Source organism: Dorea sp. 210702-DFI.3.125, assembly GCF_020560945.1.
Lineage (GTDB): Bacteria > Bacillota > Clostridia > Lachnospirales > Lachnospiraceae > Dorea > Dorea formicigenerans.
Genome location: NZ_JAJCNF010000008.1, coordinates 1 through 57,671, shown reverse-complemented (window position 1 = coordinate 57,671; position 57,671 = coordinate 1). Strand labels below are relative to the sequence as shown.

Annotated in this window: 50 protein-coding genes and 1 riboswitch (1 of these 51 running past the window's edge); of the genes, 45 read left to right on the top strand and 5 right to left on the bottom strand. The window is 41.1% G+C overall.

Annotated elements, in window-relative coordinates; all coding sequences use genetic code 11:
* The 3 genes from murI to LI164_RS05640 form a co-directional block, all read left to right on the top strand.
* Nucleotides 1–169, top strand: the 3' end of a protein-coding gene (gene murI, locus LI164_RS05650; protein ID WP_005330595.1) for a glutamate racemase. Its footprint begins 650 nt before the window's first position; only the last 169 of its 819 coding nucleotides appear in the window; the start codon falls outside the window, past its left edge; it ends in the stop codon at nucleotides 167–169.
* Between the two features lie 27 nt (nucleotides 170–196).
* Nucleotides 197–877: a TIGR00266 family protein gene (locus tag LI164_RS05645; protein WP_040015240.1), complete on the top strand. Its 681-nt coding sequence runs from the start codon at nucleotides 197–199 to the stop codon at nucleotides 875–877.
* A gap of 126 nt (nucleotides 878–1,003) precedes the next feature.
* Nucleotides 1,004–2,290, top strand: coding sequence for a chloride channel protein (locus tag LI164_RS05640; RefSeq protein WP_005330599.1), 1,287 nt, complete (start codon nucleotides 1,004–1,006; stop codon nucleotides 2,288–2,290).
* 89 nt (nucleotides 2,291–2,379) lie between these two features.
* Here LI164_RS05640 and LI164_RS05635 read toward each other — a convergent pair whose 3' ends face one another.
* Nucleotides 2,380–3,111 (bottom strand): helix-turn-helix transcriptional regulator, encoded by a 732-nt coding sequence (locus tag LI164_RS05635; protein WP_040015245.1) that lies wholly within the window; start codon nucleotides 3,109–3,111, stop codon nucleotides 2,380–2,382.
* Between the two features lie 191 nt (nucleotides 3,112–3,302).
* Between LI164_RS05635 and LI164_RS05630 the strand changes: the two genes are divergently transcribed.
* The 7 genes from LI164_RS05630 to LI164_RS05600 all read left to right on the top strand — a co-directional run bounded on the left by LI164_RS05630 (nucleotide 3,303) and on the right by LI164_RS05600 (nucleotide 11,474).
* Nucleotides 3,303–3,677, top strand: coding sequence for a sporulation initiation factor Spo0A C-terminal domain-containing protein (locus tag LI164_RS05630; RefSeq protein ID WP_005330620.1), 375 nt, complete (start codon nucleotides 3,303–3,305; stop codon nucleotides 3,675–3,677).
* Between the two features lie 505 nt (nucleotides 3,678–4,182).
* Nucleotides 4,183–5,514: an aspartate--tRNA(Asn) ligase gene (gene aspS / locus LI164_RS05625; protein ID WP_005330626.1), complete on the top strand. Its 1,332-nt coding sequence runs from the start codon at nucleotides 4,183–4,185 to the stop codon at nucleotides 5,512–5,514.
* 103 nt (nucleotides 5,515–5,617) lie between these two features.
* Nucleotides 5,618–6,715, top strand: coding sequence for a hypothetical protein (locus LI164_RS05620; RefSeq protein WP_147567871.1), 1,098 nt, complete (start codon nucleotides 5,618–5,620; stop codon nucleotides 6,713–6,715).
* 49 nt (nucleotides 6,716–6,764) lie between these two features.
* The gene (gatC, locus tag LI164_RS05615; protein WP_005330630.1) at nucleotides 6,765–7,058 is read left to right on the top strand and encodes an Asp-tRNA(Asn)/Glu-tRNA(Gln) amidotransferase subunit GatC; all 294 of its coding nucleotides are present in this window, start codon (nucleotides 6,765–6,767) and stop codon (nucleotides 7,056–7,058) included.
* A 13-nt stretch (nucleotides 7,059–7,071) separates the two neighbouring features.
* Complete coding sequence (gene gatA, locus LI164_RS05610) at nucleotides 7,072–8,538, top strand: Asp-tRNA(Asn)/Glu-tRNA(Gln) amidotransferase subunit GatA (RefSeq protein WP_005330631.1); 1,467 nt, start codon at nucleotides 7,072–7,074, stop codon at nucleotides 8,536–8,538.
* Between the two features lie 2 nt (nucleotides 8,539–8,540).
* A complete protein-coding gene (gene gatB / locus LI164_RS05605) occupies nucleotides 8,541–9,974 on the top strand; it encodes an Asp-tRNA(Asn)/Glu-tRNA(Gln) amidotransferase subunit GatB (RefSeq protein WP_005330633.1) in 1,434 nt (477 codons plus the stop codon).
* 84 nt (nucleotides 9,975–10,058) lie between these two features.
* Nucleotides 10,059–11,474: an amidophosphoribosyltransferase gene (locus tag LI164_RS05600; RefSeq protein WP_005340942.1), complete on the top strand. Its 1,416-nt coding sequence runs from the start codon at nucleotides 10,059–10,061 to the stop codon at nucleotides 11,472–11,474.
* A gap of 184 nt (nucleotides 11,475–11,658) precedes the next feature.
* Here the strand turns inward: LI164_RS05600 and LI164_RS05595 are convergent, their stop codons facing one another.
* Nucleotides 11,659–11,976, bottom strand: a complete 318-nt coding sequence (locus LI164_RS05595; RefSeq protein ID WP_117606680.1) for a hypothetical protein — start codon at nucleotides 11,974–11,976, stop codon at nucleotides 11,659–11,661.
* 184 nt (nucleotides 11,977–12,160) lie between these two features.
* Between LI164_RS05595 and LI164_RS05590 the strand changes: the two genes are divergently transcribed.
* From LI164_RS05590 to LI164_RS05580, 3 genes are read left to right on the top strand one after another with little or no spacing between them, the layout of a single operon-like run.
* Entirely contained in the window at nucleotides 12,161–12,403 is a 243-nt protein-coding gene (locus tag LI164_RS05590) for a type II toxin-antitoxin system prevent-host-death family antitoxin (RefSeq protein WP_022278807.1), read from the top strand.
* On the top strand, nucleotides 12,396–13,100 hold the full coding sequence (locus tag LI164_RS05585) for an ABC transporter ATP-binding protein (protein WP_117495311.1): 705 nt from the start codon (nucleotides 12,396–12,398) through the stop codon (nucleotides 13,098–13,100). The genes LI164_RS05590 and LI164_RS05585 overlap by 8 nt, the downstream gene beginning before the upstream one ends.
* Nucleotides 13,101–13,115: 15 nt before the next feature.
* The gene (locus LI164_RS05580; RefSeq protein ID WP_173794066.1) at nucleotides 13,116–16,463 is read left to right on the top strand and encodes an FtsX-like permease family protein; all 3,348 of its coding nucleotides are present in this window, start codon (nucleotides 13,116–13,118) and stop codon (nucleotides 16,461–16,463) included.
* 67 nt (nucleotides 16,464–16,530) lie between these two features.
* On the opposite strand, the gene LI164_RS05575 is transcribed toward LI164_RS05580, so the two are convergent.
* Nucleotides 16,531–17,001, bottom strand: coding sequence for a DUF5721 family protein (locus LI164_RS05575; RefSeq protein WP_173794065.1), 471 nt, complete (start codon nucleotides 16,999–17,001; stop codon nucleotides 16,531–16,533).
* A 230-nt stretch (nucleotides 17,002–17,231) separates the two neighbouring features.
* Between LI164_RS05575 and LI164_RS05570 the strand changes: the two genes are divergently transcribed.
* The 13 genes from LI164_RS05570 (at nucleotide 17,232) to LI164_RS05510 (ending at nucleotide 32,761) form a co-directional block, all read left to right on the top strand.
* Nucleotides 17,232–18,599, top strand: a complete 1,368-nt coding sequence (locus tag LI164_RS05570) for an MATE family efflux transporter (RefSeq protein WP_173794064.1) — start codon at nucleotides 17,232–17,234, stop codon at nucleotides 18,597–18,599.
* 91 nt (nucleotides 18,600–18,690) lie between these two features.
* Nucleotides 18,691–18,805: riboswitch (FMN riboswitch) on the top strand.
* Nucleotides 18,806–18,985: 180 nt separating this feature from the next.
* Nucleotides 18,986–20,113 (top strand): bifunctional diaminohydroxyphosphoribosylaminopyrimidine deaminase/5-amino-6-(5-phosphoribosylamino)uracil reductase RibD, encoded by a 1,128-nt coding sequence (ribD, locus tag LI164_RS05565; protein WP_173794068.1) that lies wholly within the window; start codon nucleotides 18,986–18,988, stop codon nucleotides 20,111–20,113.
* The gene (ribE, locus tag LI164_RS05560) at nucleotides 20,095–20,760 is read left to right on the top strand and encodes a riboflavin synthase (RefSeq protein ID WP_005330649.1); all 666 of its coding nucleotides are present in this window, start codon (nucleotides 20,095–20,097) and stop codon (nucleotides 20,758–20,760) included. The genes ribD and ribE (LI164_RS05560) overlap by 19 nt, the downstream gene beginning before the upstream one ends.
* 39 nt (nucleotides 20,761–20,799) lie before the next feature.
* Nucleotides 20,800–22,017, top strand: coding sequence for a bifunctional 3,4-dihydroxy-2-butanone-4-phosphate synthase/GTP cyclohydrolase II (locus tag LI164_RS05555; protein WP_005330652.1), 1,218 nt, complete (start codon nucleotides 20,800–20,802; stop codon nucleotides 22,015–22,017).
* 25 nt (nucleotides 22,018–22,042) lie between these two features.
* On the top strand, nucleotides 22,043–22,516 hold the full coding sequence (gene ribE / locus LI164_RS05550; protein WP_005330655.1) for a 6,7-dimethyl-8-ribityllumazine synthase: 474 nt from the start codon (nucleotides 22,043–22,045) through the stop codon (nucleotides 22,514–22,516).
* Nucleotides 22,517–22,606: 90 nt separating this feature from the next.
* Complete coding sequence (locus LI164_RS05545; protein ID WP_227086865.1) at nucleotides 22,607–23,617, top strand: hypothetical protein; 1,011 nt, start codon at nucleotides 22,607–22,609, stop codon at nucleotides 23,615–23,617.
* Nucleotides 23,604–25,940 (top strand): DHHW family protein, encoded by a 2,337-nt coding sequence (locus LI164_RS05540; RefSeq protein ID WP_173794062.1) that lies wholly within the window; start codon nucleotides 23,604–23,606, stop codon nucleotides 25,938–25,940. Before LI164_RS05545 ends, LI164_RS05540 begins: the two co-directional genes overlap by 14 nt.
* Nucleotides 25,941–25,969: 29 nt before the next feature.
* Nucleotides 25,970–26,710, top strand: a complete 741-nt coding sequence (locus tag LI164_RS05535; RefSeq protein ID WP_117657757.1) for a pseudouridine synthase — start codon at nucleotides 25,970–25,972, stop codon at nucleotides 26,708–26,710.
* Complete coding sequence (gene ligA, locus LI164_RS05530; RefSeq protein ID WP_227086864.1) at nucleotides 26,664–28,625, top strand: NAD-dependent DNA ligase LigA; 1,962 nt, start codon at nucleotides 26,664–26,666, stop codon at nucleotides 28,623–28,625. The genes LI164_RS05535 and ligA overlap by 47 nt, the downstream gene beginning before the upstream one ends.
* Before the next feature lie 18 nt (nucleotides 28,626–28,643).
* The gene (gene clpX / locus LI164_RS05525) at nucleotides 28,644–30,074 is read left to right on the top strand and encodes an ATP-dependent Clp protease ATP-binding subunit ClpX (protein ID WP_117660366.1); all 1,431 of its coding nucleotides are present in this window, start codon (nucleotides 28,644–28,646) and stop codon (nucleotides 30,072–30,074) included.
* A gap of 100 nt (nucleotides 30,075–30,174) precedes the next feature.
* Nucleotides 30,175–31,986: a S8 family peptidase gene (locus LI164_RS05520; RefSeq protein WP_227086863.1), complete on the top strand. Its 1,812-nt coding sequence runs from the start codon at nucleotides 30,175–30,177 to the stop codon at nucleotides 31,984–31,986.
* 19 nt (nucleotides 31,987–32,005) lie between these two features.
* Entirely contained in the window at nucleotides 32,006–32,293 is a 288-nt protein-coding gene (locus tag LI164_RS05515; RefSeq protein ID WP_005330671.1) for a hypothetical protein, read from the top strand.
* A gap of 3 nt (nucleotides 32,294–32,296) precedes the next feature.
* The gene (locus LI164_RS05510; RefSeq protein ID WP_040015242.1) at nucleotides 32,297–32,761 is read left to right on the top strand and encodes a signal peptidase II; all 465 of its coding nucleotides are present in this window, start codon (nucleotides 32,297–32,299) and stop codon (nucleotides 32,759–32,761) included.
* A gap of 93 nt (nucleotides 32,762–32,854) precedes the next feature.
* Here LI164_RS05510 and LI164_RS05505 read toward each other — a convergent pair whose 3' ends face one another.
* Nucleotides 32,855–34,081, bottom strand: coding sequence for an argininosuccinate synthase (locus LI164_RS05505; RefSeq protein ID WP_005330680.1), 1,227 nt, complete (start codon nucleotides 34,079–34,081; stop codon nucleotides 32,855–32,857).
* A gap of 395 nt (nucleotides 34,082–34,476) precedes the next feature.
* Here LI164_RS05505 and yedE point away from each other — a divergent pair, with 395 nt between their 5' ends.
* The 5 genes from yedE to LI164_RS05480 all read left to right on the top strand — a co-directional run bounded on the left by yedE (nucleotide 34,477) and on the right by LI164_RS05480 (nucleotide 38,514).
* Entirely contained in the window at nucleotides 34,477–35,577 is a 1,101-nt protein-coding gene (gene yedE, locus LI164_RS05500) for a YedE family putative selenium transporter (protein WP_005330685.1), read from the top strand.
* Nucleotides 35,578–35,650: 73 nt separating this feature from the next.
* Entirely contained in the window at nucleotides 35,651–35,854 is a 204-nt protein-coding gene (locus LI164_RS05495; RefSeq protein WP_005330688.1) for a sulfurtransferase TusA family protein, read from the top strand.
* Between the two features lie 310 nt (nucleotides 35,855–36,164).
* The gene (locus LI164_RS05490; RefSeq protein WP_005330690.1) at nucleotides 36,165–36,500 is read left to right on the top strand and encodes a PadR family transcriptional regulator; all 336 of its coding nucleotides are present in this window, start codon (nucleotides 36,165–36,167) and stop codon (nucleotides 36,498–36,500) included.
* Complete coding sequence (locus LI164_RS05485) at nucleotides 36,484–37,890, top strand: FtsW/RodA/SpoVE family cell cycle protein (RefSeq protein WP_227086879.1); 1,407 nt, start codon at nucleotides 36,484–36,486, stop codon at nucleotides 37,888–37,890. The genes LI164_RS05490 and LI164_RS05485 overlap by 17 nt, the downstream gene beginning before the upstream one ends.
* A gap of 78 nt (nucleotides 37,891–37,968) precedes the next feature.
* Nucleotides 37,969–38,514 carry a hydrolase gene (locus LI164_RS05480; RefSeq protein WP_227086862.1) on the top strand — a complete coding sequence of 182 codons (546 nt, stop codon included), beginning with the start codon at nucleotides 37,969–37,971 and terminating at the stop codon, nucleotides 38,512–38,514.
* 97 nt (nucleotides 38,515–38,611) lie between these two features.
* On the opposite strand, the gene LI164_RS05475 is transcribed toward LI164_RS05480, so the two are convergent.
* Nucleotides 38,612–39,682, bottom strand: coding sequence for an Rpn family recombination-promoting nuclease/putative transposase (locus LI164_RS05475; protein WP_117682994.1), 1,071 nt, complete (start codon nucleotides 39,680–39,682; stop codon nucleotides 38,612–38,614).
* Between the two features lie 655 nt (nucleotides 39,683–40,337).
* Between LI164_RS05475 and LI164_RS05470 the strand changes: the two genes are divergently transcribed.
* The 14 genes from LI164_RS05470 to LI164_RS05400 all read left to right on the top strand — a co-directional run bounded on the left by LI164_RS05470 (nucleotide 40,338) and on the right by LI164_RS05400 (nucleotide 57,389).
* Complete coding sequence (locus tag LI164_RS05470) at nucleotides 40,338–41,132, top strand: ABC transporter ATP-binding protein (RefSeq protein ID WP_005330702.1); 795 nt, start codon at nucleotides 40,338–40,340, stop codon at nucleotides 41,130–41,132.
* 51 nt (nucleotides 41,133–41,183) lie between these two features.
* Nucleotides 41,184–42,278 (top strand): ABC transporter substrate-binding protein, encoded by a 1,095-nt coding sequence (locus LI164_RS05465; RefSeq protein WP_005330704.1) that lies wholly within the window; start codon nucleotides 41,184–41,186, stop codon nucleotides 42,276–42,278.
* Between the two features lie 86 nt (nucleotides 42,279–42,364).
* Complete coding sequence (locus LI164_RS05460) at nucleotides 42,365–43,126, top strand: ABC transporter permease (protein ID WP_005330705.1); 762 nt, start codon at nucleotides 42,365–42,367, stop codon at nucleotides 43,124–43,126.
* A gap of 26 nt (nucleotides 43,127–43,152) precedes the next feature.
* A complete protein-coding gene (locus tag LI164_RS05455; RefSeq protein WP_005330708.1) occupies nucleotides 43,153–44,334 on the top strand; it encodes a mandelate racemase/muconate lactonizing enzyme family protein in 1,182 nt (393 codons plus the stop codon).
* A 92-nt stretch (nucleotides 44,335–44,426) separates the two neighbouring features.
* Nucleotides 44,427–45,548: a helix-turn-helix domain-containing protein gene (locus LI164_RS05450; protein ID WP_005330710.1), complete on the top strand. Its 1,122-nt coding sequence runs from the start codon at nucleotides 44,427–44,429 to the stop codon at nucleotides 45,546–45,548.
* 3 nt (nucleotides 45,549–45,551) lie between these two features.
* Nucleotides 45,552–47,699 carry a double-cubane-cluster-containing anaerobic reductase gene (locus tag LI164_RS16110; RefSeq protein ID WP_005330712.1) on the top strand — a complete coding sequence of 716 codons (2,148 nt, stop codon included), beginning with the start codon at nucleotides 45,552–45,554 and terminating at the stop codon, nucleotides 47,697–47,699.
* A gap of 137 nt (nucleotides 47,700–47,836) precedes the next feature.
* Nucleotides 47,837–48,988 carry a double-cubane-cluster-containing anaerobic reductase gene (locus LI164_RS05435; RefSeq protein ID WP_005330714.1) on the top strand — a complete coding sequence of 384 codons (1,152 nt, stop codon included), beginning with the start codon at nucleotides 47,837–47,839 and terminating at the stop codon, nucleotides 48,986–48,988.
* A gap of 77 nt (nucleotides 48,989–49,065) precedes the next feature.
* The gene (locus LI164_RS05430) at nucleotides 49,066–49,842 is read left to right on the top strand and encodes an acyl-CoA dehydratase activase (RefSeq protein ID WP_005330717.1); all 777 of its coding nucleotides are present in this window, start codon (nucleotides 49,066–49,068) and stop codon (nucleotides 49,840–49,842) included.
* Nucleotides 49,843–49,982: 140 nt separating this feature from the next.
* Complete coding sequence (locus LI164_RS05425) at nucleotides 49,983–50,360, top strand: GntR family transcriptional regulator (RefSeq protein ID WP_005330719.1); 378 nt, start codon at nucleotides 49,983–49,985, stop codon at nucleotides 50,358–50,360.
* An 8-nt stretch (nucleotides 50,361–50,368) separates the two neighbouring features.
* A complete protein-coding gene (locus LI164_RS05420) occupies nucleotides 50,369–52,804 on the top strand; it encodes an ATP-dependent Clp protease ATP-binding subunit (protein WP_227086861.1) in 2,436 nt (811 codons plus the stop codon).
* A gap of 54 nt (nucleotides 52,805–52,858) precedes the next feature.
* Complete coding sequence (locus tag LI164_RS05415; protein WP_005340894.1) at nucleotides 52,859–53,272, top strand: hypothetical protein; 414 nt, start codon at nucleotides 52,859–52,861, stop codon at nucleotides 53,270–53,272.
* A 139-nt stretch (nucleotides 53,273–53,411) separates the two neighbouring features.
* Nucleotides 53,412–54,782: a DNA repair protein RadA gene (gene radA, locus LI164_RS05410; protein WP_005330724.1), complete on the top strand. Its 1,371-nt coding sequence runs from the start codon at nucleotides 53,412–53,414 to the stop codon at nucleotides 54,780–54,782.
* Between the two features lie 33 nt (nucleotides 54,783–54,815).
* Nucleotides 54,816–56,741, top strand: coding sequence for a BMP family ABC transporter substrate-binding protein (locus LI164_RS05405; RefSeq protein ID WP_005330726.1), 1,926 nt, complete (start codon nucleotides 54,816–54,818; stop codon nucleotides 56,739–56,741).
* A gap of 6 nt (nucleotides 56,742–56,747) precedes the next feature.
* Nucleotides 56,748–57,389, top strand: a complete 642-nt coding sequence (locus LI164_RS05400; RefSeq protein WP_005330727.1) for a metallophosphoesterase — start codon at nucleotides 56,748–56,750, stop codon at nucleotides 57,387–57,389.
* Nucleotides 57,390–57,671: the final 282 nt, after the last annotated feature.

The following is a 57,671-nucleotide window of genomic DNA, read 5'->3' as shown; positions in this document are numbered from 1 at the left end:
GGAAAAAGAGTGTGATACGATCAGTGTGAAGAATGGGGCTAATGATGCAGAGGAATTTTCAAAAACTGATCGGGTTACATATTATTTTTCTGGTAAGCAGATTTCAGCGGCAGACCAGATACGTATTGACAAATATATGTGTCAGTTAGACCGAATGGCACTTATATAAAATCCCATATAAAGGAGGATGACAAATATGAGGTATCAGATTCAGGGAGATACTCTTCCGGTTGTGATCTGCCAGCTTGAAGCGGGTGAGCGGATGATTACGGAAGGAGGCGGTATGTCCTGGATGTCTCCGAACATGAAGATGGAGACAACGACCAATGGAGGGATTGGGAAAGCTGTAGGAAGAATGTTCTCAGGAGAGAAGATGTTCCAGAATATTTACACTGCACAGGGAGGCAACGGAATGATCGCATTTGCTTCTTGCTTTCCAGGATCGATTCGTGCATTTAACATCAGACCGGGGCAGGAAATGATCTTCCAGAAGAGTGCATTTCTGGCAAGTGAAGCGGGAGTACAGTTGTCTGTACATTTCCATAAGAAAGTGGCTTCCGGATTATTTGGAGGAGAAGGATTTGTTCTTCAGAAAGTCAGCGGACAGGGAGTTGCATTTGCGGAATTTGACGGACATGTAGTGGAATATGAACTGCAGCCGGGACAGCAGATTGTGATTGATACGGGACATCTTGCAGCAATGACAGCCAGTTGTCAGATGGATATTCAGACTGTGCCGGGCGTGAAGAATATGCTTTTTGGAGGCGAAGGGCTGTTTAATACCGTGATTACAGGACCGGGAAGGGTATGGCTTCAGACAATGCCGATCAGTAATGTTGCCGGGGCACTCAGACCATATATTCCGTCAGGCTCATAAGGTGAGGTATTTATAAGGCGCACGGATAAAAAACTGGTTATTATAGGTGCAATTCAAATTTGCATATAGCCAAGTTTTGAATCCGTGCGTTTATAATTTTAACAATACAGGAATAGAGGAAGTGAGATGGAAATGGAGAAGGTGAAGAAGGAGCTCATGCATATGTTTCATGCGTGGAGAATATTGTTAGGGAGTCTGGTGAAATGGATTCTATTATCGATTGTGATTGGCGGTGTGATCGGTGTCATCGCCAGTGCATTTGCGAATCTGATCACGTGGGCAACGGACTTTCGTATGGGGCATATGTGGATGGTATATCTGCTGCCTTTTGCAGGTCTCATGATTGTTTTTCTTTATCATGTTACGGGGCAAGAGAAGAATGCCGGAACAGATATGGTGCTTATGGTAGTACGGTCAGATCAGAATACGATGCCGGGAAGAGTGGCACCATTGATTTTGATTGCGACAGCTTTGACGCATTTGTTTGGAGGTTCTGCCGGCCGGGAAGGTGCGGCACTTCAGTTTGGGGCAAGCCTCGGAAATTGGCTGGGACGTAAGATACATTTGAATGAGAGTGATAAACGTATTATGACGCTGGCGGGTATGAGCGCAGCTTTTGCAGCACTATTTGGAACGCCGATGGCAGCAGCAGTGTTCCCGATGGAGGTTATCAGCGTCGGGATTATGTATTATGCAGCGCTCGTTCCGTGCGTGTTCTCCGCATTTATCGGAGAGCGGATTTCAATCTTTATGGGAGTTCGGACATTGACTGCGCCGTATCCCGTAGAAGAAGTTCCGAATTTTTATGGAATCGCGTGGGGAAAAGCAATTCTTCTGGCAATCTGTTTTGCATTTGCCGGAGCGCTGTTTTGCGTGATGTTACATATTTTTGAAAAGCAGTTGAAAAAATGGTTTCAGAATCCGTACCTTCGTGTGTTTGTTGGAGGTGTGACAGTCGTTCTTTTGTGGAAGATTACGGGAACAGATACCTATCTGGGGCTTGGTGGAGGTACGATTGCGCAGAGCTTTGCAGAACCGCAGAAATTGTGGGTTTTTTTGCTGAAAATACTATTTACATGTATCACACTTTGTTCTGGTTTTAAAGGCGGTGAGATAGTCCCGTCACTGTTTATTGGGGCGACATTCGGCTCCGCACTGGCACCGATATTTGGCTTGCCGGTAGATATCTGTGCAGCGTGTGGCATGGTAGGCGTGTTCTGTGCTGTGACAAACAGTCCGATCAGCTCCCTTCTGATTGCATTTGAGCTGTTTGGATTTGCAGGAATGCCGTATTTCTGTACCGTAATAGCAGTCAGCTATCTGCTGTCTGGATATCAGAGCCTTTATAAAGCGCAGAAGATTGTGTACTCCAAGACGGAAAATAAATACATAGATAGAAATACGACCTCTTAAAATAATAAAAATGCCACACAGACAGGTGACGAAAGAAAGCCTTGAATCTGTGTGGCGCTTTTGCTAAAAAAACAATCAATTGAAATTAGTTAGCGTCGCAGGACTGCAATCACGACTCCGAATTTTAGCCATTGTACCATATCGGTATGATTGTTCGGGTCAACTGTGATAATATCGCCATAACCGTTGATCGGGAGCAGCTGACAAGGATTTCCCTGTTGCATCTTGCGGATAAATGCGCGGCCGGTCGGCTTGTGGATCAGGATACAGGTGTCACCGTCACGCGGAGGTTTCTTTGAAATTCCCAGGATATCATTTCTGACATACACAGGATTAAGGTGGTTGGAAGTAATGCGAATGCCACAATGCAGGCGTTCACCATATTTCTTAATATATTCTGGACAGTAGATACGTTCTTCATTCGCAGAATCCAGTACCATACCATCTTCCATGTTGCCGGTCAGTACAAGAACATCCAGCATATTTTCTGAATCCTGCTCGTGACTCATCATTTCCAGTTCGAAATCAATCTTGCCACTGATGTATGCCTTCTGGCGATTATTTAACAGACGAAACTTTTTCAGACATTCCATTTCCGGATTATCATTTCCAAATAACTCATAAAGAAAATGCCCTGTCAGTTTGTAGATTTGCATGGCGATCATGATATCAATTTTGTCAGTCCTCCGAGAAATGATATTTTTGTAAGTAGACACTGAAATTTCCAGTTTGGATGCAAATTCTGCCTGTGTCATTCCAAGATTTAAACGTTCCTTTTCCAAATTCTGGACAAAACAGTCCAATAATACATTTTTCGTCATATTTGTCTCGATTTCCCCTTTTTTGTTTGCTGGAATAATGGACAAAAAACTGACCATTTATAAAATGATGTTGAAAAAAAGTCGTAAATTTCGGTTAAGTAATTAGCTTAGTAGTTGGATATAATACTTTATGTAAGTATTATATCAAGTGCATTTTTTTAAATCAACTACAGAATCAGGGGGGACGTAACATGGAGAATGCAACATTACAAGTTTTATCGAAATGCAATATTACGCCAAAATATAAAGGGTATACATATTTACCAGTGGCGGTCAGACTGGCGGATCAGTACATGAGAGAGCCGCTGTGCATTATGGCTGATATTTATCCTGTTATTGGACAAATCTATGACGAATCGCCAAGAAAAGTAGAGCGGGCAATCCGGAAGGTTGTAGAAGTGGGGTGGCAGAACAACCGGGAATATATGGTGGAGATTATGGGATTTGGTGCGAAGAAATGTCCTGGAAGCGCGCAGTTTATTGATGCACTTGTGTATTATATCAACTGGAAGATGACTCACACCTCGCAGCAAGAATGCCGAGGCATTCTTGAAACTCAACAGTAATCCACAGCCAGCTTTGAGAGGAATTGTCTAAGAGAAGATTGAAAGAAAGGAAAAGAACAAAAAAAGAACATAAAAAAGTTGAAAAAATGTCTTGCAAAGAAAAAAAACATGTGCTAACATAAGAGCATCTTTTTAGAGACAGTATAAAAAATGCAAAGAAAGAGACTCTGTTCGTGATAACTTGACAGGAATATGACGCCACCGACTGAGAGCGTCATTTGAGGGAAAGGAACAATAGGGAACACTCTGGAGCAGACTGAGCGAAAGCAATTCAGGTTTAAATTTACAGCAATTGCAGGTAGAGCAGTACGCTGGCACGCGTTATGTGCGAGAGATGAATTCAAAGACGAGTTCAAAAGCGGGTGGTACCGCGGATATTAAGATAATCCGTCCCGGAATACGATTATGTATTCCGGGACTTTTTGCATTAAGAAAGATACTTTCTGAAAGAAAAATATTAAAAGAGTAATAAAATGGAACAAAATTTAACAGGAGGGAAACAGTCATGGAATACCAGACAGGCGTAAAGAAGAAAGATACATTGGAGATTACAGAACTTTTAAATGCAAAGACCAGCGAGGCAGTAAAAGTCAATGGTGCAGTGCATACAATCCGTGATATGGGGACAGTTGCATTTGTAATCTTAAGAAAAAGAGAAGGCCTGCTCCAGTGTGTATACGAAGAAGGCAGTGCCACATTTGATCTGAAAGAAATCAAAGAAGCATCAACGCTTGAAGTCGAAGGGGTGCTTGAGCAGAATGAAAAAGCGCCGAATGGCATTGAAATCCGCATGAAAAAAGTTAAAATCTTAAGTCAGCCGGAAGATGAGATGATGCCGCTTGCAATTTCCAAGTGGAAATTAAACACTTCTCTGGAGGCAAAGTTAAATTATCGTTCCATTTCTCTTAGAAATATCAGGGAGCGTGCAAAATTCCGGATTCAGGAAGGACTGACAAGAGCATTTCGTGATTTTCTATATAGTCAGGAATTTACTGAAATTCATACACCGAAGATTGGAGCCAAAAGTGCAGAAGGTGGTGCAAACTTATTTAAGCTGGAATATTTCCACCGCCCGGCAGTGCTCCAGCAAAGTCCTCAGTTCTACAAACAGATGATGGTCGGTGTGTTTGACCGGGTATTTGAAACGGCGCCGGTGTTCCGTGCTGAGAAGCATAATACGAAGAGACATTTGAACGAATATACGAGTCTGGACTTCGAGATTGGCTATATTGATGGATTTGAGGATATTATGGGAATGGAGACAGGATTTCTCCAGTATGCCATGGAACTTTTAAAAAAAGATTATGCCAGAGAACTGAAGATTCTGAATGTGGAACTTCCGAAAGTAGATCAGATTCCGGCAGTAAAATTCAGTGAGATCAAAGAGCTGGTAGCTGAGAAATATAATCACAAGATGCGTAACCCATTTGATCTGGAGCCGGAAGAAGAAGTACTGATCGGAAAATATGCAAAAGAAGAGTGGGGCAGCGATTTTGTATTTGTTACGCACTATCCGTCCAAGAAGCGTCCATTTTACGCGATGGACGATCCGGAGGATCCGAAATATACACTGAGCTTTGATCTTCTCTTCCGTGGTCTTGAGATTACGACCGGAGGTCAGAGAATCCACGATTATCAGACACTTCTAAAGAAGATTGAAGTAAGAGGCATGACGACAGAAGGTATGGATCAGTATCTAGCTACATTTAAACATGGCATGCCGCCACACGGAGGACTGGGAATTGGACTGGAACGCTTGACGATGCAGCTGCTTGGGGAGGATAATGTAAGAGAAACAACATTATTCCCAAGAGACTTAAGCAGACTGGAGCCATAGAGAATTCCCAGACAGTTCTTCTCATCTATGCTCCCCCATAAAAGTGGAAATGTACCTGCTTAACCACCCGGGAGCGAAATGAGCAGAGAGGATGGAAGAAGCTATGTTTGGAAAGAGATGTTCTTTATGTGGAGGAAAACTGAATAGTAATGGAATCTGTACGGAGTGTGGATTAGACAATAACAAATCCGATAAAAATTATCGAATAAACCAAAGTGAATGTGATCATGAACCATTGACTCATGTGCATTATGGCAAGAATGAGAAGCCGGAGAAACAGCCGAAGCCAAATACATCGAGACAGTCCTGGCAGGGGAGTCAAAAAGATAACAACAGGCAGCAGGATCAGTCCTGGCAGGGGAGTACAACTACTTACTCTGGAAATACAGGAAGTACAGGGCGTAAGAAAGTCGGTAAGAAGAAAAAGCCGGGAAGGATTATCAGTAAGATTATAGCAGTCATTGTCATCTTCAATGTATTTTTTGGTATTTTCCAACCGATGGTCAGTGATATTTTAGATGATGTAATCAGCGGATACCAGGAGAATACACAAGACTATACAAGAAGTGACCCGTATGAAAATGTGACAAAAGAACTTCCGGCAGATGGTGAGAGTGTAAGTTTTGAGCTGACCAGTGGTGACTATGTGGTCGGTGTGCACATTCCGGAAGGAAATTATCAGGCGGATGTATCTTATGATTACGATACGGTCCAGGTTGATGACTGGGACAGCGGATTTTACCTTTATGAATATGCAGGGCGGACAGACGGTGATTATCTGGATGACTTAAGATTATACAATGGAGCGATTGTTCACATTTCTTCACAGACAACGATTACACTTTATTCAGATAATGCGCAGACAGAAAACATTCTTTATGAAAATAATCCACTGGCAGGACAAGAGCCTTTGGTAGTAAAAAAAGACCTGACCGTAGGTCCTGACCTTCCGGCAGGGGTGTATGATCTCATACTGGTCAGTGGAGAAGGCAGTGTGGACGTTGATATTTATACAGAATATGGTGAATCTATGGAGACAAAAAATCTGTATCTGGGCGAGAATTGCACAGACGGAAAGGAATATAAGAATCTTGTTCTTCCGAAAAATGCGCAGATTACATTAGATGACAATATGGAACTCCGACTGACTCCAAGCGAGCATATATCAACGACGGATTATTATGAATATTACAATTATTAGAGATAAGAATTAAGATGTAAGATAACTGGCAGACAGGAGGGTGCTTAAAATGGCAAACAAAATCTCAGACGAGACCATTGAGTATGTGGGTATTCTGGCGAAGCTGGAACTTTCAGAGAAAGAGAAAGAAGAAGCCAAGGCAGATATGGAAAAAATGTTGGACTACATTGATGTATTAAATGAACTCGACACGGATGGAATTGAACCGATGTCTCATGTATTTCCGGTGAATAATGTATTTCGCGAAGACGTTGTGACAAATGGTGATGGCAGCAGTGATACATTGGCGAATGCACCACTTATGAAGGATCAGAGCTTCAAGGTGCCGAAGACAATCGGATAGGAGGAGACGAGTTATGGATATTATGAGTCTGACAGCAGTGGAACTCGGAAAGAAAATAAAAGCAAAAGAAATTTCAGTTACGGAAGCCACGCAGGCATATCTAGATCAGATTGAAAAGGTAGAGAATGATGTGCACAGCTATGTGACCATTGATAAAGAGGGTGCATTAAAGCGTGCCGAAGAAGTTCAGAAGATGATCGATGACGGAACACTTCTGAGTCCTCTTGCAGGTGTTCCGGTGGCAATCAAGGATAATATGTGCACGAAAGGGACGAGAACAACTTGCAGTTCCAAAATTCTGGAAAATTTTGTTCCAACCTTTACTTCAGAGGCAGTTTTGAACTTGGAAAAAGCCGGTGCAGTCATAATCGGAAAGACTAATATGGATGAATTCGCCATGGGAAGTACAACCGAGACTTCTTATTATGGAGTGACAAGAAATCCATGGAATCTGGGACATGTGCCAGGCGGTTCTTCAGGTGGCTCCTGCGCAGCAGTGGCAGCAGGTGAGTGCGCTTATGCACTTGGTTCTGATACAGGTGGATCTATCCGTCAGCCGAGTTCATTTTGTGGTGTAACGGGGATTAAACCGACTTATGGAACGGTATCCAGGTACGGACTGATTGCTTACGGTTCTTCGCTGGATCAGATCGGACCAATTGCGAAAGATGTGACAGATTGTGCGACTATCCTTGAGACAATCGCTTCTCATGATGTAAAAGACAGTACTTCCGTGGAGCGGGAATATGACTTTACTTCGGCATTGACAGACGACGTGAAAGGTATGAAGATTGGTATTCCGAGAGATTACTTTGGGGATGGATTAAGCGCAGACGTAAAAGAGCAGATTTTAAATGCAGTGAAGATTCTGGAAGAAAAAGGCGCAGTTGTAGAAGAATTTGACTTAAGTCTTGTGAAATATGCGATTCCGGCATACTACATTATTGCAGATGCTGAGGCAAGTTCCAACCTGGCACGTTTTGATGGCGTAAAATATGGTTACCGCACAGAAGAATACGAAGGACTTCACAACATGTACAAAAAGACACGTTCCGAAGGATTCGGAGCAGAAGTAAAGCGCAGGATCATGCTTGGATCTTTTGTATTAAGCTCTGGATATTATGATGCTTACTATCTGAAAGCACTTCGTACAAAGGCACTGATTAAACAGGCATTTGACAAAGCATTTGCAAAATATGATATGATCGTGGCTCCGGCGGCTCCGACAACGGCACCAGAGCTTGGAAAGAGCTTAAGTGATCCGATGAAAATGTATTTGAGTGACATTTACACAATCTCCGTGAACCTGGCAGGACTTCCTGGAATCAGTATTCCGGTAGGAAAAGATTCCAAAGGTCTTCCGGTCGGCATGCAGCTTATCGGAGACTGCTTCCAGGAGAAAAAAATTATCCAGGCAGCCTACACATTTGAACAGACAAGAACTTATGAAGCACCACAGTTTGTGAAGGAGGGAAGATAGTTATGGCAAAGCAGTATGAGACAGTCATTGGACTTGAGGTTCACGTAGAACTTGCGACAAAGACAAAGATTTTCTGTGGTTGCAGCACTCAGTTCGGAGGTGCGCCAAATACCCACACATGTCCGGTATGTACTGGTATGCCAGGTTCCCTTCCGGTACTGAACAGACAGGTAGTAGAGTATGCAATGGGAATCGGACTTGCGACACATTGTGATATTACAAGAGTATGCAAATTCGACCGTAAGAATTACTTCTATCCGGATAACCCACAGAACTATCAGATTTCCCAGTTATATTTACCAATCGCAAGAAATGGTTATGTAGAGATCGAAGTTGGCGATACGAAGAAAAAAATACGGATCCATGAAATGCATATGGAGGAAGATGCCGGTAAGCTGATCCATGACGAGTGGGACGATACATCACTGGTAGATTACAACCGAAGCGGTGTACCGCTTGTGGAGATTGTATCGGAGCCGGATATGCGCTCTTCTGAGGAAGTTATTGCATATCTGGAAAAACTTCGTACAACTATTCAATATCTTGGTGCTTCTGACTGCAAATTGCAGGAGGGCTCTATGAGAGCGGACGTGAACCTGTCCGTTCGTGAAATGGGAACCAGTGAATTCGGAACAAGAACGGAGATGAAGAACCTGAACTCCTTTAAGGCAATTGCAAGAGCCATCGAAGGAGAACGGGAGCGTCAGATTGAGCTTCTGGAAGCCGGAAAGAAAGTTGTTCAGGAGACGAGACGCTGGGATGACAACAAAGAATCATCACATGCAATGCGTTCCAAAGAAGATGCACAGGATTACCGTTACTTCCCGGAACCGGATCTTGTCCCGATTGTTATCAGCCAGGAATGGATTGACCGGGTTAAGAAACGACAGCCGGAATTCCGTGAGGAAAAATTAAAGCGTTACAAGAAAGAGTTCGATATTCCACAATATGATGCAGAAATCCTCACAGAATCTAAACATATGGCGGATATCTTTGAAGAAACAACTGCTTTATGTGGAAAACCTAAGAAAGTTTCCAACTGGCTCATGGTGGAGACGATGCGGCTCTTAAAAGAACATAACATGGAATCAGAAGATATTACATTTACACCGGAGAACCTTGCGAAACTAATCGAGCTTGCAGATGCAGGAACAATCAACAGCTCGGTGGCGAAAGAAGTTTTTGATCATGTGTTCGAGGAAAATGTAGATCCAGAAAAGTATGTTGAAGAACACGGGCTTAAAACGGTCAATGACGAAGGAGCACTTATAGAAGTTCTCGAAAAAGTTATTGCAGATAATCCACAGGCTGTAGTAGACTATAAGGGTGGAAAAGAGAAGGCACTTGGAGCACTGGTAGGTCAGACGATGAAAGCAATGAAGGGGAAAGCAAATCCCGGACTGGTCAACCAGAAGCTTCGTGAGATGTTAAAGTAAAAAGAGTGACCTGGCTTTTGCCGGGTTACTTTTTTGCATGGAATAAATAGTTATAAAAACAAAAGAGTATATAAGGAGGTCGCCATGGGAGGATTTTTTGGTGTAGCATCAAAGCAGGACTGTGTCCTGGAATTATTTTACGGAGTAGACTATCACTCACATCTTGGTACAAGACGAGGAGGAATGGCAGTTTATGGAGAGGATGGATTTTACCGTGCCATTCATAATATAGAGAATTCTCCATTCCGTACAAAGTTTGATCATGATGTGTCAGAAATGAAAGGATATCTTGGAATTGGCTGTATTTCGGATTATGATCCGCAGCCACTTTTGATTCAGTCACACCTTGGAAGCTTTGCAATCACAACAGTCGGAAAAGTTAATAACTATGAGGAACTGTTAAAAGGTCTGTTTGAGAAGGATCATTCACATTTTCAGGAAATGACTAACGGGCAGATCAATGTGACAGAGCTTGTGGCGGCGCTAATCTGTGAGAAAGAATCCATAGTAGAAGGAATCAAATATGTACAGGACGTTGTAGATGGTTCTATGACGATGCTTGTCATGACAAAAGAAGGAATCTATGGTGCAAGGGACAGGTATGGGCGAACACCTCTTGTGATAGGTAAGAAGGATGATTCTTACTGTCTTTCATTTGAAAGTCATGCTTATATTAACTTGGGCTATACCGATTATAAGGAACTGGGACCTTGCGAGGTCGTCTATGTGACATCGGAGGGAGTAGAAGAAATACGCCCGGCAAGAACTGGCAAGATGAAGATCTGTTCTTTCCTGTGGGTATACTATGGATATCCGACTTCTGCGTATGAAGGGGTAAATGTTGAGGAAATGCGTTACCGTTGCGGAAGTATGCTGGCAAAGCGTGATGGAGATAGTGTGCATCCGGATATTGTAGCAGGTGTGCCGGATTCAGGTATTGCTCATGCAATCGGATATGCAAATGAATCAGGAATTCCGTATGCAAGACCATTTATCAAATATACACCGACATGGCCGAGATCATTTATGCCGACCAACCAAAGTCAGCGTGACCTGATCGCGAGAATGAAGCTGATCCCTGTACAGGCTCTGATCGAAGACAAGAAATTACTCTTGATCGATGACTCGATCGTCCGTGGAACACAGCTTCGTGAGACAACAGAGTTTTTATATAGAAGCGGAGCGAAGGAAGTGCATATCCGCCCGGCATGTCCACCGCTTCTTTATGGATGTAAATACCTGAACTTCTCAAGATCGAAATCCGAGATGGATCTGATCACGAGAAGAGTCATTCAGGAGCAGGAAGGCGGAGAAGTATCTGCAGAGGTATTAAAAGAGTATTCAGATCCATGCTCCGACCGCTATGCAAATATGATCGAAGAAATTCGAAGAATCCAGAACTTTACGTCACTAAGATACCATAGACTGGACGATCTTTTAGAGTCTATTGGAATTGATCCAAGTCAGGTATGTACGTATTGCTTCGATGGGCGGGAGTAATTTTTGAAAAGTTCAGTTGAAATTATATAACATAATAAAAATCCAGACTATTTTATCCGCCGCAGAGCGAGACATTACAATGAGCCTGATAAAGCAGGAAAAGTGCAAGTAAAGACTTTCACTTTTCCTACAGTCTCATTTACATTGCTCTGAAGTCTAGAAAAATAGTCTGGATTTTTGTTAATTAAGGTTGCAACGCTTTCAATACACTACTTTCGGCTTCTATCTGGCTTTTGAGTTCGAGGATAAGTGTGCATTGCTGACGGATGTCTGCGGAGCGAATCTCGCATTGTTCTTTGATTCTGTGCAGGCGTTCTGCATAGAGCTGGACACTGTGATTATCAAGAGGCTTGTCTTTCAGCATGGCTTCTTCTAACACAGCTTTCTGATACATTTTCTCAACAGTTTCTAATTGTTTCAGCAGTTCTGGTATTTTCTTCAAATATTCCCCGTATACTTCCAGTTGCTGACATTCTTTCTGAGTGTTCATAAGTAATTCCATGACAAACTCCAATCTTTATAATTTATAGAAAAATGACATTAGTAGTTCTTAATAATAGTATAAAGTACTTGGAGCTGAAATGCATTATGATTTTTTACTGCTGTAAAATTAACGTGTGAATTTAATTGTAAAGAAGAAAAAGAATTGTTATACTAAGAAAAAGAACTGAAAGGAAGCGGTGAAAATGCCAAATATAAAACCAATTTCTGATTTGAGAAATTATACAGAAGTTTTAAAAGAAACAAGTGAAGGTGCTCCGGTATTTTTGACTAAAAATGGCAGAGGTGAGTACGTGATTTTGGATATGAAAGATTATGATAGAATGAAAGCAGAATTAGCATTGATGGCTGAATCAGGGAAAGGTGAAAAAACGGTAAGGGAAGAGGATTGGGTGTCAACGGAGGAAGTGGAGGAAAGTTATGAGTAGTTTTGTATCCCTTGAGGATGTGAAGAAAATATATCAGATGGGCGAGGTGCAGATTATGGCCGCGGCCGGTATTGATTTCCAGATTGAGAAGGGAGAATTTGCGGTTGTGGTAGGCCCAAGTGGTGCCGGAAAGACGACAGTATTGAATATTCTTGGAGGTATGGATACGGCAAGCTCCGGGCGTGTGATCGTGGACGGAAAAGATATTGCACAGTATTCACCGAGACAATTGACAGCATATAGAAGAGATGACATTGGTTTTGTATTTCAGTTTTATAATCTGATCCCGAATCTGACTGCTCTTGAAAATGTAGAATTAGCTCTTCAGATCTGTAAGAATCCTATGGATGCCCAGGAGGTTATGGAAGATGTAGGACTTGGTGAGCGTCTGGATAATTTTCCGGCGCAGCTATCTGGTGGAGAACAGCAGAGGGTTTCCATTGCAAGAGCGCTTGCAAAGAATCCGAAGCTTTTGCTGTGTGACGAGCCGACAGGAGCACTGGATTATAATACAGGTAAGGCGATTTTGAAACTTTTGCAGGATACTTGCAGGGAAAAGGGGATGACTGTAATTCTGATCACACACAACTCTGCAATTGCGCCAATGGCGGACCGTGTCATTAAGATAAAGAATGGTATGGTATCAGAGATGACAGTGAACGAACACCCAGTTCCAGTCGAGACGATTGAGTGGTAAAGAGAGGCATTACATATGAAAATGAAACCAACGAGCAAAGATTTTTATATGGAGATCCGAAAGAGTCCGGGGCGTTTCCTGTCTATTTTATTTATTGTGGCACTGGGTGTTGCATTTTTCTCAGGAATTCGTGCATCGGAGCCGGATATGAGACTGACGGGAGATACATATTTTGATGAAAGCAATCTTATGGATATCAAAGCGCTCAGTACATATGGCGTGACACAGGACGATGTGGACGCGATTTCGAAAATCGACGGAGTAGAACATGCAGAGGGGGCGTACAGCGCGGACTTCATGCAGATCGTAGATAAGAAACAAAAAGTCCTGCATGTGATATCTTTACAGGATGAGATGAATCAGGTGAAGTTGAGTGACGGACAGATGCCCCAAAAAGCAGGTGAATGTCTGGCAGACCAGGATGCAGGATATAAGGTTGGAGATACAATTAAATTGCGTTCCGGAACGTCTGATGAGGTTACAGATACTCTGACGACAGATACGCTGAAAGTTGTCGGCCTTTGCAGCAGTCCGATGTACATTTCTTATGGACGTGGAAGTGCAACGATTGGTACCGGAACTATCAGTGCATTTGTCATGGTGCCGGAAGAGACGTTTGATATGGACGTATACACGGAAGTATATGTACAGGTCAAAGGTGCAAAAAATGAAGTAGCATTTACGGACGGATATGATAAGAAAGTAGAGAAAGTCCTGGATCAGATCGAAGATATTACGGACGAACGAGCCGAAATTCGAAAGCAGGAGCTGGTAAATGAAGCACAAGAGAAGATCGACAAGGCGAGAGAAGAACTGGAGCAGGGCAGAGCGGACGCAGCTTCGGAACTTGCGGATGCGGCGGCTAAGATAGCAGACGCCGAGGAGCAGTTGACGAGTGGAAAAGCACAGATCACCAGTGGTAAAAAGCAGATTGCCAGTGCTAAGAATACATTGAGCAAAAAAGAAAGCGAACTGGAACAGGCACAGAATCAATATAATGCCGGACTTGCACAGCTTCAGGAAGGTGAGGCGCAATATGAAGCCGGACTTGCACAATATGAGGCTGCGAAGCCGGAAGCAGAAGCAAAGATTCAGTCTGGAAGAGAAGGACTTGCAGCGCTTCAGCAGATGATTCAGGCAGACCAGCAGACATTGACGGAAATTCAGCAGAGGATCGAGGCAGTAAATTCTGCATTGTCAGCATTTGACCAAATACCTGAGGATCAGCTTACAGACGAGCAGAAAGCGCAAAAAGAACAATCTGAACAACAGCTTACCGAGCTTAAGAAAAACGAAGCTGGCATGCAGCAGAAGATTTCCATTGAACAGCAGAAATATGATGAGAGTAAAGCTGAACTGGATGCTGCCCAGAAGCAGCTTGATGACACTGCAGCAACTCTGGCTCAGACGAAGTCAGAGCTTGACGCTGCGAAGGCTTCTTTAAATGGTGTTCCGCAGCAGCTTGCAAGTGGAAAATCCCAGATTCAGTCCGGATGGGCTGAAATTCGAAAGCAGGAGAAGAAGCTGGAAGAGGGAGCGGCAGAAATCGCGGAAAATGAAGCGAAAGTTGCAGAGGCAAAAATTGAGTATGCCAATGGTGAAGAGGAGGCTGCCCAGAAGATTGCAGAAGGCGAACAGAAAATTGCGGACGCAGAGGCAAAGGTTCAGGATATCGAAAAACCAACCTGGTATGTCTATGACCGTGATACTTTGACTGAGTATTCCGGGTACGGAGAAAACGCGGAGCGTCTAGGTGCGATTGGCCGTGTCTTCCCGGTATTATTCTTTCTTGTTGCGGCGCTGATTAGTCTGACCAGCATGACGCGAATGGTAGAAGAGCAAAGAACCGCAATCGGAACCATGAAAGCACTTGGATATAGCAAGATGTCCATCGCGAAGAAATATCTTGGATATGCGTTGATCGCGACAGCAGGCGGCAGTGTGTTAGGTGTGCTGATCGGTGAAAAGATATTGCCATATATCATTGTTTACGCATATGGAATTTTATACAAGCATATTACACATATTCTGATCCCATACCAATGGATCTATGCCTGGATGGCAGCGGCGGCAGCAATTGTATGTACAATGGCAGCAACATTTTTTGCATGTTACAAAGAACTTGTAGCACAGCCGGCAGTACTGATGCGCCCACCGGCACCTAAAAATGGACAAAGAGTTTTCTTAGAAAGAATAAAATTTATTTGGAAACATTTAAGTTTCACATGGAAGTCTTGTATCCGTAACTTAACCAGATATAAGAAACGATTCTTTATGACAGTTTTTGGGATTGGCGGTTGTATGGGATTGATGCTGGTTGGATATGGAATCAAAGATTCCTGTTATGAAATTGCAGAACTACAGTTCCGGGATATTCAGATGTATGATGGAAGTGTCTACCTGAAAGAAGACATTTCAGATGAGACAAGACAGAATCTCCTGGATTATATGAAGGACGATTCGGACATCAGTCATTATATGCAGACCAGCATGAAGAATGTAACACTTGTCAATGGAAAGAATAAACGTGATACTTATCAGGTCGTATTTTCGGAACCGAAAGACGTAAAAGATTATTTTGATTTCCACGACCGGAAATCAAAAGAGGAATATACGCTTGATGATGAAGGTGTCATTATTTCTGAGAAAACCGGAAAACTTTTGAATGCAAAAGCAGGGGATACCATTGAAATTAAAGACGAAGAGAATGGTAACAAGAAAGTAAAAATTGCCCATATTTGCGAGAACTATATGGGACACTATATTTTCTTCACTCCTTCTTATTATGAAAAAGTGTATGGTGAGAATTCGGAATATAACAGTATTTTCTTTGCAGGACAAAAAGGAGATACGCAGGAAGACTATAACAAGATTGGTGAAGACATTCTGACTCAGGACGGAGCGCTTAGCGTCAGCTATATGCGTGATATTGAAAAACAGTTGGACGATATGCTAAAAAGTCTGAATCTGGTTATTGTAGTACTGATCATTTCTGCAGGAATGCTTGCATTTGTCGTACTATATAACCTTAATACTGTTAATATCACGGAGCGGCAGAGGGAACTGGCGACCTTGAAAGTGCTAGGATTTTATGATCTGGAAGTGGCAGAACACGTATATCGTGAAAATGTACTTTTGACATTCATCGGAGCGGCGGTAGGAGTGGTGCTTGGAAAATTCCTGCATGCCTTTATCATTGATACGGTGGAAGTAGACACAGCCATGTTCGGAAGAAATATTAACTTTTCAAGTTACATGTACAGTCTGCTATTTACAATTCTGTTTTCATTGATCGTAAATGGAATTATGTATTTTAAATTGAAGAAGATTGATATGGTAGAATCACTCAAGAGTATTGAATAAATGGAATTGAAGCCAAGATGTAAGAAAAACTCCTTCCCTGGATAAAACTGTGGAAGGAGTTTGGTTTTTAAAAATCAAGCTCCTGACTGGCAAAGAATTTCTGGACATATTCGTCCCAGGCTTTTTCTACGCTTTTATCCATGGTAAATGTATTCATGGAAGTCCCGGTGATGCATTGAAGTGCCAGTCCGTCATAGCGGAAATTAAGATACAGTCCCTGGATTTCCGCAGGGCGGTAGGTCAGATCATGCTCAGTGAGAAAGGATTCGAACTGATCTTTTGCTAGAGATAATATGAATTTGAAATTTAACGGAGTTTTCTTTCCACGGATTACCTGGAAGAAAAAATCGCGCACTTCTCCCCAGGTGGAATACTCCTTTTCAAAAGATTCATCAAAAAAGTCTTTATGGATTCTACCATCTACCTGGAAACGGTTAAAAGTAGTTACTTCTCCCTCAATCAGGGAAAAAGTATCAAATGTTGGTTTTAAAAGCAGGTGGGACATACAGACCTTTGCTTTCAGATTAAGAACGATCATAGTGAAAACCTCTCTGGATAATTATTAGAGATATTATAGCATAATTTTTGTAGCATTATAATTCTAATTTTAAAAAAAGCCTTTCAATAAATTTTAAATCGAGTATAATATATTTCTATATGACATAGACTTGGGGAAGGCATAATGCCGTTTGCGGATATGTGCTGGCTGAAAATAAGCGCAGATTTGCAAAAGATATACAGAAACAATGAGGTAAGAGAGGAAAAAACTTGGGGAAAAAGACAATAGAAGAAAATACGATCACGGAGGGGATTATCTGGAAGCAGCTTCTGATATTTTTCTTCCCGATCATGCTGGGAACTTTAATCCAACAATTATATACAACCGTGGATACGATTATCGTCGGACGTTTTGTGGGGAAGGCGGCATTAGCCAGCGTAGGCGGTCCGGCGGCTGTTTTATCAACGATTGTTGTTACATTTTTTAATGGACTGGCAAATGGAGCGGCAGTTGTCATTGCGCAGTATTACGGAGCGAAAGACAAAGGAAGACTGCATACAGGACTTCATACTGCATATTTATTTTCCATTGTGGTCAGCCTCGTAATATCTGTAGTGGGAGCAGTGCTGACACCATGGCTGCTTAAGATCATGAACACTCCACAGGATATGATGGCATCATCAACTACATATTTACGCATTTATTTTATGGGAATCTTATTTACGCTGGTCTATAATATGGGAGCGGCGATCATGAGAGCAGTCGGAGATTCCAAAAGACCGCTTCTTTATCTGGTGGTCTGTTGCGTACTGAATATAGGTCTGGATATATTCATGGTAGTTATATTAAAAATGGGAATTGCAGGAGCAGCACTGGCAACCGTATTTTCCCAGTGTGTCAGCGCATTTCTTGTGACCTGGTCTTTGACAAAAGACTATGATTCTATGAAACTGCAATTTAGAGAACTTCGCATGGAAGCATGTGTTCTAAAAAGAGAGTTGAAAATCGGTATACCGGGAGCTCTGCAGGCATGCGCTTATGGAGTGACCAATGTAGTCATTCAGGCATCAATCAATAGCTTTGGAACGGATACTGCAGCAGGATGGGCGGCTTATGGAAAATTAGATTTGATTTTCTGGACAGTATCCAGTGCATTGGGAGCGGCGGTCACAACATTTGTCGGACAGAATTATGGCGCAGGTAAGTGGGACCGGGTATACAAGAGTATCCGGGTAAACGTTGGTATTTCTTATGTATTTACAGGTATGATCATCTTTACATTGTATGCATTTTGTGAGCCAATGTATCACATGTTCACAACGGATCCGAAGGTGATCGACATAGGTGTGTATATGCTCCGGTTTCTGGTGCCGAGTTATCTGCTCAGCATTCTGCTTGAAAACCTGGACGGTGGACTTCGCGGAGTCGGAGATGTATTGTGGCCTACGATATTTACATTTGGAGGATTGTTTTTAATACGACTCCCGTGGGTTATGATTCTGACTCCGATTTATCATAAGGTGGAGATTTTGCTGATCAGTTATCCTATTGCATGGGGAGGAACACTTCTATTCGTAATACCGTATTATTTCTGGAAGAAGAAAAAGTGTTTCAACAAAATATGCAGTGAAAAATAAAGCGAAATTTATGGATTTTTGCGAAATAATTCTCAAAAGTCAAAAAATTCTTTACAAATAAGCAATAAAGTATTATTATACAAAAAAAGATAGAAATCTTCAGGGCAGGGTGAGATTCCCTACCGGCGGTAAAGCCCGCGAGCCGAGAGGCATGATTCGGTGAGATTCCGAAGCCGACAGTATAGTCTGGATGAGAGAAGAAGACGGTACATATAGTTTTAGTTATGAATGCGGTATCGAGGCTCTGAGATGGTAGACCATTTCAGAGCTTATTTACTTTCGCAGATAATTAGTCATGAAGTTGTGATTAAAGTACCAGTGAACAAAACCCCTGTAGATCATCTGCAGGGGTTTTGTTCTAAGATAAAAAGAAAGAAGGAATGTATGTGACAGACCAGGATTATATGAAACGTGCAATAGAACTTGCAAAAAAAGGAGAAGGATGGACGAATCCTAATCCGATGGTCGGAGCGGTCATCGTAAAGGATGGACGTATTATCGGCGAAGGCTATCATGCCAGATGCGGAGAGTTGCATGCGGAACGAAATGCAATTGCTTCTCTCACTGAATCAGCCGAAGGGGCAACGCTGTACGTTACATTGGAACCATGTTGTCATTATGGAAAGACTCCGCCGTGTACGGAAGCAATTTTAGAGCAGAAGATAAAAAAAGTAGTGATTGGATCCAGAGACCCAAATCCGAAAGTGGCAGGAAAGGGAGCAAAGATATTAAGAGATGCCGGTGTAACGGTTGTGGAAGATTTTATGAAGGACAAATGCGATGAATTAAATCCAATATTTTTTCATTACATAACGACCAAAACACCATACGTAGTTATGAAGTATGCAATGACGCTGGATGGAAAAATTGCAACAAAGACAGGAGCTTCAAAATGGATCACCCAAGAAGCCGCACGCAGAGAAGTACAGTATATGCGTCATCGGTATATGGGAATCATGGTCGGGATAGGAACGGTACTTGCTGATGATCCAATGCTGAATGTCCGGGTAGAAGGGCTTAAAAGTCCGGTCAGGATTATCTGTGACAGTAAGTTAAGAATTCCACTGGACAGCCAGATTGTAAAAAGTGCGAGGGAGTACCGGACGATTGTAGCCTATGCAGATCTGGAGAATGTAGAGAAGAAAAAAGAAATTTTGCAGACAATGGGAGTGGAAACCGTATTTTGTCCGGATATGAAAAAACATGTTAATCTGAAGCATTTGATGGAGTATCTGGGAAAAGAAAATATCGACAGCATTTTACTGGAAGGTGGAGGAACTTTAAATGACAGTGCACTACAGACCGGAGTTGTCCAGGAGGTGCAGGCATTTATTGCACCAAAAATCTTTGGCGGAGCAGGAAGCCGGACTCCGGTGGATGGAATTGGGATAGAGCTTCCGTCTCAGGCAGCGGTACTAAAGTTCAAAGATATCTGCCAGATTGGAGAAGACCTAAAAATTACCTGTCAGGTCTTAAGAAAAGAACAGGAGGAATTATGTTTACAGGAATTGTAGAAGAAGTGGGAAAAGTCCGTTATATTCAGTTGAATGGGAATTCAGGGGTATTGGCGGTGAAGGCAGCAAAAGTACTGGAAGGTACGAAAATCGGAGACAGTATTGCGGTAAATGGAGTATGTCTGACAGTCACTTCCCTGCAGCCTGACGGATTTACGGCAGATGTCATGGCAGAGACGATCAGAAGGAGCAGTCTTGGAAATTGTAAGATTGGAAGTTATGTAAATCTTGAACGGGCAATGGCAGCGGATGGAAGATTCGGAGGCCATATTGTGAGCGGTCATATTGACGGAACAGGAGTTATCAGGTCAATGATCCAAGAGGAAAATGCAGTCTGGGTATCCATTAAAACTTCACAGCGGATATTAGATCTGATCGTGGAAAAGGGGTCTGTCTGCATCGATGGAATCAGCCTGACGGTTGCGAAGGTAGATGATGAAGGGTTTCAGGTATCAGTCATTCCACATACAGGGGAAGAGACGATACTTCTGAAAAAAGCATCCGGAGATCTTGTGAATCTGGAAAATGACATAATCGGAAAATATGTAGAAAAATTAATGGGGATTGGAAAAAAAGAAGAGTCCAAATTGGAACATGAGAAAAAGACAGGAATTACAATGGAGTTTCTGGAAGAATTTGGATTTTAAATATACAGCAACAGAAAAAGAATAACGGAGGAAGAACAGATGGAACAAAAGTATCAATATAATACAGTAGAAGAGGCAATCCGGGATTTACAAGATGGAAAGATCATTCTTGTTACAGATGACCCGGACAGAGAAAATGAAGGAGACATGATCTGTGCTGCTCAGTTTGCGACCCAGGAAAATATTAATTTTATGGCAACGCATGCAAAGGGACTGATCTGTACGCCGATGAGTGCAGAACTGGCAGCAAAGCTTAATTTTCCACAGATGGTTTCAGAAAATACCGATAATCATGAAACAGCATTTACGGTATCGATTGATCACGTAGATACAACAACCGGTATATCGGCAGCAGAACGTGCATATACAATGATGAAATGTGTGGATGATACATCAAGACCAGAAGATTTCAGAAGACCGGGCCATGTATTCCCGCTGGTGGCAAAAAAAGGCGGTGTACTTGTGCGTAACGGTCACACAGAAGCAACGACAGATCTTGTAAGACTGGCGGGGCTGAAAGAATGTGGCGTATGTTGTGAAATCATGAAAGAAGACGGAACGATGATGCGTACATCAGAACTCTGGGAGCTGGCTCATAAGTATCATCTTACATTTATCACAATCAAAGATTTGCAGGATTATTTAAGAATTCATGAAAAGCATGTAAAAGAAGAGGCGGTGGCAGATCTTCCAACACAGTATGGAGAATTTAAGATTCATGGATATGTGAATGACATTACAGGAGAGCATCATCTTGCTTTGGTAAAAGGAGAAATCGGGGAGGGAGAAAATGTACTTTGCAGAGTCCATTCAGAATGCCTGACCGGAGATGCTTTTGGTTCTCTTCGCTGTGACTGCGGATTGCAGCTTCAGACGGCAATGCGCCAGGTGGAGGAAGAGGGAAGAGGAATCATTCTCTACATGAGACAGGAGGGAAGAGGAATCGGACTGATCAATAAAATCAAAGCATATGAACTTCAGGAACGTGGATATGATACAGTCGAGGCGAATGTTCAACTGGGATTTGCCCCAGATCTCAGAGAGTACTGGGTCGGAGCTCAGATTTTATCAGACCTGGGCGTGAAATCCTTAAGACTTCTTACCAATAACCCGGATAAAGTCTATGGGCTTCAGGATTTCGGACTGGAAATTAAGGAAAGAGTACCATTAGAGATCCAGCCACAAAAATATGATCTGAATTATATGAAAACAAAACAGGAAAAAATGGGACACATTTTCAAAGAAATACAATTATAAAAAAGAATGCAGGAGGAAGAAGAACATGAAACAGATTCAGGTAATTGAAGGAAAAGTAGTAGCACCAGAGGGAATGAAAGTCGGAATCGTAGCAGCCAGATTTAATGAAATTATTGTCAATAAGTTATTAGGCGGAGCTGTTGACGGACTTGTGAGACATGGTGTAGAAGAAGAAAATATTACAGCAGCATGGGTGCCGGGAGCATTTGAAATACCAATTACAGCGCAGAAAATGGCGCAGTCAGGAAAGTACGATGCAGTCATCTGTGTAGGTGCAGTTATTCGTGGAGATACATCTCATTATGATCTGGTGTGTAACGAATCAGCAAAAGGAATTGCACAGATCGAGCTTGCAACAGGTATTCCTGTTTTATTTGGAATCATTACAACAGAAAATATTGAACAGGCAATTGCACGTGCCGGAAGTAAAGCTGGCAATAAAGGTTATGATTGTGCGTTATCAGCAATTGAGATGGTGAATCTGATAAAACAGTTATAAAATTTGACTTTTATTCTTATACAAAGTAAAATAAACTATGTATGTCTTTTTAAAGATGTACATAGTTTATTTGTTTATTGGAGAATGAAAATGTTTGAAAAGAATAAAGAAAAAATGAAGGAAAAAATGGAGCCGGATAAAGTGCTTCGTTTTGCGATTGTTGCAGTAATCCTCTTGTTTTTGATCGGTGCGCTGATTATTGGAACGCGAATGATGAATCCGCGAGTGGATGCGACAGAAGGAGTAAAGAAACTGACAGAACTGGAAGATGCCAATGTTCAGAAGATTGATGCCAAGATTCAGGAATTAGAGCAGACAGAAGCAGATGAGGCGGCAGCGTGGAAAGCAAAGTCTGCAAAAGAAAAAATGGATGGCTGCATTGTGCTTGGCGACAGTACTGCACTTGGCTTCAGACAGAATGACATCTTGAGTAAGTCGCAGGTGAAGTCAAAGGATGGAGCAACGGTCAGCGATGCGGAAGGTTCCGGATTAAATGAGCTTTTGACAGCCGTAACAGAAGCAGAGACTGCACCACAGAAGCTTATCCTTTGTATCGGAAGAGGAGATGTAGCAGTCAGTGGAGAGACAGCGGATGCATTTGCAGCGAATTACAAAAGCTTTGTTGAGCAGGTGAAAGCAGCATTGCCGGATACGAAAGTTTATGTATGCAGTATCCCGGCATACCTGTCACTGACAAGTACAGGTGATGCGACAGGTTCAGCCGATTCAGATACTGATTCAGATTCAGATACTGATTCAGATTCAGATGCTAAAGATACAACTGACAACTCGGATTTTAAGAGCAGTACAGATTCTAAAAGCAGTACAGATTCTAAGAGCAGCACAGATTCTAAGAGCAATAGTGATACATCATCAGATGATAGAAGTTTGTCCAAGATGAGTACCGCGCTGGATGTAACTTCATACAATGAAGCTTTGAAGGCTCTTTGTAAGGAAGAAAAAGTGAAATATGTAGACACAACAGATCTTACGGACGCTTCTTATTATGGGGAGGACGGAAGTACAATGACAAAAGCCTATTATGAGGCTTGTATTAATAAAATTCTGGAGGCAGCGTTTAGAAATTATGTTATTCAATAGTATCGCATTTATATGTGTATTTTTACCAGTTATTTTCATATTGTATTATCTGCTTCCGGGAAAGATAAAAGACATTGCCCTGGTTGCAGGGGGAGCAGTTTTTTTTGCATGGGGAGCCCCGGTCAATCTGGTCGTTCTGGCATTTTTTATATTGTTTAATTATGCTGTGGGAATTCAGATGGAAGGCTACATGCGAAGAAGAAGGAGTACGGAGCAGTTATTTGCTGGAAGCATACTGATCAATATTATAGTATATGTGTTCTTTGCATTTATCGGACAACGCGTGGGCTTTATTTCGGAAGTGCCGGTCGGAATAGGAATCTGCATCTTACAGGTGCTTTCTTATCTGATTGAGATTCACCGGGGAAATGTAAAGGCTCAGAAAAGTATTCTGGATTTTGCAGTTTACATAGCAATGTTTCCGTTGTTCCTGGCAGGACCGGTCGTAAAATATCCGCAGATCCGAAAGGAATTAAAGACTCGCAAATTGTCCTGGGCAAAGGCTGGCGAAGGAATTGTTTTATTTGTATGTGGTTTTGCAAAGAAAGTTATCATTGCAGATTACCTGGCAGATTCATTCACCAAGATCATGTCTTTGAAGGCAGGCGAGTTGTCTGTGTTTGGTGCATGGCTGGGATGTGCAACCTTCATGTTCCAGATTTACTTTGCGTTCAGTGGATATTGTGATATGGCAGTGGGACTTTGCAGAATGCTTGGATTTGATGTGAAGAAAAATTTCCGCTATCCATATGTAGCACGTAACATAACAACATTTGTACGACGTTTTAACAGCTCTGTTTTTGCATGGTTCTGGGATTACATCTGTGAACCACTCTGGGGCGGCTGGCTTGGAACACTTGTATCCGGAATTCTGATGGGACTTTGGTATGCAGGTATGTGGAAGAATGCACCGTGGCAGGTAACGGTCACAGGTGGATTGCTCTGGGGTATCTACCTTGCATTCTGGCAGATCGTGGAGCGTTATGCACTGCCATTTTTAAAGAGATTACCACCTGTGCTTGGACAGATTTATACATGGTTTTTTACAGCACTTGGTTGGGTATTTTTCTTCGGTAAAACACCGGCAGCGTCATTTGGTTATCTGAAAGTGATGTTTGGATTTGGCGGAGGCGATGTGATTGGTATCATGGGAAGATACCTTTTCCTTGGAAATGTGTTCGTTCTTGTAGTGGCATTTCTTGCAAGTACACCACTTCCGAATCTTATCTGGAAGAAGATTCTGGTATTTGGAAAGAAAGATAAAAAAGAAAAAAATAAAAAACGTCTGGAGAGAGGCAGAAGTGCAGTATTTGTATTCGCAGCCGTGATCATGATCCTGTGTCTTGTGAATGTGACAGGAGCAGGAAGGACATTTTTCAAAGAGACGGTGAAAGATACCCAGGCGAAACTGGATACAGTTCTTGGAAGACGGGACGTGAACGGTGTGTACCGAGGAAAGAACCAGTATCTTCTGGCGGATATTAATAAGCTGGATGAAAAGAAGGTTCAGGCAAATGTGGACGCGATTACAGCGCTTGCCGAGGCTTATTCCGATGTGCCGATGTATATGGCACTGATTCCGGACGCTGCAAATGTATGGGCAGATAAGCTTCCTTCTTATGCTCCGGTGGAAGATCAGACAGTGCAGATTGCACAGATTCAGAGCATGCTTGGAGACAGTGTGAACTGGATTGATGCACAAGGTGTTCTAAATGCGAATAAAGATAAGGAAATTTATTATCACACAGATTCCCGCTGGACAACGCTTGGAGCTAGTCTTGTATGGCAGCAGATTGCTTCAGATCTGGGGCTTGACACTTCGAAAGCACCGGCTTTAAAACCTTATGTAGTGACCGGTGATTTCAGTGGAAATCTTTCCCGAACAAGTGGATTTGAAAGCGGATACCGTGAACCGATATACGCATATTTAACGGAAAATGCTTCCGATAACACGCAGATGGTGGCAAGCTATGAGTCTGAGGGCATAAAGACAGCAGAGCTTTATGACCGTACAAAACTGGACGAACCTGATGCGTATGAAGTATTTCTCGGTGGAGATTATGATAAAATAGATATCCGCACGACAGCAGACAGCACGGACCGGCTGCTTCTGGTGAAGGATTCCTTTGCAGACTGTATGATTCCATTTTTAATTCCATATTACAGGGAGATCATCGTGGTAGATGCAGATTATTATCAGAAGCATGTGTCGGATCTGTTAGATAAGAATAAAATTACAAGTGTGCTGTTTTTGTACGATTGCAATAATTTTGTACAGGATGACAAGCTGAGCAGTATTTTGACAACGGATAAGGCAGAATAGGAACTGTAAAGTAATTGGAGTGTTAGTAAATGATAAGATTAAATAAATACCTCAGTGAGGCAGGTATCTGCTCCAGAAGAGAGGCAGACCGTCTCATAGAGGCGGGACGTGTGACGGTGGATGGCGTACGGGCTGTACCGGGCATGAAAGTGTCAGAGGAGCAGAAAATCTGTGTCGGGAAAAAAGTGATCCAGGGTGCAGAACAGAAGGTTGTTCTGGCAGTCAACAAACCGGCAGGTATCGTGTGTACCGGGGATATGAAAGTGAAAAATAATATCATACGTTTCCTGCATTATCCGGTGCGGGTGACCTATGCAGGAAGACTGGATAAAGATTCGGAAGGCCTCCTTATTATGACAAATGACGGAGAACTGATCAACAGTATGATGCGGGCGAGATATCATCATGAAAAGGAATATCATGTTCGCGTGGATAAAGAAATCACTTCAGAATTTGTGCGGCAGATGTCAGAGGGTGTGCATATACAGGACGTGGAAAAGAATCTGGATGCGGTAACAAGACCATGTGAGGTAAAGCAGATTGGAAAGTACACATTTTCCATTATTCTGACACAGGGGCTGAACCGTCAAATCCGGAGAATGTGCGAAGCACTTGGATATAAAGTGACAAAGCTTGTGAGAATAAGAATTATGAATGTAGAATTGGGAAGCTTAAAGAGTGGAGCAGTGCGAAAAATAGAAGGACAGGAGTTAAAGAAGCTATATGAACAGGCAGGAACGCATGAAGGAACTGGTGGAGCTTTTAAATAAAGCATCAAAAGCATATTATCAAGACGCAGAAGAAATCATGAGCAACTATGAGTACGACAAGCTTTATGATGAACTTCAGGAACTGGAGCGTGAGCTTGGGATCACACTTTCCAACAGTCCGACGGTGCGAGTCGGATATGAAGTGGTCAGTGAACTCCCAAAAGAACGGCATGAAAGCCCAATGCTTTCTTTGGACAAGACGAAAGATGTAGAGGAATTAAAGAATTTTGTGGGAGATCAGAAGGCACTGATGTCCTGGAAAATGGACGGACTTACCATTGTTCTGACTTACCGGGACGGACATCTTTTTAAGGCAGTCACCCGTGGAAATGGAGAAGTAGGCGAGGTCATCACAAACAATGCAAAAGTCTTTAAAAATGTACCGCTTCAGATCAGCTATCAAGGTGAGCTGATACTGCGCGGCGAAGCAGTGATCGGCTATAAAGATTTTGAGAAGATTAATGAACAGATTCAGGAAGCAGAAGCCAAATATAAAAATCCGCGTAATCTCTGCAGTGGTTCTGTACGCCAGCTGAACAGTGAGATTACAGCAAAAAGAAATGTAAAATTCTATGCATTTACACTGGTCAGTGCAAAAGATGTGGATTTCCACAATTCCAGAGCCTGTCAGATGGAATGGCTGAAAGAGCAGGGGTTTGAAGTAGTAGAATACCACGAAGTAATAAGAGACACAGTAGAGGCGGAAGTTATTAAATTTTCAGAAAAAATTGCCGAGAACGATTTCCCGTCCGACGGACTTGTGTTAGTATATGATGATATAGCGTATGGAAGATCACTGGGGCGGACGTCTAAGTTTCCACGAGATTCATTTGCATTTAAATGGGCTGATGAGATTCGCCAGACAAAGCTTCTGGAGATTGAGTGGAGTCCATCTAGAACAGGACTCATCAATCCGGTCGCTATCTTTGAACCGGTGGAGCTGGAGGGAACGACAGTGAGCCGTGCTAGTGTCCACAACATCAGTATTATGGAAGAATTGGAACTTGGTGTGGGGGATGAGATTGAAGTTTATAAGGCGAATATGATCATTCCGCAGATTGCACAGAATCTGACAAGAAGTGGTGTGAAAGATATTCCAAAAGTCTGTCCGGTCTGTGGCGGCAAGACAGAGATTCGCCAGGTCAGCAATGCAAAAGCACTGTATTGTACCAATCTGGAATGTCAGGCAAAGCATGTCAAAGCATTTGCACTCTTTGCAAGCCGTGATGCTTTGAATATTGAGGGATTGTCAGAGGCAACGCTGGAGAAGTTCATTGACCGTGGATTTATAAAGGAATTCACAGACATTTTCCATTTGGATAAATGGCAGGAAGAGATTCAGACGATGGAAGGTTTTGGAGAAAAATCCTACAAGAACCTGATCGCAAATGTGGAGAAAGCAAAAGTGACGACACTTCCGAAAGTTATCTATGCACTTGGAATTCCGGGAATTGGTCTTGCAAATGCGAAGGTCATCTGCAGAGAATTTTCCGGTGATGTGGATCGTATGATTCATGCTACTGCAGAAGAACTTGCAGAGATTCAGGGAGTAGGCGAAGTACTTGCCGGCGCATTTGTAACTTATTTTCAGGATGAGAAGCATGTAGAAAGCTTAAAGCGACTGATTGCAGAGCTTGAGATTCCAAAGGAAGAAGAATCAGAGAGTCAACAGATCTTTGCCGGAGTGAACTTTGTTATTACCGGGAGTGTGGAACACTTTGCAAACAGGGGAGAGGTCAAGGAACTGATTGAGAGCCTGGGAGGAAAAGTTACGGGATCTGTCACTTCCAAAACAAATTACCTAATCAATAATGATGTGACATCGACTTCATCAAAGAATAAAAAAGCAAACGAACTGGGAGTTCCGATTATTTCGGAGGAGCAGTTCATTAAGATGGTAGAGGAACAAAAGTAGGAAAGAAGGGAAAGAACCATGTCTGAACAGGATTATGTAGATACAATTGATAACAACGATAATAATAGCAATGACAATCATAACGATGATGAATATGAGAAAGTCTGCTTTGTCTGCCACAGACCAGAGAGTGTGGCTGGAAAGATGATCAATCTTCCGAACAATATGTGTGTGTGCAATGACTGTATGCAAAAGAGTTTTGATGCTATGAATAATATGAACTTCGGTGGTGCGATTGATTATAGCCAGCTTATGAATATGCCGGGAGTTCAGTTCTTAAATATTGATGATATGAGCCAGCAGATTCCAAAGCAGCAGCGCGTGAAGAAGAAAAAAGAAGGCGAGGAGGCAACGCCGCTCGTTGACATTCATAACCTTCCGGCACCGCATAAGATCAAGGCGAGCCTGGACGAGTATGTAGTCGGACAGGAATATGCCAAGAAAGTGATGTCTGTTGCTGTATACAACCATTACAAGCGTGTGGCAACGGATTCCATGGACGACATTGAGATTGAGAAATCTAACATGCTGATGATCGGACCTACAGGTTCCGGTAAGACCTATCTTGTCAAGACGCTGGCAAGAATTCTGGATGTGCCGCTTGCGATTACAGATGCTACATCTCTGACGGAAGCAGGTTATATTGGAGATGATATCGAAAGCGTTGTATCCAAGCTTCTGGCAGCAGCGGATAACGATGTGGAAAAAGCAGAACAGGGAATCATTTTTATTGATGAGATTGATAAGATTGCAAAAAAGAAAAATGCGAGTCAGCGTGATGTTAGTGGAGAGTCCGTACAGCAGGGAATGCTGAAGCTTTTAGAAGGAAGCGAAGTGGAAGTTCCGGTTGGAGCTAATAGTAAAAATGCGATGGTTCCGCTCACAACAGTTAATACAAAGAACATTTTATTTATCTGTGGAGGAGCATTTCCGGATCTGGACGGCATCATCAAAGAGAGACTTACAAAGCAGTCTGCAATTGGATTTGGCGCAGATCTAAAAGATAAATATGATCATGATAAGAAGATTCTTGAGAAGGTAACAACAGAAGATCTTAGAAACTTTGGTATGATCCCGGAGTTCCTGGGACGACTTCCGGTAGTCTTTACATTACAGGGACTCACAGAAGATATGTATGTGAAGATCTTGGAGGAGCCAAAGAATGCAATTCTGAAGCAGTATCAGAAACTTCTTGCACTGGATGAAGTGAAGCTCGATTTCACAGAAGGTGCATTACGTGCAATTGCGAAAAAGGCGATGGAGAAGGATACAGGAGCAAGAGCCCTTCGTGCGATTATCGAAGAATTTATGCTGGATATCATGTATGAAATCCCGAAAGATGACAGCATCGGTCAAGTGACGATTACACAGGAGTACATAGAAAATACTGGTGGTCCGATTATCACGCTGAGAGGGCAGGAAGTACCGAGATTAGAAAGTCAGGCATAGATAGTAAGGCAGTTATAAAAATATAGAAGATAATGCCAAATAATAAAATTAGAAAACATCTCATATACATATGAAAAGTATACGAGGTGTTTTCTTTTTTATGAATGATAGTTGTGGAGAAATAAATACGTTGCTAAAGACACAAAAAAATACAAAAAGCAATGTTTTGAAGGAGAGAGTGATAGCAACACAGCAGAAGGAGGAAGAGACAGAAGATACTTCATGCCGTGAAAAAATCCTCTCTCAGGATTTTCGGGATTTTATTATCCCGAATTACCGGTTAGCTCAGGAACTGGTCTATCCCAAGAGCCAGATTTGTGTGCAGAGCCTTGGCTTTGGCTATCGTGTAGCATATGTGGATCAAAGTCTAGGGGAAGAACTAAGCATTGCGGCTTATGGTTATAACAGCATTCCAAATTGCTATGCACTGTTGGATATGGAAGCTATGAATGAGACAGGAATCAGTGTGCTTCAGAATTACCCGGGTCTTAATCTTCGAGGAAAAGGAATTATGATTGGATTTTTGGATACAGGAATAGACTATGAAAATGAAATCTTTCGAAACATAGATGGAAGCAGTCGAATCACGGCGATATGGGATCAGACTGACCAGAACGGTCAACCACCGGATACATTTACATATGGAAGTGAGTATACGAATAATCAGATTAATCAGGCACTGAAAAGTGACAATCCAAAGGAAATTGTGCCAGTAAGCGATGAAAATGGACATGGTACATTTTTAGCAAGTGTGGCAGCAGGTGGAGAAAATATCCAGGAAGGTTTTACCGGGGCGGCATCAGAGGCTGAAATTGCAGTAGTGAAGTTAAAAGAAGCGAAAGATTATCTGCGAAAATTTTATGGAATACGACAGAAGGCAGTGTGTTATCAGGAGACAGATATTGTGCAGGGACTTCGGTATCTGCATCTTCTGGCACTGAAAAAACAGAAGCCCCTTGTTATGTGTGTGGCACTTGGAACGAATCTTGGCGGACATAATGGAATGTCCAGTTTGTCGCGGATTCTCGGAAGCTATTCCAGACTGGTAGATCGGTGCGTGGTTATCGGAGGAGGAAATGAGGCAAATGAACGACATCATTTTCAGGGAAAACTGAATCAGGTAGGAGAGGTTCAGGAAGTGGAAATGCGTGTCGAAAGTGGAAATACGGGATTTGTAGCAGAATTATGGGGGACCATTCCCAATATTGTGACAGCGTATCTTATATCTCCGTCTGGGGAGAGAAGTCCGGTGATTTCTATTCGGCAGGGAAGTCGCTATCAGCTTACATTTCCCTTTGAGCAGACGGTTGTGGATGTGGAATACCAGTTGTTTTTGCGGGATGGAAGATCCCAGCTTTTGTTTTTGAAATTCGATCATCCGGCACAGGGTATCTGGAAGATAGGAGTACAGTCGCTGGGGCGTGCAGATGGAGAGTTTCACATCTGGCTTCCTGTGCGGGAGTTTCTCGATGGAAATGTATATTTTTTGGAGGCAAGTCCGGACGTGACATTGACAGAGCCTGCGAATACCGATGATCCGATCACGGTTGCTTATTACAGGGGAGCAGATAAGAGTGTTGATATTAATTCTGGCAGAGGTTATACTAGAGACAAGAGAATAAAACCTGATTTTGCAGTTCCAGGAGTCCAGGTTTTGGGAGCAGGGGTAAATGGAACATTTGTAAGGCGAAGCGGTTCCAGTGTGGCAACGGGAATCACAGCCGGAGCCTGTGCAATGATCATGGAATGGATTTTGAACCAGCCGATTCCGGCAGGAGTTACCACAAGTCAGGTGGCAAATATTATCATATTAGGAGCACAGCAGAACACATTTTCAGAATTTCCGAACCGACAGTGGGGCTATGGAACGATGGATCTGTATCAATCGCTGGACAGATTGAGAAGATTATAACAGATGGGAGAGGTACAATATGGCAGATTTTTTTGAGCAGTTAGGAAAGAAAATTTCAGACGTAGCAGAGGACTTTGGAAAGAAGACGGAAGATACCCTGGAAGTGCAACGTATCAAAAGCCAGATTCGTTCTCTGGATCGTGCCAATGAAAGGGATTACATCGAAATCGGAAAGAAGATTTATGAAAAATTCAAAGCAGGAGAAGTGGCGGACTTAGAGTACATTGCCCTGTGCGAATCAATCGAAAAGAGAGAGGAAGAAGCAGTACAGTGCCAGGAGGAGATACGCAAGATTCAGGAGGTATAGCAGATGTTATTGATGGCAGCAGGAGGACTTCTTGTTGTGCTGGTGTGCGTGGACATGGGCATTAAGCAGTACATCGAGGAGAATTTTGAAGAAGAGGAAGAACGGGAGACAATTCTGGACAAAGTTGTGCTCCGGAAGGTTTATAATAAAGGCTTCTGTTTTAATACACTGGATAAGAAGCCGGAGCTGGTGAGAAAGACATCTGGTATCTTGTGTGCCGGGCTTGCAATTTATGATGCATGGCTCTTTCTCAAAAAAGGAAAATGGCTCAGAAAATTCGGCATGGTATTTTTGACAGCCGGTGCAATCAGTAATACCTATGACAGACTGATTCGTGGAAAAGTCATTGATTATATCGGAATCCAGTGGAAAAACAGCAGATTTCGAAGACTCACCGCGAACCTGGCAGATGTGTATGTAGTAATTGGGGCAGCAGTGACAGGCGTAGCGAAGATATTTCGAAGATAGAAAAAGCGTTCTTAAATAAAAATAGTGTGTAGGTCATTGCAAAGATAATCTACACACTATTTTTTATGATTATTTTAAGTATGGTTTCAAGAATTATTTCTTATTGCTCTTTACTTCCTGAAGCTTCATAGCGCGAACCTTAAGCGGCAGTCCGAACAGATTGATAAATCCGTCAGCGTCGTGGTGGTCATAAAGGTCACCAGTTGTGAAGCTTGCAAGAGACTCATTGTAAAGTGAGTACGGTGAAGTTGTTCCGGCTTTGATGATGTTACCTTTGTAAAGTTTGAATTTCACTTCTCCTGTTACGTACTCCTGAGTTGACTCAACAAATGCCTGGATTGCCTCGCGAAGTGGTGTAAACCATTTTCCTTCATAAACAACCTGAGAAAGTTTATTTCCCATATCTTTTTTAACTTCTGTTGTAGCACGGTCAAGAACTAACTCCTCTAACTGCTGATGTGCCTCGTAAAGGATTGTTCCGCCAGGTGTCTCATATACACCACGGGATTTCATACCTACAACACGGTTCTCTACGATGTCGCAGATACCGATTCCGTGCTTAGCACCGAGCTCATTAAGCTTCATGATGATCTCAGATACTTTCATCTGCTGTCCGTTTATACTTGTCGGTACACCTTTTTCAAATGTCATGGTTACATATTCACCCGCATCTGGAGCTTTTTCTGGTGTAACACCAAGTACGAGCAGATGCTCATAGTTTGGCTCGCAGGAAGGATCCTCAAGCTCAAGACCTTCATGGCTGATGTGCCATAAGTTACGGTCACGGCTGTAGCTGTGGCTGGCATCAAATGGAAGGTCGATACCATGTGCTTTACAGTAAGCAATCTCGTCTTCACGGGATTCCATCTTCCAGAGATCTGTCATTCTCCAAGGAGCAATGATCTTGATGTCTGGAGCAAGTGCTGTGATACCAAGCTCGAAACGAATCTGGTCATTTCCTTTACCAGTAGCACCGTGGCAGATTGCTACAGCACCTTCTTTTCTTGCAATTTCAACTAATTTCTTAGCAATTGCCGGACGAGCCATAGCTGTTCCGAGTAAATATTTATTCTCATATACTGCATGAGCCTTTACACAAGGCATGATGTAGTTGTCGCAGAAATCATCAATGATATCCTCGATGTATAATTTGGAAGCACCAGCCATCTTTGCTCTTTCTTCCAGACCATCTAACTCCTCGCCCTGTCCACAGTTAATGCAGCAGCAGATTACATCATAGCCAAATGTCTCTTTTAACCACGGAATAACAGCAGTTGTGTCCAGTCCGCCTGAATATGCTAATACGACTTTTTCTTTCATTTTCGAAATCCTCCTAATGTATCATTTACTTTCTATTCTAATAAGAAAATATCTTATTTGCAATCGCAAATCATACTATACACCTAAATTCATAAATATGCAAGAGAAAAATGGAAAAATCTTTTTAATATGCAAAATATGCATTGGAAATGTATAAAAACAGAGGGTTGTATAAATGAAGAAACAGGAAGAAAATAGTAAATACAAGAAAAATAAAGAAAATACAGAAAAAATATAAGCACTAACCCTATTAATACGATATGTAATACGTATAAACATTAACAATAAATATAAGGGATTTAATGCATTTATCAATTGGACGTGTCGAAAAAAAGAAACTAAAATAGAAGTTGTAATCTAAAGACGAGAGTTATGTTATTGGAGGAGGAAAAAATATGAATTTAACAGGCTCAAAGAAAACACTTGCGTTGGCAGGTGTGATATGCGGACTTGTAGCAGCATGTCTTGCATATTTTGGTAACCCGGCAAATATGGCATTCTGTATCGCATGCTTTATCCGTGATACAGCTGGTGCAATGGGGATGCATCAGGCTGAAGCAGTAATGTATGCAAGACCAGAGATTATCGGTCTGGTTCTTGGTGCATTTATTATTTCAATTGCGACAAAAGAATTCCGCTCTACAGGTGGATCTTCACCGATGATTCGTTTTGTACTTGGTGTGATCATTATGATCGGAGCACTCGTATTTTTGGGATGCCCACTTCGTATGGTACTTCGTATGTCAGCCGGTGATTTAAATGCATGGGTAGCACTTATCGGATTTATTCTTGGAGTAGCAACTGGTGTATTTGCTCTGAAACAGGGATTCAGCCTTGGAAGAGCACAGGCAACAACAAAAGCAAGTGGAGCAGTACTTCCGGTCATCGTTGTTGGAATTCTGATTCTTGCAACATGCACATCACTTTTGAAAGTAAGTGCGGCTGGTCCGGGAAGCTTACACGCACCAATCATTATGTCTCTTGTAGGAGGCCTGATCTTCGGAGCTATGGCTCAGAAATCAAGAATGTGCTTTGCAGGTGGAATCCGTGATGTCATTATTATGAAGAACTTTGATTTATTATCTGTTATTGGCGGACTTTTCGTTGTAATGCTGATCTTCAATATTGCAACAGGAAAATTTGTAGTAGGATTTAACACACCAGGAGTTATTGCACATTCTGAACACTTGTGGAATATCCTTGGTATGTATACAGTTGGATTTGCAGCAGTTCTTGCAGGTGGATGCCCGCTTCGTCAGTTAATCCTTGCAGGACAGGGATCTTCTGATTCAGGAGTCACTGTAATTGGAATGTTCGTAGGAGCAGCAATCTGCCACAACTTCGGACTTGCAGCAAGTGGAACAGCACTTAACCCGGAGACAAAAGCTGTTGTAGCCGGAGCAGTTCCAACTAACGGAAAAGTTGCATGTATTCTTTGCATCGTAGTTCTGTTCATCATAGCATTTACATGCAAGAGAGAGACAGCTAAGAAATAAGAACAGAAAGAAATTCAGATGAAATAATTACAACAGAATAGCTGAAAATAATGTCTGAAAGGAGTATATAGATATGGTAGAAGTAGATGCAAGAGGACTTTCCTGCCCGGAGCCGATCATGTTGACAGCAGAGGCTCTGAAGAATGAAAAAGGTCCAATTAAAGTATTGGTAAGTGAGCCGGTACAGAAAGAAAATGTTGAAAAATATGCAAAGAGTCAGGGAAAGAAACCAACATCAAAGGAAGTTGGGGACGAGTTTGAAATCGTCATTGAATAAGATTTCCTGATTTAGGCATCAGACGCATATGGAAGTTCAGGAGCAGTCGTGAAAACGGCTGCTTCTTTGCATATATCTTTGCACATATCTCGCACATATCTATCTACAGAAAATGCTTGACATATATCAATTGTCGATATACTATATAGATAACCGATATATCGATTGCCGATATAAAACATTGTTTTAATGATGAAAGTCAATTTATATCAGTTATATCGGATAAGATGTGTCGGCAGGGTAGATATGAATGCAAAAATCAGAACTGATTAAAAAGATTCTGAATTGAAAAAGAAAGGGGAGGTATAAAATGGCAGTAGATAAAAGCCTGGTGTCCGGAAGCACGATGATGTTGATTCTTAAGCTTCTGGAAGAGAAAGACATGTATGGTTATGAGATGATCGAGACTTTGAGGGAGAAGTCAGAGAATGTATTTGAGTTAAAAGCAGGAACATTATATCCGCTCCTTCATGGACTGGAGGAAAAGGAGTTTGTAAAGTCTTACGAGCAGGAAGCGGGTGGAAAGACAAGAAAGTATTATTCCATAACAAGAGAAGGAAAGAAGCAACTCCGGGCAAAAGAAAAAGAATGGAAAGAATACGCCGGAGCAGTGAGAAATGTTCTGGGAGGTGTATGCTTTGGATAGACAGGAATATTTGAAATCTTTGACGGAACAGATTCGTACAAAGCGTGCGCGAACCATGGTCGCGGAGGAAGTAGAAGCACATATTGAAGACCAGAAACAGGATTTCATGGCTCATGGATTAGGTGAAGAAGAAGCCGAGTCGATGGCTGTAGTGGAGATGGGAGATCCAGTGGAGGCAGGCGTGAAGCTTGACCGGGTGCACCGCCCGAAGATGGAATGGACAGTTCTGATGGCGATTTTAATTATTAGTATTATGGGACTGATCCTACAGGCGGTAGTTACTTCGTCTTTTCCAACAATGAATATGAGTACACTGGAAGCTTTCAAAGATAACTTTTTGTATGGCGGAATTTGGAGTGCAATGTTAATAGGAATTGCGGTCATGTTAGGAATCTGTTATCTGGATTATTCTATATTAGTAAAGTGGTCATTTCCAATTTGGGCAGTCATGCAGATACCGGCAGTCTTTTCTATAGTTAGTAAGCTCTTTTTTGATGAAACAATGTGGATTGGACCGATGGTCAATGGCAGAAGTATAGTTCAGATGTTATTGTCCTATCTGGTCATTCCCTTTTACGCAGGGACAATTTATCATTTCCGCAGAAAAGGAACGAAAGGACTGATCATTAGTACCGTGTGTCTTGGAATATCAGTACTTACCGATTTGATGATACCATTTATGTCATCTGCAGTTGTTACAGGAATTACAGGGCTGGTCTTACTGCATGTGGCGGTCTGTAAGGGCTGGTTTGGAGAAAATAAAAAGAAATTTTTGACCAGGATGTGGGGTGTGATTGGAATCTGCCTGCTACTGATGTCCGGAATAACATTTTGGTGTAATGGACGTTTCGTTACAGATTATCAGGTACATCGACTGGAAGCTTTAATTACCGGAGAACACTGGGATTATACAAGAGGTGCGGTTGCAGACGTAGCAAATGCTGCAAAAGATCCAAACTCAAGTAAATGGCATGAGTCGCAGTCTTCCGGGAAACTAGAAGTAACGGATCCATATAATGGTGCCACAGAAGTAGAAGCTGTCACGCTTTATAATTATGCAAGAAATGATTATATTTGGACATACCTGTTCCATTATTTGGGAAATGTAAAAGGAGTTTTTCTGGTTGTAGTATTTGCGGTATTTATGGCTCTATTGCTTCGAATGGCGGTAAAACAGAAGAATCGCCTGGGATATATGCTCAGCATCGGCTGTGTAATATTTTTGATTTTACAGTCATTGTTCTATATTGGAGTAAATGCAGGACTTTATCCGATTAGCGGAAATTATATGCCATTTTTATCTCATGGAAATATGACCATGATGATTACTTACTTTTATATGGGAATATTGTTGTCCGTGTACCGGAATACCAACGTCGTGAAAAATTAGTTGACAATATAGAAAAAGGCATATATCATATAAAACATATAGGAAAAGAAAGTATATGAAAGATTGGAGATGCCTGATATGACGAGAGCGGAAGCCTGGGAACTATTAACAGAATATAATCAAGACGAATTTCACTTGCAGCATGCACAGACAGTAGAGAATACGATGCGCTATTTTGCAAAAGAACTAGGATATGGAGAAGAGGAAGAATTCTGGGGAATTGTAGGTCTTTTACATGATCTGGATTTTGAAAAATATCCAGAAGAGCATTGTATCAAATCTCAGGAAATTATGAGAGAGAGAGGAGTCGACGAACGTGTTATTCATGCGACGGCAAGTCATGGATATGCAATTACGGTTGATATTCAACCAGAGCATGAGATGGAGAAGGTGTTGTATGCAGTAGATGAACTGACAGGGCTTATTGGAGCTGTAGTGCTTATGCGCCCATCGAAAAGCGTGCAGGATCTGACGCTAAAGTCGGTAAAAAAGAAATATAAAAGCAAGAATTTTGCGGCTGGATGCTCAAGAGAAGTCATAGAAAGAGGAGCAGATATGCTTGGATGGACCCTGGATGATCTGATTCAAAGAACCATCGATGCATTGAAAACATTTCAGGAATAGAGAAGAAATACTAAAATATAGGAAATTTAAGAGGTTAAAAGAGGATGCAGTATTCAAAAAAATGAGTGCTGCCTCCTCTTTTGCTATAGATAGTAAATTATATTTTTCCTGTATGTAATAATTTTAAAATTTTCTCGGCATCAAAATCAGGTGCCTGGTTCATGGCAAGGTCATAGATTGGCTGAATAGTATCAAGCGGTTCCAGCAAATCAGTAGCTATCTGAGAAACAGAAAAGTTTTTGATTATCCTTTTAATAACTTGTTTGATTAAGTAGAGCTGCTCGCCTTCAATACGGCCAGCACGTTCCCCTTCTTCACGGCTGATGCGCCGGGTCTCCTGTACATCATATGCTTCAAAAGAATCAAACATCATATGGAACTGCCTCCTTGTAATATGGTCTGTAAGGTCATTGATTTCTTCAGCAGGGACATTGATTGTATGAAGAAATGCTGAAAATACAGAGCCCATAAGCTCTAAAATGTGTGGTGGTGTATTCTGTGTCAATTGGTTCCAGTAGTCTTCTGGAATCTCTTTTAAATGCTTGAAATCAGAGGAACTCTTGAGCTTGTTAAGAATGAAAATAGCTGAGAGTTCATCACCTTTTTCAATTAAATCTTCTTGAGAATACTTATTCAAAGGAACGATTAGATATTTATAATCTGGAATGAATTCTTCAAAGATATCACTCATGAATACCCGGTCTTTAAAATGTAATGCAGAAGTCCATTGTCCCGTGCCTTCATAATAAATAATTGGCAGGATTGGCGGATATAAAAAATCTTTGGATTTCGTAATTCCAGGATGTAACTTTTCCTGTGTGGCAGTGTAATCAGTCCAGACATAAACCATGTATCTGAGCAGTCTGAAAGACATGTCAGCATCTGCTTCTGATTGATGTTCAATAAGTGCAATCAGATAAAGCTCTGTGTTTTCAATCTGAATTTTCTTCACAATGTCAGAATCACGGGATTCCTGAAATAAAGGAATAAAATGTGAAGAAACGTCTTCAATATCCTCTGGCTTTATGTTCATGAAAAAAGGAATATCCGTGTATCCTTTTAGAAATTGGGCACAGAGTGTCGAGTCTCCGAATACAATCTTGGCTGCATTGTCATGAATCTTTGAATTGTGTACCCCATGTTCAGTTGTCTTGTTGGTAGTTTCCATAGCGCTCCTCTCTGAGCAAATGTAAACTAAAAACTTTCTGAATATATTTTAACATTGTAAGTATAAAAAGACAATATAGAAATTGAATGAAAATAAATTCTATACAAAAGGGATTTGTCAAAAATTCAGAAGTACCGTAACATTTGCCCGGTGTGCATGCAACTTGTGCAAGTGCAGGGGCACTTAAAGTTGCGGTGAATGAGTAACATCATCAAAAATCTGAGTGAATTCTTTGCTGAAAAAGCAATGAAATTCAGAAACGAAATCCTGGCTGTGGATTTCCATGGGCGTTGAAACATAATGAAAATATCGTGCCCGAAATTTGATGTAGATGTAGTGTAGCACAGATAAAGAGTGAGGGCAATAGATGCAACAAAATGTTGCAGGAGATTTTGTGGGAACATATAAACATAGGTTTGGAAATGCGATAAGATAGTGGTTTGATTATAGATAAAACAAATAAAATGATATTAGTTATAGAAAATGTGCGATGTGTACAAAAAGAAAATATGAATTGTAGAAATTAAACGCTGAAAAATAAAAAAAGCATATTTATAATAAACAACTGTGATAGACATGATGTAGGAAAATATTTTTGATTGACATAAATGTTATAAGTACCTATCGGAAATTTAATGAAAAAGGAGAAAACTAAATGCATGATATAAAAATTCATGATGTTTCATTTTCTTATGCAGGCAGTGATAAGTTAGTTTTGAAAGACATTAATGTGGATGTAGAAGGTGGAGAATTCGTTTGTATTCTGGGACAATCTGGTTGTGGAAAGAGTACTTTGTTGCGCCTGATTGCTGGGTTGGAAGATTGTACAACAGGTGAAATTTTAGTCGATGGAGAAAAAATACATGGTGCAAGTTTGAATCGAGGAGTAGTATTTCAGGATTATGGCTTGTTCCCTTGGAAAACAGCCGGAGCCAATATAACGTTGGCATTAAAAAAGAAATTTCCGGACTGGGATAAAAATCATCTGAAAGAAAGAACGATTGAGCTATTAAAAGCGGTAGGATTAGATGAATCAGTTTACCGTAAATACCCTAAAGAATTGTCTGGTGGCATGAAACAAAGATGTGCGATTGCCAGTGCATTTGGAATTGACCCACCAATTCTTCTTATGGATGAACCGTTTGGTGCACTTGATGCCGTAACCCGTTCCATGCTTCAGGATATGGTATTAAAACTTTGGGAAAAACAGGAAGATAAAAAGACGGTCTTTTTTGTAACACACGATGTAGATGAAGCAATGATTTTGGCTAATCGGATTATTGTGCTTGGACAATCACCAAGTAATATAATTTTTGATGTAAAGATACCAGATGAGAAACGTACTACGAGAGATTCCAGATTTGAAGATCCAGAGTCAATTAAACTTAGAAATGAACTGCTTCGTCAAATTAATCAAGATGTGGAAGCACATGTACAAACCGTGCAATAATAGAGAAATCTATTTGCAAATAAAAATATTTAACTAAAAAGGAGAGAACAAATGAAAAAGAGAATTATCTCACTTCTTCTTGCAGCAGCAATGACTTTCAGCCTTACAGCATGTGGTGGAAATTCATCTGATGATAAAAAGGAAGAGACAAAAACAGAAAACACAGACAACAAAGAAACTCCAGAAGTGGATACAATTCACTGGGCAAGAGCAAATAGTGGAAATATTCTTGTTACAATTGCAAAACAGCAGGGATATTTTGATGAAGTTGGAATCAATGTAATTGAAGATCCAGTTGAGTCTTCAACAGCAGCACTTCAGGCACTTCAGGCAAAACAGGTTGATGTAACATCTAACCAGGGAACAAATAACCCGCTTCAGTTTATCTCCACAGGTTCTGATTTTTCAATCGTTGGTGGCTATATGCTGAAAGGTATGTATATTATTGGAAAGAAAGATACTCAGTATAAAGATGTTACAAGTCTGAAAGGTTCTAAATTTGCATATGCAGGGGTACATCCGGTAGTAGGTATGGCATTATTAGATGCAGGAATTGATCCTAATAATGATGTTGAATGGCTTACATATAGTACAAACAGTGACCGTCTTGCAGCAGTAGTTTCCGGAGAAGCTGACTATGCAGTACTTAGTGGAGACCAGTTATATGCAGTAGGTAATAATGATCAAATTGAGATTAAAGCATGGTTAGATGATCTTGTACCAAACTATGGATGCTGCCGTATGAACATGAATACTGATTTTGTAAAGAAGAATCCTACAACTGTAAAACTTCTTCTGAAATCTCTGATTCGTGCTGAGCAGTGGTATCTTGCAAATAAAGAAGAGTGTGTAAAAATTCTTGCAAAAGAAATCGGTGCAGAAGAAGATTATGTTGCAGCATATCTGTTAAATGATAATTATGTTTCCAGTGTAGATCCGTGTAAGAATTCTGTAGTTAAGACATGGGAGGCTATGATTAAGATGGGATTCATTGATCAGGCAGATGCTGACAAAATCAACATTGAAGATCATATTAACACAGAACTTTACAAAGAAGCTCTTGATGAGTGTGTAGCAGAATATCATGATGAAGATCCAGATTTCTATGATGGAAGAGTTAAATTCTTTGAAGAAAACGATCAGTAATAAGAGATAATTAACAAATAACTCAATTCCGCCGTTTTATACTGCGGAATTGGGTTTTTTAAGAAGGTAATGGTTCGGAGGTATCTATGCGAAAAGTTTTAAAATTTATAAAGGATTATTGGATAACAGGTTGTATTTATCTGGCTATGTTTTTTGGGTACAAGTATATCGCAGATAACCAGCTTTTTGGTGGATATCTTTTCCCTGCGGTAAGCAAAGTTGCAAATTCTTTTAAAGAAAATATTGGTACATTATTTATGAATATGTTTTATTCATTTCAATTAATGATTCCAGCTATTATTATTGCTGTTGTAATTGCGATAGTTGGTGGGACTATTCTTGGGATGAGTAAAAAAATTCGGAAAGTGGTTCATCCGGTGGTTTACTCAATTAGTGTAATTCCATCTATTTTGATGTCCCCATTTGCGCTGCTTATGGCTCCAAGTTTTAGAATAGCTTCTTTGTTCCTGGTGGTCTACAATACAATTTGGGCTACATTTTTTGCTACAATTAATGGTATTATGACGATAGACAAAGTTTATCTTGATAAAGCAAAAACTTTGGAGTTAAATCCGGTAGAAAAGATGTTTCAGGTAATCTTACCTGCAGCAATGCCGTCTATTATGTCAGGGTTTATTACATCTCTTAGAGGATCCTTTGTAGTGCTTGTATATGCTGAAATGTATGGCGCAAAATTTGGTATGGGATTTTATGTAAAAAAATTTGCAGAATATGGACTTTACAGTGAGGCGTGGAGTGGCTTCATTTTCATGGTTGTAGTTCTGGTTATTGTTATGCAGATATTCGAAAAAATGAAAAACCGTATTTTAAGATGGACAATTAATTAACAGAAAGACAAAGGAGGCAAATAAATATGAAGATTACAAAAGTAGATGCAATTCAGATTGAGGATAAACCGGATGATCAGCCGGGATGGCGTCCGATAGTGTGTCGCGTTTATACAGATACAGGATTATATGGAGATGGGGAAGCTGCAATTGCATATGGTGTTGGATCTACAGCGGCATATGGAATGATTCAGGATCTGGCAAAATTGATAATCGGTATGAACCCGTTGGATACAGAAGTTATTTGGGAAAAATTATATAAATCGACTTTCTGGGCACAAAATGGGGGACCGATTGTATTTGCAGGAATTTCTGCATTAGATATTGCGTTATGGGACATAAAAGGAAAATATTTTAATGTTCCAGTATATCAGTTGCTTGGCGGGAAAATGAGAGATAAGCTTCGCTGTTATGCAAGTCAGCTCCAATTTGGCTGGGGAGAAAGAAAAACACCGGCATATCAGATTGAAGATTATGTTGCAAATGCAAAAAAAGCTGTTTCGGAAGGCTATGATGCTATAAAAATTGACTTTTTTACATTCGATCCGAAAGGATACCGCTATAGCTCTGAGGAGACAACAAGAGTGCTTGATCCATATCATGTCCATGTTGTAATTGACCGCCTTGCAGCCGTCAGAGAGGCAGTTGGACCAGATGTAGATATTATTATGGAAAATCATTCCTATATAGATGCGCAGGTCGCAGTGCAACTGGGAGAACAGGCGAAAAAATATAATATACTGTTTTTTGAAGAACCAACTACACCAAATCCGAAGATGAATAAATTTGTCTGTGATAAATTAAATATCCCAATTGCTCAGGGAGAAAGAATTTATTCAAGATGGGGATATGCACCATATTTTGAAGATGGTTCCATTCAGTTGATTCAGCCAGATATCGGTAACTGTGGAGGATTAACGGAAGCAAAAAAAATATGCGATTTAGCTCACATTTATGATGTAGGAGTACAGGCACATGTGTGTGCAAGCCCATTGTCAACAGCGGTTGCTTTACAGTTAGAAGCAGCAATTCCAAACTTTACGATACATGAACATCATGTGTATAATCGATATGACTACAATAAAAAATTATGTAAATATGATTATCAGCCAGTTGATGGATATATTGCAGTTCCGGATTTTCCTGGTATTGGAAATGAATTGACAGATTATTGTTTCACAAATGGAAAGGTGACAACGATCGAATAAGCTTATTGATAAAAGCAATATATCTTTCAAAAGAAATCTATTTGACAGAAAATTCATCTTGATAAATAATATCCATATTGGAGAGTGTGGATATGTTTGAAATTGATGTCTGTTATAAATTTATATTTGAATCAATGCTCGAGGATGATGTATTGGGATATATAGCAAACAAGGTATATGAATATACTCATGCCGGGATATTTTTTGTGTCGGAGTCCGGAGAGATTCTGGCTTATGCCTGTTCGGGAAAAGACCAGAGCATGCGTTCGATTATAGAAGGGCATGTAACATTGGAAGATTATCCTTATTTCTTTGAGGAAGTGTCACCGAATGGAGAGTTCCAGACGGTTGCTGCGGTGAAGGATAAGAAGAAAAATATTGGATATATCATTATTCACTATAGTAATGAAGAGTTTTGGACGTTTTTTGAAGAATTAGGAACAATTCTGACGGAAACAGCAAGACAATATTTTGAAGAGAAGCAGAAGAATACGTACTTAAATCTTTCGCTCAAAGACTATATTATCGGTTGGATGATTTTTGAAGGACAGCATTTTGTGGAATCGGAGCAGAGTCATACATTAAAAGGAAATTATTTGATGGCTTTGTTTACAGATGATTTTTCTGATATGGCGGTAGAGGCAGCAAAACTGGGAAGAATCTGGGAGCATTTTTACTTGTATGAAGAGAAACACTCCCTGACGGTTGTGCTATATCAGGTTTCTGAAAAGAATGCGCAAAAGATTTATCAGATGGCGCAGAAAGAAAATCTGAACTGCTATATGAGTGAGACATTTGAAGATATCAATGACTGTAGAACAAAAAGAGATTTGCTAAAACAGATGGAACGGATTCCGAAGATATGTGATGTCAGAGGGGTTAAAAGAGAAAAAGATTGGTATCTTCAGGGTATTTTTTCTTATACATTACCTTTAATCGAAGAGGCAGGACTGAGTGACTATTCGATTTTGAACTTGATAAAGGAAGATGAGAAGAATCACACAGAGCTTTATGATACATTGAAAATGTATTTATTATGCGAAAACAATGTGACGATGGCAGCGGAAAAACTTCATGTTCACAGAAATACATTGGTGTATAGATTAAAGCAGATAAAAGATTGTCTGGAATTAGATATTAACAATAATGAGATTTCGAGAGAACTTCTCGCATTTATGATTATGTATGACCTGTCGAAATCTTCAGAGGACTAGAGCATGAAACTTGTACAAGATTTACCAGAGATATTTGAAGAATTTGGAGAAAAAAGGCGGGAAGCCTTTTTAGAGGTAAAAGAGTATAAAGACAAAGGTGTACCTGTTGTTGGAATGTATTGTGCATATTTTCCAACAGAGCTTGCAATGGCGGTAGGTGCAATCCCGGTCGGCTTATGCTCTTTTTCGAATGAAACAGTTACGGCAGCAGAGCGTGAACTTCCTAAGAGTATGTGTCCACTTGTAAAATCGAGTTATGGTTTTGCAATCGAGGATAAATGCCCATTTTTCCATTTTGCAGATCTTGTGATTGGTGAGACAACTTGTGATGGAAAGAAAAAAATGTATGAACTGATGGCTGAATTTAAGCCGGTGTTTGTTATGGAACTTCCAAACAGCCAGTCTGAGAAAGGGCTGGAATTCTGGAGACGGGAAGTCATAAGGACAAAGGAATACTTTGAAGAATTTTTCCATGTTATTATTACGGATGAGATGATTCATCATGCAGTGCATCTGAGTAATGAGATTCGCAGATCCCTAAAGGAATTATGTGAAGTGATGAAGCTTGATCCGGCACCGGTTTTTGGTACGGATATCCAGAAGATGATCAATGGATCTAAGTATCGGTTTGATTTTAAGACGACACCGGAGCTGGTGGATGCTGTTACAGAAAAGATATTGGAAGAATATCATCAGGGAAAGCATCTTGAGAGCAGACCGAGAATTTTGGTGACAGGCTGTCCGATTGGCGGAGATACAATGAAGATTCTGGAAGGAATCGAAGAAAATGGCGGAGTAGTTGTTGCGGTAGAAAACTGCAGTGGGGTAAAGACGCTTGACCAGATGGTGGATGAGACTCAGGAAGACATTTATGGGGCAATAGCGAAAAGATATTTATCTACAGGTTGCTCTATTATGACGCCGAACGACAATCGAATTGAATTAATCGGACGAATTATTGAGGAATATCATGTAGATGGAGTTGTGGAAATGATTCTGTCAGGCTGCCATGCGACAGGTGCGGAATCTATTTATATCCGAAAGTTTGTAAATGAAGAAAAGAATCTCCCATACATTTCTATTGATACAGATTACTCGTCGGCAGATAAAGGACAGATATCTACGAGACTTGCCGCTTTTATTGAGATGATTCAGGCAGATAAAAGTGGCAAGAAAGAACTGGATATGAATTATTGTTATAAACTGATCGTATCAGGCATTTCAGGTGGAAAATGTTTTGAAGAGATTTTGCAAAACGTATGGGATTATACTGGAGTTCCGGTCAGATTTTCAAGGAGAAATCAGGAAGTTCTGTATGAAGTTGGAAAAGAACAGGTCACAGTAGATGCGCAACGTATAGTACATGAATGTTTAGACGGTGTTTGGATTGAAGCAGTGATTCTTGATGATCAGCGAAAGATACAAGTGCAGGAACTTGCAGATATTCTTGCAAAGAGCTTTTCCATGTATCAGAAGAACAGAAAAAATACAGGGAACAATCAAAAACGTCAGCCGGACTATTTGTGGATACTGGCGACAGATACTTCTCTGGCAGCAAGACTTGCAGGAAAAATTGAAGAAACTAAAGAGTTTTCTTCGGTTGTTGAAAAGCAGAAAGACAACAGTATCTTAATAACCAATATACGAGGTAAAGAGGATCGTGCCTTGCTGATCCGGTTGTGTAAAGAATTCATTTATGATTGTGATGGAAAGATACTGATTGGAAATGGTGTTAAAGCTGAGCAAAACTTAAGTGAAAATAAAAGGTTGCAGCAGGAAGTGTTTGAACTTGCAAGGAACCGTGCACCGGGGAAACATTTGTATTTGATAGAGCAATATTATCATGAACTGGCTATTTCTTACATCAGCCGGAAAGTTGGCGAAAATGGATTTAAGTTAAAAGAGCTGGAGCAGATCAGATGTGAAGATGAAGAGACAGGAAGAAATCTGTATGAGACACTCTACTGGTATCTGAGAATGAAAAGAAATGTGTCTCAGACAGCGGCAAAACTAAAGATTCACAGGAATACGCTACTTCCACGTCTGACCCGGTTAAATGATATGCTGGATCTGGACAATCGCGATGGGGCAGAGTGCGAAAAACTTTTGGTTGCCATGGAAATAGACAGAATGAAAAACAGTGATGAATAATAGAAACAATCTATAAAAGCAATACAATTATAGAAAAAATCAATTTGCATATTATGCTTTAAAAGTCTAAAATTTTAAACAGAATGGTTAATTGTGTCCGTTTATAGATACTAATAAATTTGATGAGGTGAAAGAATATGGAGATTATTAAAGATTTGCCAGAGGTTTTTGAAGAATTTGCTGAGCAGAGACAGAAATCATTTCTTATGATGAAAGAACTGAAAGACAAGGGAACACCAGTAGTAGGAGCTTATTGTACATATTTCCCAAAAGAGATTGCTATGGCTATGGGAGCTTCAACAGTCAGCCTGTGTTCCACATCTGATGAGACAATTCCGGAAGCAGAAAAAGACCTTCCGAAGAACTTATGTCCATTGATCAAATCCAGTTACGGATTTGCAAAGACAGATAAATGTCCGTTCTTCTATTTCTCAGATGTAGTTGTTGGGGAGACTACATGCGATGGTAAGAAGAAAATGTATGAGTTGATGGGCGAGTTCAAAGATGTGTTTATAATGGAACTGCCAAATACTCAAGGACCAGAAGCACTGAAGCTTTGGAAGAAAGAGATTATCCGTTTTAAAGAATATCTTGAGAAAAGATTTGAAGTAACGATTACAGATGAAGATGTAAGAAAAGCTGTTAAAATTGAGAATGAAGCAAGAAAAGCACTGAAGCGTCTTTATGAAGTTATGCAGCATGATCCGGCTCCAATCAGTGGACATGATCTGTTCAAGGTTCTGTACGGAAGTACATTCAAATTAAATCGTTCTGAGATTGCCGGAGAAGTGAATGCCCTTGTTGACAAGATTGAGGCAGAGTATGCATCTGGAAAGATGCTGGAGAAGAAACCAAGAATTCTGATTACAGGATGCCCAATCGGAGGAGCAACTGAGAAAGTAATCCGTGCTGTTGAGGATAATGGTGGTGTTGTCGTAACTTATGAAAACTGTACTGGAGCTAAATCCATCGATCGCCTTGTTGATGAAAACGCTGAGGATATTTACCAGGCAATTGCAGAGAGATATCTGGCAATCGGTTGTTCAGTTATGACACCAAACCCGAATCGTTTTGATCTTATGGGACGCCTGATTGACGAGTATCAGGTTGACGGAGTTCTTGAGATGACACTTCAGGCCTGTCATACATATAACGTTGAGACTCGTGCAATCCGCAAGTTTGTAAATGAGGAAAAAGGAATTCCATACATTAATGTGGAGACAGATTATTCTCAGGCAGATGTCGGCCAGCTCAATACAAGGATTGCAGCATTTATTGAAATGTTGTAAGATTGCCGGTTACAGACTATTTTAACATGAATTTTGAAATTCATGTTGTGTAAATTCATGAGAGGGAAAGCTAAGATATGAAGTTTATAGGAATTGATATTGGATCTACTTGTGCCAAGACTGTTGTTATGAACGAGAACAAAGAAATTGTTCTTGAGTTTGTGCAGCCGACAGGATGGAGCAGTGTGGATACGGCAGAAGAGATTCGTAAGAAGCTTGTGGAAAATGATGCGGATCCTGCAGAAAATGTATGTGTTGCTACTGGATATGGCCGTGTGTCTGTGCCATATGCAGATAAGATGATTACAGAAATTACCTGTCACGCTATGGGGGCTGTCTGGATTTTTGATAATAAAGATATGACAATCATTGATATCGGTGGACAGGATACAAAGATTATCTGTGTAGAACAGGGATTTGTAAAAGATTTCATGATGAATGATAAATGTTCTGCCGGAACAGGAAGATTCTTGGAAATTATGGCAAATACATTGTCCATGCGTCCAAATGAGATGTGTGAGCTTGCAAGAGAAGGCTCAGGTGTAACGATCAGTTCTATGTGTACGGTATTTGCAGAGTCTGAGGTCATAAGTCTCATTGGTCAGGGAGAGAAGAAGGAAAATATCGCATTTGCAGTGGTTGATTCTATCGTACGAAAAGTTGCAGCACAGGCAAATCGTATGAGTGAAGATCGTCCGATGCTTTGCCTGACTGGTGGTCTCTGCGAGTGCAGCTATATCAGTGAAGCGCTGACAAAGGAACTTGGCATGGAAGTTAAGACAGATCCGCAGAGCCGTTATGCAGGAGCAATCGGTGCGGCACTTGGAGCAGTAAAGAAAGGTAAGAAGAACTAGGAAAGTCTGGATTAAAGGAGTTTTACATTTTTGTTGTAAGCTCCTTTTTTGTATGTTATATTAGATGTATAACAGAAAACTTAATCTGTTCATGAAATCATCCGTAAGGATAGAACAAAAGAGATAATGAGGGTGATACGATGCTGATAGAGATTGATTTTAACAGTGATGAGGCACTGTATGTGCAATTACAGAATCAGATTATTATGGGAATTGCGACTGCGACGATCCAAGAAGGAGAATCCCTTCCATCTGTCCGTCAGCTTGCGGATACGGTAGGCATCAATATGCATACAGTGAATAAAGCATATTCCATATTGAAGCAGGAAGGATTTATCCAGCTTGACCGCAGACGTGGTGCTGTGATTGCAATTGATGCAGATAAGGCAAAGGCTTATGCAGAAGTAAAGCGTGCGCTAAGAATCGCGCTGGCTAAGGGAAGTCTTAAAAATGTCAGTAGAGAAGAAGTTCACGAGATGGTGGATGAATTATTTGATGAATACGGTGGAAAGGAATAACAGACAGCATGAATTATACAGAACCAGCAAAAGAAGTGCTGAAAAAAGCGGAAAAGATTGCCAGAGAACTGGATCATCCATATGTAGGAACAGAACATCTGCTGCTTGCATTTATGCGGGTATGTACAGGTGTGGCGGGACAGATATTGTCAGCGAATGGTGTAGAAGAAGCAAATTTATATAAGATTGTAGATGAACTGATCTCACCGGTCGGAGAAGTGACTTTTCAGGAAAAGCCAAAGAGAAGTCCGAGACTTGAATATACTCTGGAGGAAAGCAAGGAAGAGGCAATCCGTTTTCAATCAGAGGCAATTGGAACAGAGCATATGCTCCTTGCAATCCTTCGGGAACCGGACAGTGTTGCAACCAGAATACTTCTGACACTCAATGTAAATATACAGAAAATCATGCAGGATACGCTGGAAGTTCTCGGCGTGGATATCAAGGAATATCAAGAGGAGCTTCAAGAGGCATATCAAAGAAAAGATGGGATTTTAGACCAGTATGGTACAGATCTGACTATGCAGGCAGAAGAAGGAAAGCTTGATCCGGTCATTGGAAGAAAAGCAGAGATTCACCGCCTGATGCAGGTACTTGGCAGAAGAACGAAGAACAATCCGTGTTTGGTGGGAGAGCCAGGAGTCGGTAAGACAGCAGTGGTAGAAGGACTTGCCGCACAGATCGCAAGTGGCATTGTACCGGAAGGAATGCGTGACAAGCGGGTCTATACGTTAGATCTTGCAAGTATGATCGCAGGTACAAAATACCGTGGTGAATTTGAAGAACGTATGAAGAGACTTTTGCAGGAAGTAAAGTCGGCGGGAAATGTTATTTTATTCCTGGATGAAGTGCATACAATCATCGGCGCAGGCGGTGCTGAAGGCGCAATGGACGCATCTAATATTCTGAAACCGTCTCTTGCAAGAGGAGAACTTCAATTGATCGGAGCAACAACGATTGCGGAATATCGGAAATACATTGAAAAAGATGCGGCACTGGAACGAAGATTCCAGCCAATTACAGTGGAAGAACCAGATGAACAGCAATGTAAGGATATTTTAAAAGGATTAAAAAGCAGATATGAAGCCCATCATCATGTAGAGATCACAGATGAAGCTCTTCAGGCGGCAGTTACACTTTCTGCACGTTACATCAGTGACCGTTTTCTTCCGGATAAGGCAATTGATGTGATTGATGAAGCTTGTGCGAAAGTGAGTCTTAGTGGATTCAAGACACCGGAGCATATCTATGAACTGGAAAAGGTTCTTGGTAATTACGAAGCAAAGATGGAAGAGGCAATTCTTGCAGGTGATCTTGTGGAGGCTTCCAGGATCCGGGCAGAGAAAGAAGATGCTCAGAAAAAGATTATGCAGACGAAGAAGCGTTTTCAGAAAAAGCAGGCGGGCAGAAAACCACTTGTAACAGAAGAGGAAGTGGCAGCGGTCGTATCTGACTGGACGAAGATTCCGGTGCAGAAGCTTCAGGAATCTGAAGGTGTGCGCTTGCAAAAGTTAGAGCAGACGCTTCACAAGAGAGTGGTTGGACAGGAAGAAGCAGTTACGGCTGTGGCGAAAGCTGTACGAAGGGGGCGTGTGGGGCTAAAAGATCCAAAGCGCCCGATTGGCTCATTTTTATTCCTTGGACCGACCGGAGTTGGTAAGACGGAATTGTCAAAGGCATTATCAGAAGCATTATTCCATGATGAGAATGCCATGATCCGTGTTGATATGTCCGAATATATGGAACAGCACAGTGTGGCAAAGATGATCGGTTCGCCTCCGGGATATGTTGGCCACGAGGAAGGTGGACAGTTAAGCGAACAGGTGCGAAGACATCCGTATTCAGTGATCCTTTTTGATGAGATTGAAAAAGCACATCCGGATGTATTTAACATTTTACTGCAGGTATTAGATGATGGACATATTACAGATTCTCAGGGTAGAAAAGTTGATTTTCGGAATACGGTCATTATTATGACGTCGAATGCAGGCGCACAGGCGATCATTGCTCCCAAAAGGCTAGGATTTGGCAATAAGGAGAATCAAGAGGAAGATTACAAGCGTATGAAGATGAATGTTATGAATGAGATCAAGCTTGTCTTCCGTCCGGAATTCCTGAATCGAATTGACGAGATCCTTGTATTTCATCCGCTAGGTGAACCGGAACTTAAAAAGATTACGGGAATGATGTGCCAGGAGGTGGTCAAGCGTGCAAAAGAACAGCTGGATATTCATTTGACGGTGCGTGATTCTGTGAAAAAGCTGATTATGGAAAAAGGAACCGATAAGAAATATGGAGCAAGACCGTTAAGACGTGCAGTACAAAGTGAACTGGAAGACAGTCTGGCCGAGGCAATTCTCGCAGGTGAGATTAAGCGTGGTCAGGAAGTCGTTGCCGGCGTATCGAAAAAAGAAATAAAATTTGAGGTCAAGACTACCAAATAAAAATAAATTGATATATAATAATGAATACAAATGAACCTTAGGAGGAAAGAGCTAATGGCAGCAGTGAAAGAGCTATTAAGAGCTGAAGCAGACGGAGCACTTGGTTTTGGAGACTATACTCTGAGCAGCAAGACAAAACTGGACGGATTTGAATTCCAGGGAGATGTGTATAAGGTAAAGACATTCTCTGAGATTACAAAGTTGGAAAAGAATGGTATGTTCGTATACGAATCCGTTCCGGGAACAGCAGTAGAAGATTTTAAAGCTTCTGAGAGAGAGGTTTCTTTTAAAGTATCCGGTACTGAGGATGCGCAGATTACACTGGAGCTGGAAGCAGACAGCGAATATGTTGTGTATATGGACGATGTGAATGTCGGCGATATGACAACGAACTTAAGCGGAAAACTGAGCGTGAGCGCAGAACTTGATCCGAATAAAGAGATTGAGATCAAGATTATCAAGAAGTAAATACGCAGAACATCGGGGGGAGCTCGCAGAGGCGTAGCTTCCCCTTTCTGGTAAAATGGAAATAAAAAAGAAATGATAAATCAAGGTTTAAGAGTGGATTTATAAGTAGAAGTATAAAAAAGATGTAAGGGAATCGTACATGGCAAAAGGTAAAAAAAGTATATTTTTCTGTCAGAACTGTGGACATGAAGAAAGCAAATGGCTTGGGCAGTGCCCGATGTGCAAGGAATGGAATACATTTGTAGAAGAGAAAGTTTCAGTAACAAGAGGAAATACGGCTGCAGTGCAGCAGGTAAGGGATGCGAAAGATGCGAAGGTAGTGACACTTTCCAGTATTACGACTGATGACGATGAGCGGATGCAGACGGGGATTCTGGAACTTGACCGAGTGCTTGGTGGTGGAATCGTGCCTGGATCGCTTGTGCTGGTGGGAGGGGATCCGGGAATCGGTAAATCAACACTTCTCCTGCAGGTATGTCAGAAGTTATCAGGACAAAGCCGTAAGATATTATATATTTCCGGGGAAGAATCGTTAAAGCAGATTAAACTGCGTGCGAATCGGATGGGAACATTTTCTGAGAGTTTGTTTCTGTTGTGCGAAACGAATCTTGGAATTATACGTCATGTGATAGAAGAACAGCATCCAGATATGGTCGTGATCGACTCAATCCAGACGATGTATAACGAAGAGGTCGCGTCGGCACCGGGAAGCGTGTCTCAGGTGCGTGAATCGACCAATGTATTTATGCAACTTGCAAAAGGACTTAATATTTCAATATTTATTGTAGGACATGTGACAAAAGAAGGCACAGTTGCAGGCCCACGCGTATTGGAACATATGGTGGATACAGTGTTATATTTTGAAGGAGACAGACATGCATCTTACCGGATTCTGCGTGGGGTGAAGAATCGTTTTGGATCTACGAATGAGATTGGCGTGTTTGAGATGCAAAAAGGTGGCTTGGTGGAGGTAGAGAATCCGTCCGAGTATATGTTATCAGGAAAACCGGAAAATGCATCGGGTTCTGTTGTGGCATGTGCAATGGAAGGAACAAGACCGATGCTCATGGAAATTCAGGCACTTGTATGTAAGACGAACTTTGGAATGCCGAGACGTACGGCAGCAGGGCTTGATTATAACCGAGTCAATCTTCTGATGGCAGTTCTGGAAAAACGTATGGGAATGCCGCTTTCCGCGTATGATGCATATGTGAATATTGCAGGAGGAATCCGGCTGAATGAGCCGGCAGCAGACTTAGGAATTGTGATGGCGATTGCATCAAGCTATAAAAATCGCCCAATTGATGAGGATACCATCGTGTTTGGCGAAGTAGGATTAAGTGGAGAGGTGCGGGCCGTGACCATGCCGGAACAGAGAGTATCAGAAGCAAAAAAACTGGGATTTAAAAGATGTATTGTCCCTGCAGTTTCCATGAAGACGATTGGAAAGATGGAAGGAATAGAGATACTAGGAGTAGAAAATGTAAACCAGGCTATGAATCTTGTGTAACGGCTGAAAGAGATAGGAACAGGAGGGTAAAAGATGGCGTTAAAAGACTATAATAAAGCATTTCGTTATGGGAAAAAAGAATATGAGAGCCGACTTCTTGCAGGGAGGAAGCCGACTTTGGAATCTTTGGACGAAATATTACCAGATGAGGCATTATCAACAGAATCACTGGGACTTGTTCAGATTCCGATCGATCAGATAGTTGGAACAAGATATAGTGGTAGAAGCAGTGCATTTGCAAGTAATTTTATGCCGATATTGGAGAGTAATACGGAGTTTGCAATCAAATGGGCAAAACTCAGCACTTCTCATGAAAAGGAAGGAATTCATGAGCCGATCAAGGCGTGGGAGTATATGAATAAATTCTATGTAGAAGAGGGAAATAAGCGTGTCAGTGTCATGAAATTTTTTGGTGCAATTTCAATCCCGGGAACGGTAACGCGTATTCTTCCGAAGAAAACGAATGATAAAAACGTAAAAATTTATTATGAATTTGTGAATTTTTACAGAGTGTCTAAAGTAAATTATATTACATTTTCAGAAGAAGGACAGTATGCACAGCTCATAAAAGAGATGGGAAAACATCCGGATGAGTACTGGACAGATGATGACAGACTGATTTTCAGTTCTGTGTATGCAAGATTTACAGCGGCATTTCATGCACAAGGTGGACAAGAACTGGAAGTTTCATCAGCAGAGGCATTCCTTTCATTTTTACATCTATACAGTTATGAACGAGTGGAAGAAATGTCAGTAGAAGAAATTAACGAACTTGTGAAGAAAGCATGGGAAGAATTTGTTCTGCTTCAGTATAATGATGAGGAAAAAGTAGAATTGAAAATGACTCCGACAGAAGATAAGCCATCTCTGTTTGAAAAATGGCTTCCTCTCGGTGGCAATAAAGAACCATCTCATTTGAAAGTAGGATTTATCTATGCGAAGACACCACATTCTTCTGCGTGGACATATGGTCATGAACTGGGACGCAGGCATCTTGAGCAGACATTTCCAAATGAAGTCACGACTGTAAGTTATGAAAATGTAACAGAAAAAAATATAGCATCAGCCATGGAGGAAGCTATTCATGCGGGTTGCAATATTATATTTACGACAACTCCGACATTTGCGCAGGAAAGTTTAAGAGCGGCAATTACACATCCGGAAGTAAGAATCTTAAACTGTTCTTTGAATACGACGCACCGCTACATCCGGACTTATTATACTCGTATGCATGAGGCGAAGTTCCTGATGGGAGCAATTGCAGGGGAAATGGCTGAAAACGATAAGATTGTCTATATTGCGGATTATCCGATTTTGGGAACAATTGCACAGATTAATGCATTTGCGCTTGGAGCGCAGATGACAAATCCAAGAGCGAAGGTGTATTTAGAGTGGTCTACGCTGAAAGAGCAGGATATTGAGAAAAGAATTGACGAGATAGATCCGAATTGTATTTCGGGAAAAGATATTATCGTACCAGATGATAACAATCATTTTTATGGAGTATATCATCGAGAAAGTGGCGGAGGTGAGCAGAAGAATCTTGCAATGCCACTGTGCCACTGGGGAAAATTCTATGAAGAACTGATCCGTACAATTATGGCAGGAAACTGGGAACAAGATAACGATGTGGAAAAAGCAATTAATTACTGGTGGGGAATGCCGACAGGGGTAGTAGATGTTATTTGTTCAAAAAAACTTCCGGCGGGTACAGTCCGGCTGGTCAATGTATTAAAGCATAATTATAAAACGGGACAATTTCATACATTTACAGATCAGATGTATGCACAGGGACATATACTTAAGGAAAAGAAAGGTGAAACGCTGTCTCCGGAAGAAGTAATCGAGATGGACTGGCTGGCAGAGAATATTATAGGAAGAATACCAAAGATTGAAGAATTACAGGAGCAGGCCAAACCGGTTCTTACACAACAGGGGATTGAGACGAGGAAGGGATAAAGAACAATGCGAATAATGGTAATTGCAGATGAAGAGTCGAAATACCTTTGGGATTTCTTTGACAAAAGCAAACTGGAAGGTGTGGACTTAATTATATCCTGTGGTGATTTGAATCCAAATTATCTGTCTTTTCTTACAACATTTGCAGCTGCTCCGGTACTGTATGTGCATGGAAACCATGATGAAAAATATGATCGTATCCCACCAGAAGGTTGTATTTGCATTGATGATAAAATTTATGAATTTGAAGGCTTGCGAATTTTAGGACTTGGTGGTTCCATGCGTTATAGTGGTGGGAAATATCAGTTTACAGAACGCGGAATGAGGAAAAGAGTGAAGAAACTATGGTTTCAATTGCTAAAACACCGTGGTTTTGACATTCTGGTCACACATGCTCCGGCATATCAGATCAATGACGGAAGAGATTTGCCACATCAGGGATTTCAAGTATTTATAGAGCTGATAGAGAAGTACAGTCCGAAGTTCTTCGTACATGGACATGTACATATGACTTACGGAAGGCAGCATAAGAGATGTGATAAATATAAAAACACACATATTATCAATGCATATGAAAGATATGTATTTGATTATGAAGATGATGAGATGAGTCCATTGAAGTTTGGAAAAATCGTAGGACAACAATAAGTTTAAGGCTGGCACGTAGTATTTTAGTGAAATGCTACGTGTCAAACTGCGTTTAATGGAAACTCTTCTCGCAAAATAAGATACTTTAATTGCAATTTTGGGTATTAATTTGGGGGAAATGTAATTCAAACTGCAAATATGAACAAGTAAAGCGAAATGTGGTAACTAAAATTGTGTAAATTGTGTAAATAAAATAAATAATAAAAACAATATTGACAATTCTGGACAGGCATGATATATTATACAAGCTGTCGCGTGAGACAAGACTGGAAAGTGCTTAAG

Excerpts from the sequence above, each read along its gene's own strand:
- LI164_RS05470 (WP_005330702.1), top strand. The coding sequence starts at position 40,338 with ATGCATGATATAAAAATTCATGATGTTTCATTTTCTTATGCAGGCAGT.
- LI164_RS05510 (WP_040015242.1), top strand. The coding sequence starts at position 32,297 with ATGTTATTGATGGCAGCAGGAGGACTTCTTGTTGTGCTGGTGTGCGTG.
- LI164_RS16110 (WP_005330712.1), top strand. The coding sequence starts at position 45,552 with ATGAAACTTGTACAAGATTTACCAGAGATATTTGAAGAATTTGGAGAA.
- LI164_RS05450 (WP_005330710.1), top strand. The coding sequence starts at position 44,427 with ATGTTTGAAATTGATGTCTGTTATAAATTTATATTTGAATCAATGCTC.
- LI164_RS05535 (WP_117657757.1), top strand. The coding sequence starts at position 25,970 with ATGATAAGATTAAATAAATACCTCAGTGAGGCAGGTATCTGCTCCAGA.
- LI164_RS05645 (WP_040015240.1), top strand. The coding sequence starts at position 197 with ATGAGGTATCAGATTCAGGGAGATACTCTTCCGGTTGTGATCTGCCAG.
- LI164_RS05435 (WP_005330714.1), top strand. The coding sequence starts at position 47,837 with ATGGAGATTATTAAAGATTTGCCAGAGGTTTTTGAAGAATTTGCTGAG.
- LI164_RS05505 (WP_005330680.1), bottom strand. The coding sequence starts at position 34,081 with ATGAAAGAAAAAGTCGTATTAGCATATTCAGGCGGACTGGACACAACT.
- LI164_RS05520 (WP_227086863.1), top strand. The coding sequence starts at position 30,175 with ATGAATGATAGTTGTGGAGAAATAAATACGTTGCTAAAGACACAAAAA.
- LI164_RS05590 (WP_022278807.1), top strand. The coding sequence starts at position 12,161 with ATGCCAAATATAAAACCAATTTCTGATTTGAGAAATTATACAGAAGTT.
- LI164_RS05555 (WP_005330652.1), top strand. The coding sequence starts at position 20,800 with ATGGAACAAAAGTATCAATATAATACAGTAGAAGAGGCAATCCGGGAT.
- LI164_RS05480 (WP_227086862.1), top strand. The coding sequence starts at position 37,969 with ATGACGAGAGCGGAAGCCTGGGAACTATTAACAGAATATAATCAAGAC.
- LI164_RS05540 (WP_173794062.1), top strand. The coding sequence starts at position 23,604 with ATGTTATTCAATAGTATCGCATTTATATGTGTATTTTTACCAGTTATT.
- LI164_RS05415 (WP_005340894.1), top strand. The coding sequence starts at position 52,859 with ATGGCAGCAGTGAAAGAGCTATTAAGAGCTGAAGCAGACGGAGCACTT.
- LI164_RS05495 (WP_005330688.1), top strand. The coding sequence starts at position 35,651 with ATGGTAGAAGTAGATGCAAGAGGACTTTCCTGCCCGGAGCCGATCATG.
- LI164_RS05420 (WP_227086861.1), top strand. The coding sequence starts at position 50,369 with ATGAATTATACAGAACCAGCAAAAGAAGTGCTGAAAAAAGCGGAAAAG.
- aspS (WP_005330626.1), top strand. The coding sequence starts at position 4,183 with ATGGAATACCAGACAGGCGTAAAGAAGAAAGATACATTGGAGATTACA.
- LI164_RS05465 (WP_005330704.1), top strand. The coding sequence starts at position 41,184 with ATGAAAAAGAGAATTATCTCACTTCTTCTTGCAGCAGCAATGACTTTC.
- LI164_RS05460 (WP_005330705.1), top strand. The coding sequence starts at position 42,365 with ATGCGAAAAGTTTTAAAATTTATAAAGGATTATTGGATAACAGGTTGT.
- LI164_RS05455 (WP_005330708.1), top strand. The coding sequence starts at position 43,153 with ATGAAGATTACAAAAGTAGATGCAATTCAGATTGAGGATAAACCGGAT.
- LI164_RS05585 (WP_117495311.1), top strand. The coding sequence starts at position 12,396 with ATGAGTAGTTTTGTATCCCTTGAGGATGTGAAGAAAATATATCAGATG.
- LI164_RS05635 (WP_040015245.1), bottom strand. The coding sequence starts at position 3,111 with ATGACGAAAAATGTATTATTGGACTGTTTTGTCCAGAATTTGGAAAAG.
- gatA (WP_005330631.1), top strand. The coding sequence starts at position 7,072 with ATGGATATTATGAGTCTGACAGCAGTGGAACTCGGAAAGAAAATAAAA.
- gatB (WP_005330633.1), top strand. The coding sequence starts at position 8,541 with ATGGCAAAGCAGTATGAGACAGTCATTGGACTTGAGGTTCACGTAGAA.
- yedE (WP_005330685.1), top strand. The coding sequence starts at position 34,477 with ATGAATTTAACAGGCTCAAAGAAAACACTTGCGTTGGCAGGTGTGATA.
- ligA (WP_227086864.1), top strand. The coding sequence starts at position 26,664 with ATGAACAGGCAGGAACGCATGAAGGAACTGGTGGAGCTTTTAAATAAA.
- LI164_RS05515 (WP_005330671.1), top strand. The coding sequence starts at position 32,006 with ATGGCAGATTTTTTTGAGCAGTTAGGAAAGAAAATTTCAGACGTAGCA.
- LI164_RS05620 (WP_147567871.1), top strand. The coding sequence starts at position 5,618 with ATGTTTGGAAAGAGATGTTCTTTATGTGGAGGAAAACTGAATAGTAAT.
- LI164_RS05400 (WP_005330727.1), top strand. The coding sequence starts at position 56,748 with ATGCGAATAATGGTAATTGCAGATGAAGAGTCGAAATACCTTTGGGAT.
- LI164_RS05475 (WP_117682994.1), bottom strand. The coding sequence starts at position 39,682 with ATGGAAACTACCAACAAGACAACTGAACATGGGGTACACAATTCAAAG.
- LI164_RS05640 (WP_005330599.1), top strand. The coding sequence starts at position 1,004 with ATGGAAATGGAGAAGGTGAAGAAGGAGCTCATGCATATGTTTCATGCG.
- LI164_RS05600 (WP_005340942.1), top strand. The coding sequence starts at position 10,059 with ATGGGAGGATTTTTTGGTGTAGCATCAAAGCAGGACTGTGTCCTGGAA.
- clpX (WP_117660366.1), top strand. The coding sequence starts at position 28,644 with ATGTCTGAACAGGATTATGTAGATACAATTGATAACAACGATAATAAT.
- gatC (WP_005330630.1), top strand. The coding sequence starts at position 6,765 with ATGGCAAACAAAATCTCAGACGAGACCATTGAGTATGTGGGTATTCTG.
- LI164_RS05630 (WP_005330620.1), top strand. The coding sequence starts at position 3,303 with ATGGAGAATGCAACATTACAAGTTTTATCGAAATGCAATATTACGCCA.
- LI164_RS05580 (WP_173794066.1), top strand. The coding sequence starts at position 13,116 with ATGAAAATGAAACCAACGAGCAAAGATTTTTATATGGAGATCCGAAAG.
- ribE (WP_005330655.1), top strand. The coding sequence starts at position 22,043 with ATGAAACAGATTCAGGTAATTGAAGGAAAAGTAGTAGCACCAGAGGGA.
- LI164_RS05405 (WP_005330726.1), top strand. The coding sequence starts at position 54,816 with ATGGCGTTAAAAGACTATAATAAAGCATTTCGTTATGGGAAAAAAGAA.
- LI164_RS05490 (WP_005330690.1), top strand. The coding sequence starts at position 36,165 with ATGGCAGTAGATAAAAGCCTGGTGTCCGGAAGCACGATGATGTTGATT.
- LI164_RS05430 (WP_005330717.1), top strand. The coding sequence starts at position 49,066 with ATGAAGTTTATAGGAATTGATATTGGATCTACTTGTGCCAAGACTGTT.
- LI164_RS05575 (WP_173794065.1), bottom strand. The coding sequence starts at position 17,001 with ATGATCGTTCTTAATCTGAAAGCAAAGGTCTGTATGTCCCACCTGCTT.
- LI164_RS05595 (WP_117606680.1), bottom strand. The coding sequence starts at position 11,976 with ATGGAATTACTTATGAACACTCAGAAAGAATGTCAGCAACTGGAAGTA.
- ribE (WP_005330649.1), top strand. The coding sequence starts at position 20,095 with ATGTTTACAGGAATTGTAGAAGAAGTGGGAAAAGTCCGTTATATTCAG.
- radA (WP_005330724.1), top strand. The coding sequence starts at position 53,412 with ATGGCAAAAGGTAAAAAAAGTATATTTTTCTGTCAGAACTGTGGACAT.
- LI164_RS05545 (WP_227086865.1), top strand. The coding sequence starts at position 22,607 with ATGTTTGAAAAGAATAAAGAAAAAATGAAGGAAAAAATGGAGCCGGAT.
- LI164_RS05425 (WP_005330719.1), top strand. The coding sequence starts at position 49,983 with ATGCTGATAGAGATTGATTTTAACAGTGATGAGGCACTGTATGTGCAA.